The following is a 57,671-nucleotide window of genomic DNA, read 5'->3' as shown; positions in this document are numbered from 1 at the left end:
AATGCGGAATAACCCCACGAACTATTCGGGATCACTTTCATGATACATTCGGGGTCCATCATAATCTCAAGGTTGCCGGGAACAATGATCCCCGCGTTTCGAAACCTCTGATTAAGATCTCCGCCAAGCGTTGCGTCTATTAAATATGTTCCCTTTGGAAACCAGACAGTATGATAGCCTTTCGATACAGCTGTACTGAGGCACTGATTAATCCGTTCTGTCGAATCCGTTTTACCATCTCCAGGAACACCGAAATCCGCTGCATTTAATATGAATTCAGCCAATTGCGAGCCTCCTTCTCTATGATTACTATCATGTTACTCACAAAGGCCCGATCTGCTTGTACATTTCTCTAAAATTTTATTAAAAAAATATAAAGGAATAGTTGTGTAAGAAAATCTCACGATAAAAAGTTTAAAAATTAGGAGGAAATCACTATTTTTAGGTATTTATAATTTTTCCAATATGGAACTATTTGAAATGAGTATAAATTATATTGACACAAGTATTATATAAGAATATGATTTTTATAATACACTTTTTTTAGAAAGGGTTTGGCTGACATGGCTTCGATTGATAACGAAAGTATCATTAAAAGCGTCCCGCAAAAAGGGTTCTTTGGTCACCCGCGAGGACTATTTACACTATTTTTCACCGAATTTTGGGAGCGTTTCTCTTACTATGGAATGAGAGCAATCTTACTTTACTATTTGTATACAGAGACGGTAAATGGAGGGCTCGGCTTTGACAAGGGCACTGCGGTTGCCATTATGTCGATTTACGGATCACTCGTATACATGTCCACCATTATTGGCGGATGGCTCGCTGACCGGGTATTCGGTACCGCAAACACCGTGTTTTACGGCGGCATATTCATTATGTTCGGCCACATTGCACTCGCCTATCCGGGCAGCGCGATCGCATTCTATATCAGCATGGTGCTTATTATTGTCGGAACAGGCTTATTAAAACCAAACGTTTCAAGCGTGGTTGGGGATCTTTACACGAAAGAAGACCCGCGCCGCGACTCAGGTTTCAGTATTTTCTACATGGGGATTAACCTCGGTGGTTTACTTGCACCGTTAATTGTCGGAACACTCGGACAGAAGTACAACTATCATCTCGGCTTCGGAGCTGCCGCGGTCGGAATGCTTCTCGGACTTATCGTTTTTGCTTTGACAAGAAAGAAAAACCTCGGGCTTGCAGGTTCCAATGTGCCGAATCCGCTGTCTAAAAAATCTGCAATTGGCACCGGAATCGGTGTTATCATTGTGGCGATCGCAGTGATTATCTCTGTACAAACAGGCGTGCTGACGATCAATCGTTTTATCGACCTTGTAAGTATTCTCGGTATTTTGATTCCTGTGATTTATTTCATCATCATGTTTACAAGCAAAAAAGCGGACAAAACAGAAAAATCCCGTCTTGCCGCTTACGTTCCTTTGTTTATCGGTGCTGTCATGTTCTGGGCCATTCAGGAACAGGGAGCGACCATTCTTGCGGTATACGCTGATGAACGCATAAGACTTTCATTGGGCGGATTCGAACTTCAGTCATCATGGTTCCAATCATTAAATCCATTGTTTGTCGTCATTTTTGCGCCAATATTCGCATGGCTCTGGATGAAGCTCGGCAAACGCCAGCCGTCTACGCCAGTTAAATTCTCAATCGGAATTATTTTAGCCGGATTGTCATTTATCATTATGGTATTCCCTGCTATGCAAGGAAAAGAAGCACTCGTAAGCCCGCTTTGGCTCGTTCTCAGCTTCCTGCTTGTCGTGCTTGGAGAGCTGTGCCTGTCTCCAGTCGGTTTATCCGTGACAACGAAACTGGCCCCAGCTGCCTTCTCTGCACAGACAATGAGTATGTGGTTTCTGACGAACGCAGCAGCCCAAGCGATCAATGCCCAAGTAGCCGGATTGTTTGATAAAATTCCTGAAACAATGTACTTCGGCACCATCGGTTTGATTTCTATCGTTCTTGGCGGCATTCTCCTGCTGCTCTCGCCGGTTATCAAACGCGCGATGAAAGGGGTCTTATAATCAGAAACAGCCCGCGGATTTTGATCTGCGGGCTGTTTTTTTTATTGATCCAGCCATTTGCTGAAGCTTTGATCAAAGGCTTCCGGTTCTTCCAGCATCGGCTGATGGCCGCTCTTTTCAAAAATAACCTTATCCACATGGGGATATAAACCGTCAACAGCATCCCATAGCGCAACGGGCGCAACCAAATAATCATATCTCCCTAATCCGATATACACCGGCATACGAACATCAGCTAACCGCTGAAGAAGATCAAGCCGGGCAAATGTATTGCCCCATAATTCATCCATGATCGGCATATTCGTGAAAACACCGTCCCATAAGGCCGCAGCATGCGGCCGCTCTTGATAAAAGCTTTTCGCTTCAGCGCGAATACACATGTGCACAAAGCGCCTTTCAGGATCTTTGTCGATGTCCTGCGGCAAATTCTCGATGTCTTTTTCAAAGCGTTTCTTTCTCTCAAGACTGGCTGTTTCCATGAAAAATGATTCGCTTTTTCGCTGTCTTTCTTCACTGTTATCAGGCGCAGTATTAAAGAGCGCCACCTTCCGAACTTGTTTGGGATATGTCCTGGCATACTCTAAAGCCATAAAAGCGTGCCCGGAATGTCCCAGGATAGTAACATCCTCAAGCTGAAGAAATGTTCTCATCCTTTCGATATCAGCCAAGACGGCATCAAGCCTCGAATCCTCCGCACGAAGCTCCCGCTTAGGCTTAGCAAATCCCCTATGGTCGATAAAGACCCATTGATATTTCTGTTTGATATCTGAGGAAAAAAGGCGCGGATAGTAAACCGCACTCCCGATCACAAGGATGGGTGCGCCCTCGCCCTCAATTCGATAAGCTAAATCAAAGCCGTCCGAGTGACAGATCCCCGCACGTTCCATTTCTCACGCCCCCTTTGTTTTCATTATATAAAAAAAGCCTGACGCATGGCGTCAGGCTATCGATATTACCGTTTTAAATCTTCCAGGGTCTTTTCCCATCTGCTCAGCACCTCTTCAGCGCTGTGAAGCTGTATACGGACACCTGAAGTCAAATCAGCGTATTTCGCAACGTCCTCCTTCACTGAAACGATGCGGCAGGAAAAACGGTCTCTATCATATTCAGCATCTTTCAAAGGCGGTAAAGGCGCGCATTCAAGCTTTACATAATAGGCCGCTCCCTTCCACCACGCCGTGAACTGTGCTTTTCCTGTGCGAAGGATGTTGGCCGAAGTCATTGTGTTTTTCCACAGAGCGATTCGGATATCAGTTCGGCTCAGCGCGATAATTTCACCTGCACTGATCATAGCGGCATGCGGCCAGCCATCCTCTGATACTGTTTGCAGGACGAAGGCCTCATGCTGCTTCTCATTCAGGCAGCTCCCGTCAAGCAGCTCAAAGAGACGGTCTGACATACAGTTCACGCGGATCAAGCCTTTCGTTCCGGCACCGCCGGAACTTCAATTGCTGTTTCTGTTTCCTTTGGATCAATTTTAAACGCTGGATTGTATTTTTCGGGATTTGTAATGCTTTCCGGTTCACAGGATCTCCATGTAAAAAAACATGTTTGGCACTGATAAACTTCCCATGCGCCTTCTACTGGCGATTTGCTCATGACTTCTCCCTTTTTTGAGTCGCATCGAGGACATGTATGCATTTCGAACATCCTTTCCTTATTTATTCATTAAGTCCATTAGTTTTTGTTCCCATTCTTTCGTTGTTAGCGGAGAATCAAGCGGCTGTGAATAATGCCCTCTTGTTTCCGGCGCAACCGGTGTAGTGGCGTCAAGAATCATTTTGTGAGTGATTCCTGATGGATTGGATCCTGGATCAAGCGGCAGGACAGATAAGTCCGGAATGATAACCGCATCGTGTTTCGGATGCATTTTGGTCGAAAGCGCCCACATGACCTGCGGAAGGTTGAATGGATCGACATCCTCATCAACGACAATGACCATTTTGCAATAGCCAAGTCCGTGCGGCGTTGTGAGTGCGCGCATGCCAACCGCTTTCGCAAATCCGCCATAGCGGTTTTTTGTGGAAACAATCGCGATTAAACCATGTGTGTACATGGCGTTCACTGCCACAATTTCGTTCGGATACGCTTCTTTTAACTGCTGATAAAGCGGCACGCATGTGTTAATGCCGATCATGTAATCGCATTCTGTCCAAGGCATGCCTAAGTATAAATGTTCAAAGATCGGATTGTTTCTGTGATAGACGCGTTTAATTTTGATAATCGGCATGCTGCGTCCGCCGGAATAATGGCCTGTGAATTCACCAAACGGCCCTTCATATTCGCGCTCTCCGGCAATAATCTCACCTTCAAGCACCACTTCAGCGCCCCACGGAACATCAAGATCAGACAGCTTTGATTTGACGATGCGATATGGTTCGCCTTGAATCGCACCTGCCATTTCGTATTCTGATTGATCATAGAGAAGCGGAGTCGATGCCGCCGTTGTAATGACCGGCTCGCAGCCAAGCGCAATGGTGACCGGAAGATTGATGCCGCGTTCTTCAGCTTGGCGCAGATGGATTGCAATATCGTGCTGCGGGACAGGCTGAATGCCGAGGCGGTCTTTTCCTTTGACCTGCATTCTGTAAATGCCGACGTTTTGTTTGCCGAAGTTGTCAGGGTCTTCAAGATCGCGGGAAATGACACATGCTTTGTCTAAATAGTAACCGCCGTCTCCTTGGTTAATTCTGAAAAGAGGCAGTATATCGAACAAATTGATGTCTTCTGTGATTTCATTTTCATGAAACGGCGCTGTTTCCTCACGTTTCACTGGCATCGGAAACTGGTCATAACGCTTTGCGAATTCAAAAAACTGTTCTTTTACCGGTGTGTCTTTCGGCATGCCCAGCATCATGGCATGGTTTGGCCAAGAGCCGATGACATTCATCGCAATTTGCGCGTTATGATAGCCGTAAATGTTGTTAAATAAGAGCGCGGGGCTTTTATCGCCAAGATTGCTGGCTGCCCGTGCGGCGGCCCCTAAATCCGGTTCCGGCTTTACCTCTTCATTCACTGTAAGCAGCTGTCCTTCTTTTTCAAGGGCTGCGAGAAATTCTCTGAAATCTTGATAAGCCATGATCAAGCTCCTCCTTTTTGTTTTTCAATCCCATTCCAGCGCTTCGCTTCAGGAAGCCGAATGCCGAATTGGTCCAACGTTCTGAATGCAATATGGTCAACCATTTCCTCTAAGCTGCTCGGCTGATTATAAAATGCCGGCATCGGAGGAAGAATGATGGTGCCCATTTTCGTAAGCGCTAGCATATTTTCGAGATGAATTTGGTTCAAAGGCGTCTCTCTCGTTAAGAGGACGAGTTTTTTTCTCTCCTTGAGCATGACATCCGCCGCACGTGTCAGCAGATTATCCGCCATTCCGGTGCGAATGCTTGCGAGAGACTTCATGCTGCACGGCGCAACAATCATTCCATCGGTATCAAACGACCCGCTTGAAATGGCTGCCGCCTGATCCTTATGTGAGTAAGTGTATGTGGCCAGTTGTTCTACTTCTTGTAAGGTATAGCCTGTTTCATGTTTGATCGTGACGTTTGCCCAAGGAGACACAACGAGATGGGTTTCCACTCCGGCGGCCTTCAGCCACTGCAGCAGCCTGACCCCGAAAATGGCCCCTGTTGCCCCTGTCATTCCGACAACGAGTTTCACTTTGCCCCCTCCTTTACGCTTGAATTCTGCTTTCATTTCAATCATACTCCTGATATATCCATATGAAAAATATCTATTAAATCTATATTTCATACCTAAAAGGTATGATAAGGAGGCGCTTTCTTTTGGACATTCGCCAGCTTCGATATTTCATTACCATTGCCCAAGAACAGAAAATCACGTCCGCAGCCAAAAAGCTTCACATGGCGCAGCCGCCTTTAAGCAGGCAGCTCAAACAGCTGGAGGACGAGCTTGGTGTTGTTCTGTTCGACCGGAACAAGAAAAAACAAATGACTCTTACATATGAAGGAGCTGTTTTTCTAAAAAGAGCAAAAGAGATTCTGCATAGGTTTGAAGATGCAGTCATTGAGGTACAGGAGCTGAAGGAGGAAGTAGCCGGCACACTTGCCGTGGGATCAACAATTTATTGCGCGGCTCTGATGCTTGAAAAAGTAACACAAATCAAAGAGAGATACCCCCATCTCACCTTTAATATTTGGGAAAATGAGCCCGCGACACTGTTGGAGCTGCTGGAAAGCCGGCAAATCGATGCGGCGGTCACGACAACACTGATCAAAAGTGACACAGTACAATTCAAGCAGCTTGATGACATTCCATGTGTGCTCGTGCTTTCAGATGAAGCCGGATATCCGTGCGGAGACACCATTAAGATGGTGGACATTCCTTCATTTCCGCTGATCCTGCTGCGGCCTGTCAACGGAAAAGGCGTCTATAATCAGGTCATGAATGAATTTCATCGTTTGAACCTGGAGCCGCGCATTGTTTGTGAATGCCACGACTCTGCAACTTTGCTCAGCCTCGTGTCATCCGGATTCGGCGCGTCTATTTTGCCCGTCACAATGATTCCCGTTCATATGAGAAATCACGTTCGCACCGTTCATATCGAAAATAATCCCTTCATTATGACACCGGCTGTCATGTGGAGAACGGACAGTTATTTGCCTAAACCGGCACAGCAATTTTTGGATTTATTTTAAAAGATTTTGCCTTATGAAAACCAATTACTTGACTCATACTAAAAAAAAGTTATCCTTTAGATTTGTAAGCTATTTTTTTATTTCAATAAAATCAACCAGAAAAGTGGGGAATAAGATGAAAAAAGCATTATTGGCTTTATTCATGGTCGTAAGTATTGCAGCTCTTGCAGCTTGCGGAGCAGGAAATGACAATCAGTCAAAAGATAATGCCAAAGATGGCGATCTTTGGGCTTCAATTAAGAAAAAAGGTGTGCTCACAGTCGGAACGGAAGGAACATATGAGCCGTTCACTTACCACGACAAAGACACTGATAAACTGACTGGCTATGATGTCGAAGTTATCACAGAAGTCGCAAAACGCCTCGGGCTTAAAGTCGACTTTAAGGAAACACAGTGGGACAGTATGTTTGCCGGCCTGAATTCCAAACGGTTTGACGTTGTTGCCAACCAAGTCGGAAAAACAGATCGTGAAAATCAATATGATTTCTCAGATAAATACACAACATCAAGAGCCGTTGTCGTAACGAAAAAAGACAACAACGATATTAAGTCTGAAGCAGATGTAAAAGGAAAAACGTCAGCTCAATCACTGACAAGCAACTACAACAAATTAGCTACAAATGCCGGCGCTAAAGTAGAAGGCGTTGAAGGTATGGCGCAGGCCCTTCAAATGATCCAGCAAGGCCGCGTCGATATGACATACAACGATAAGCTTGCCGTATTGAACTACTTAAAAACATCTGGCAATAAAAACGTGAAAATCGCGTTTGAAACAGGTGAGCCTCAGTCAACATATTTCACGTTCCGTAAAGGAAGCGGCGAGGTTGTTGATCAAGTCAACAAAGCATTAAAAGAAATGAAAGAGGACGGGACTCTTTCTAAAATTTCTAAAAAATGGTTCGGCGAAGATGTTTCTAAATAATCTGCCGGCATTGACGCTTGGCACGGCGATCCCGTGGGATCTGGTGCAGCAGTCATTCTGGCCGATACTTTCAGGGGGAATCTACTATACGATTCCCCTTACGATTCTTTCCTTTATATTTGGAATGATCCTGGCGCTGATTACGGCGCTTGCCAGAATGTCGAAAGTGAGACCTTTGAGATGGGTGTTCAGCGTATACGTATCCGCAATACGCGGCACTCCTCTTCTCGTTCAATTGTTCATCATTTTCTATCTGTTCCCGGCCTTTAACGTCACATTAGATCCATTTCCAAGCGCAGTTATCGCCTTTTCATTAAACGTCGGCGCCTATGCATCTGAAATCATTCGGGCATCTATTTTATCCGTGCCGAAAGGGCAATGGGAAGCCGGCTACACAATTGGCATGACACATCAAAAAACGCTGTTCCGCGTCATTTTGCCGCAGGCGTTTCGTGTGTCGATCCCGCCATTATCCAATACCTTTATCAGCCTGATTAAAGATACATCCCTCGCCTCTCAAATTCTGGTCGCTGAGCTGTTCAGAAAAGCCCAGGAAATCGGCGCGCGGAATCTTGATCAAATTTTAGTGATCTATATTGAAGCAGCCTTTATTTATTGGATTATCTGCTTCCTGCTCTCACTCGTCCAGCATGTCATCGAACGGCGTCTTGACCGCTACGTGGCCAAATAAGGAGGTTCCGAGTATGCTTACCGTTAAAGGATTAAACAAATCATTCGGTGAAAATGAAATTTTAAAAAAGATAGATATGAAGATTGAAAAAGGAAAAGTCATCGCCATACTTGGGCCTTCAGGTTCAGGGAAAACGACGCTGCTCCGCTGCCTGAACGCTCTGGAGATCCCAAATCGCGGAGAGCTTGCATTTGATGATTTCTCCATCGATTTCTCCAAAAAGGTGAAACAGGCGGATATCCTAAAGCTTCGCCGAAAATCCGGAATGGTGTTTCAGGCGTATCACCTGTTCCCGCACCGCACAGCCCTCGAAAACGTGATGGAGGGCCCTGTTCAGGTGCAAAAACGGAACAAAGAGGAAGTCAGAAAAGAAGCGATTCAGCTTCTTGATAAAGTCGGATTGAAGGACAAAATGGATTTATATCCATTCCAGCTTTCCGGCGGACAGCAGCAGCGCGTCGGCATCGCCCGCGCACTGGCGATTCAGCCTGAGCTCATGCTGTTTGACGAACCGACCTCAGCGCTTGATCCCGAGCTTGTCGGAGAGGTGCTGAAGGTTATCAAGAACTTGGCCAATGAAGGCTGGACCATGGTCGTCGTGACCCACGAAATCAAGTTCGCGCAGGAAGTTGCGGATGAAGTCATCTTCATCGACGGCGGCGTTATCGTGGAGCAGGGACCGCCGGAGCAAATTTTCTCCGCACCAAAAGAAGAACGGACACAGCGGTTCTTGAACCGGATTTTGAACCCGCTGTAATAAGAAAAACAGGGCGTCCGCGCCCTGTTTCAGATTATTGACAAAATCCTAAAACGATATTCGTTTTAGGATTTTGTGATTTTCAGCGTGATTGAAAACCCTTGAAGTCTAGGAAGGGCGAGCATTGGAGCCAGCGAATGTTAAATTCGTGAGCACCGAAGCACAGGCCTGACAACGAATGCAAGGGTTTTCCAACACGCTGAAACAGGGCGCCTACGGCGGCCCTGTTTTTTTGTTGAGCCCCTTTCGCCTATTCCGCCCTTCTGTCAGATGTGCTACAATGACAATCGACTGATTTTTACGAAAGAAGGGACCTCACGTGAAGCAAGAACTTGTTCTGCGCTGGACATTTTATTTTGCCGGTTTGATCATTTTGGCTTTTGGTGTATCCCTGACGATAGAAGGAAAAGCACTCGGCATTAGTCCGTGGGATGCATTTCATTACAGCCTGTTTCAGCACTTCGGGCTTACCGTCGGCCAGTGGTCCATCATTATTGGAGCGCTCATCGTCGGATTCACGTCATTGTTTACGAGAGCTTGGCCGAAAATTGGGGCCCTCCTGAATATGGTGCTCATTGGTGTATTTATAGATTTTTTCAATTTCATTCTGCCTGCCCCCTCGACCTACACAGGCTCGATCATCGTCTTCTCTCTAGGCGTGGTGCTGATTGGTTACGGCGTCGGTGTTTATGTATCAGCAGGCCTTGGCGCGGGGCCGCGTGATTCACTGATGATGCTGATTACAGAAAAAACCGGCTGGAATGTGCAATGGGTGCGGAACGGCATGGAATTAACCATTTTGTTTGCGGCATGGGGCATGGGCGGACCGATCGGTTTTGGCACCATTTTGACCGCCATCCTCACCGGACTTATTTTGCGTTTTTCATTGCCCCAGTCAATCCAGTTGCTGAATTATGCTGTGGCAAGGCGGACAGCCGCTGTGAAAGCATCTCCGCCTGTACACTAAAGCAAAGCCGCCTTGGCTTTGTTTTTTTATTTTCTCCTCTATATGAGTCTTGTGGAAGTATGATAGGATGGTTTTGACAATCTTTTGCAGACGGAGGATCTAGAATGAAGATTTACGGAATTTATATGGACCGCCCGCTTTCACAGGAAGAAAATGAACGGTTCATGTCTTTCATATCACCTGAAAAACGGGAGAAATGCCGGAGATTTTATCATAAAGAAGATGCTCACCGCACCCTGCTGGGAGATGTGCTCGTTCGCTCAGTCATAAGCAGGCAGTATCAGTTGGACAAATCCGATATCCGCTTTAGCACGCAGGAATACGGGAAGCCGTGCATCCCTGATCTTCCCGACGCTCATTTCAATATTTCTCACTCCGGCCGCTGGGTCATTTGCGCGTTTGATTCACAGCCGATCGGCATAGATATCGAAAAAACGAAACCGATCAGTCTTGAGATCGCCAAGCGCTTCTTTTCAAAAACAGAGTACAGCGACCTTTTAGCAAAAGACAAGGACGAGCAGACAGACTATTTTTATCATCTATGGTCAATGAAAGAAAGCTTTATCAAACAGGAAGGCAAAGGCTTATCGCTTCCGCTTGATTCCTTTTCAGTGCGCCTGCATCAGGACGGACAAGTATCCATTGAGCTTCCGGACAGCCATTCCCCATGCTATATCAAAACGTATGAGGTCGATCCCGGCTACAAAATGGCTGTATGCGCCGCACACCCTGATTTCCCCGAGGATATCACAATGGTCTCGTACGAAGAGCTTTTATAAATGGCTCATCAACAGCTTGACACCGCGCTCAATATCTTCCGTTTTCACATTGGAAATATTGATTTTTAATAGATTTTCTTTCGGATAATCTGATAAATAATGACGGTCTATCGCCTCAAGGATCACCCCTTGTTTTTTCAGCCTATGAATCACTCTTGAGGCGGGCAGATCCTGAGGAAGCACCAGGTGGGTGTGCACGCAGGGTGCCTGCCCGCTGGAGAACGTAAAGCGGCCGCTTCCCAGCTGCCTGTGAGTTCGAATGGCTTGATGTAGCCTCAGCGACCGCTCTTTATAAGAATCTCTGATTTTCTCCTTATGCCTGCCGTACATACCGCTTTTCAGGTAAATCTCCAATGCCGCTTGAGAAATCATCGAACAGTCGATGTCGTTCAGCTTTTTGTACGCATAGAACGTGTCAGTCAGCGCTTCGGGCAAAACAGCCGCCCCCACGCGAAGGCCGGGGAATATCATTTTCGAGAAGCTTTTCAAATAGATGACATGTGAGGACAGATCATATGCGTACAGCGGATCTGCCTTTTTATTTTCCTCCAGATCACCGAGGTAATCATCCTCAACGAGGTAGACATCATACGCTTCTGCCAGTCTCACAAGCTCCTGTTTATCACGCTCTGACAATGAGCACCCAAGCGGGTTATGGAAGCGGGGCATCGTATAAAAAAATTTAATCGATTCTGTTTGAAATAACCGCTCAACCTCGGCTATATCAAGCCCTTCTTCCGTTCGTTTCACCCCGATGGCGGAAATCCCAAGCGTCTCAAGCTGTTCGACCATCAAATGGTAGCCCGGCTGTTCAATGGCGATCTTCTCTTTCCCATTTGGGAACGGCATGGCACAAAGCAAGGATAACGCCTGCTGGACACCTGATGTAATGAAAATATGCCTTTCATCCGCAAATACCTGTTGATTGGCCAAGAGCTTTCGGAGTACGCGGATGAGTGAGGGAAGCCCCTTTGGCGTCCCATAAATAAACAAATCGTTTTTGTATGTATCAATCGCTTTGTTGATGCAGTGCTGAAAATCAAGATACGGAAACACATCGGGATCCGGCGCAGATGTGGCAAAGTCAATGGGACCCTGCTGCCCGCTTTTGGCTTTTCCCGTCTTTTTCACAATATAATAGCCGCTTTTCGGAACGGAATAGATAAGGTGGCGTTTTTCCAGCTCCTGCAGCGCGCGGATCACTGTGCTTTTGCTGACTTGGTAGCGGGCGGACAGCTGACGGATAGATGGAAGCCTGTCTCCTTCTTGATAGGCGGTGCTTTGCATCATCTCCTCTATCCTCATTAATAGACTCATATATTTCTCCATGCCTTCTCCCCCTGTTTTGTACCGGTACAGTTCATTGTTTTTCTCATTGTACCGTTCTGACCGCGGCCATACAATAAAGGGAGCGACCGGCGCTGCAATTCAGGTAAAGGAGCCCTTCCCATTATGGTTAAACATCAGCAAGCCCCCGCTTATATAGCGGCTATTTTATATTCGTTCATTATCGGTTTATCCTTTCTATTCGTAAAAATCGCACTGCAAACAGCAGAGCCGTTTGATATTTTGGCGCATCGGTTCACCATTGCGTTTGCTGCGGCCACTGTACCGATCTTATTCGGCTGGGTAAAGCTATCAATCCGCGTAAAGGACGTCATTGCCATTTTGCCGCTCGCCCTGCTGTATCCCGCGTTATTTTTCAGCTTTCAGGCATTCGGCCTTGTGTACTCGTCCTCCTCTGAAGCGGGAATTATTCAAGCAGCCATTCCGATTTTCACGATGGTCTTTGCCGCTTATGTTTTAAAGGAACGCCCAACGTGGACGCAAAAGGGGTTCACGGTTTTATCCGTTGCCGGCGTCATGTTTATTTTTGTGATGAAAGGCGTTGACGTGGAATCAGCCAGCTTAAAAGGGTCTTTGCTGATCCTATTGTCCGCTTTGTCTTCAGCGATGTACAATACTGCTGCCAGAAAAATGACGCAGCGGTTCAAGCTGACCGAGCTCACCTACATCATGTCAGCCATCGGCTTTGTCGTCTTCAACGCCATCGCCCTTGTGCGTCACGGAGCGGCGGGAACAGTCGGCACTTATTTTCTGCCGTTCCGGGAGCCCGGCTTCGTTCTCGCCATTGTGTATTTGGGCGTGCTGTCTTCACTTGTCACTTCATTTCTGTCTAACTATACGCTGTCGCGAATTGAGGCGTTTAAAATGAGTGCTTTTAATCATGTATCTACCATTGTGACGATGATTGCAGGAGTTGTGATTCTCAACGAAAGCCTGGCCTGGTATCATCTTGCCGGGGCTGTTTGTATTATGATTGGCGTGGTGGGGAGCAATATCAATCTGGAGAAAAAAACAAAGCGCCCTGGTATGCCTGCAAAAAAATGAGAAATTATGCTAGACTGAAAGGAAAAACATGGTTAGAGGTGTAGGTTTACCGTATGATTCAATATGCTAGTGAAAGTATCAATCTTCCAGGAGAAATCGCTTTTAAGGATGTAAGAGAAATCTTTTTTTATCAAATCGCAAAAATATCATGCTTTTACTTTCTGTTGTTTTGCGCCATATTTGCTGCAGTTAACTTCATTAACGGATGGCCCCGTATCGTTTATGGCAGTGACGCGCTTAACTTGTTTATGAACAGTATGTTGATTATCGTGATGTCCGTTCTGTTTACACTGCTGCTTCTCCTTCTTCTATATGTGAAGTTTTCCAGAGCATACAAGAAGAACGAACGGATGAAATCGAAAAGAACATATACTCTGAACCAAGAAGGAATTCGTATATGTTCTAAAAAATATGACCTCATTTTCAATTGGGATGAAATCACAGCTGTTTTCGAATATAAGAATATCTTCCGCATCAATACATCCAGCAGCCAATATATTGCGATCCCAAAACATTTTTTTCATTCCGAAGTGGAGATGAACAGATTCAAGGAGATTATCCTTAAAAATACCGAAACAAAAAAACTCAAATTTAAAAAGGATCAGCATTGACAGTGCTGATCCTTTTATATTGATTGGTGGGTTTCTTTTGCCTTTTGTTTATCTAAAAACGGCACCAGCTCTATTACAGCCGATAAACCCACAAACACGATGCACACAGCGACAATCAGCAAATAACCATGAGTCATGTCAAAAAACAAACCGCCCGCATACACGCTGAGAGCTCCGGCAACCTGATGGATAAAGAAATTGATGCCTAACAGCGATCCGATCAATCCTGTTTGATAGCTTTCCGAAATTGACGCCGCGGTCAGCGGGATCACGCCTGTGTAACTGAGTCCGAATAACAGGATAAACCCGAAGTACCAAAGGTCGCTGTGATGAATTCCGAGAATGGGAATGAGCAGGCAAATGAGGCTGAGCAGCCGAATGAAAAATAAGATGGATAGCATGACGCTTCTGCTGCCGAGGAGATCTGACAGCCAGCCCGCCAATAATCCGCCAATGATGATAAATGCCCCGAACGCGGCCATCATTCCGTTGACATGAGAGACATGCGCATCCTTCAGTATCGGGACGAGGTGAGCATCAATAATTCCCATTGTAAATCCGCAAGTAAACACGCCGAAGTACAGGATATGAATGAGGCGGGATTGCTTCATCACGTTCCAAAACCCCCGCCAATCATAAGATTTTTTCACAGTTTCCACTTGCGCATGTGGCGGGTGCTTCATCCCAAAGACGAGGAGCGGCAGCAGAACAGCCGCCATGACGATTCCCAAAATGGTATAGGTGCTCTGCCAGCCGGCATGATACGGAGCCGCAGCCCAAATGGGTGAGAGAAGCAGCAGGCCCGCAGAGTTGGCATTGGTCAAAATAGCAAGCGCCAGACCTTTATGTGTGTCAAACCAACGGCTGATGAAATATTGGGTCGTCACGCCGACCGCGCAGGAATACCCGATTCCGCCAAGCACACCGTAAATGGCGGAAAACACATGAACATTCGGTGAATAAGGAAGCACCAAAAAGCTTGCGCTGATGCAGACAGCTCCAAGCGCCATAATTTTTCTGACACTGAAACGGTCGATAAAAAAACCGACAAAAAACTGGACGATGCCGGTTGTGATCATAAAAATGCTGACAGAAACCGAAATCAGCGACCTGTCGGCATGGAAGGCGTCTGCCATTGGCAGCATAAAAAATTGAAAGGAATTTCTGAATGAGTTCATTCCGATGGCGAAAACAAACGTAAACAGCAATACAAACCATTTCATCCTGGGAGACGTGCGCATGTTTCGACCTTCCTTTATTTGAGTATTTCGACTATTATACCATGCAAAAATTGGCATTCAACACAAAAAAAGCGGAACAGCCGAAGCTGTCCGCTTTTGATCACGGTTGAATGATCGGATGCTGATTCAAGATCGCAAAAATCCGTTCTGCGACTTCTTCCGTTTGTGACAGCAGGAACATGTGCCCGCCGTCAAATTGATGGAATGTGATGTCTTTTGCCCACTTCTTCCACCCTTCCGCATCTCGTATGCACTTTTTATCATCAAGCCCGTTAAAGACATGAACAGGCGACTGGATCTGGGCCAGATCGTAAAGCTCAAATTGTTCAAGAGCCCGATAATCTGATCGGAAAGAAGGCAGGAAAAAGGACATGACCTCCTTATTTTCAACAAGCTCTGCGGGCATTCCGCCTAATTGGATAATATGATCGAGAAACTGATCATCAGGCAGGTGGGACACTTTCTTCCGCTGAATATGAGGCGGCTGGATTGCAGAAATAATAACCGCCTGCGGAAAGATGCCTTCACGCTCAAGCTTTTGCGCCAGCCTGAAGGTGATCATTCCGCCCATACTGTGTCCGAACAGCACAAACGGCCGATCAGGGCGAAGGTTCAGTTCTTGCTTGTACAAATCCGTCAGCTCTTCGAGATCCTCAATGGCTGACGTTTGATTCGTGCCGTGTCCCGGCGGCTCGGCAGCGAGCATCTCGCACTCCCCCTGCAAAAAAGCATGGAGAGGGCGAAACGACGCCGAATAGCCGCCGGCAAACGGAAAACAGATGAGCTGTGTTTTTTCCGACGCATCAAATGATTTGAAGAGTTGGCTCATTGGCTGTCTCCTCCTTTCATCACTTCATTTATGAAACCGTTACGGTTTGTGTATTAAGAAATTCGAGCAAAATCTCCGCATTCCTATCTAGCGTTTCTCCCTGCAGCATTTCTGCGTGTGTTCCGAAGCCTCTTTTCACACGGTAAACACCTGTTGTAGCTTCTTCCCATGATGCAAGCCATTCCGGCATGTCAAAATCAGCGCCGGAAGTCAACAGATCAATATCTGCTTTCACCTGGCCTGTGCTGATCAGGTTGACGTAGTATGAGTAAAAGGCATGTGTTTTTTGCTTGAGGCCTTGTTTGACGGCTTCGCTGTTGAGCGCTTCATTGTCCCGATTGACATTCATCAACGCTTCGACATCACTTTCAACCGTGCGTCCGTCCAGATCACTGACACCTTGTTTTTTATAGGAATCCACCATGATGATCCGCTGAACAATACGGCCTTGTTCCTCAAGCTTTTTCGCAGCTTCAAACGCCAGGCTGCATCCCGCTGAATATCCAAACAATGTTAAAGGCCCTTCCGGCTGCAGCTTCTGGATCAAATCCGCATAGTGGTCAAGCCGGTCTTCCTCCTCAATAAAATCAAAGGCGCATAGCTTGTATGACGGCAAGCGGCTGGACAGATTTTGGTACATAAGGCCATAGCCCAGAACCGGCGGAAATGCGAAAATGATCTGCTCCTGATCCTGATTCATTATCGTTACATCCTGCAAGCGATCAGGACCCCCATTTTTCAAATACGCTGAAATGCCGGCGATCGTCGGCGCTTCAAACAAAAGCTTTACTGGAAGATCAATCCCGAGCTCTTTCTTGATGCGGGACGCGGCGGTCATGGCCTTCAAGGAATGCCCTCCGAGCGCAAAGAAATCGTCATGAATGCCAATTTGCTTTCTGCCGAGAACCTCAGACCATATTTGTGCGATTGTTTCTTCCATCTCGTTCCGCGGTCCAATCCATTCTTCCGCCAGCTGATCCTGATCAGGTTTTGGGAGCAGCCGTTTATTGACTTTCCCGTTCGTCGTTAAAGGAATCTCATCCAAGAAGGTAAAGGTTTGCGGCACCATGTAAGCAGGAAGCTGTTTTTTCAGGTGCGCCTTCACGTCCTCAGCTGAAAGCTGCGTCCGGTTCACGAGGTAGGCATTGATTGATGCATCGCCAGACTCATGGCGGTCCGCCACAACGACCGCATCTTTCACACCTGGGTATTCCTGCAGCTGCTTTTCGATTTCTTCAAGCTCAATCCGGTGTCCGCGTATTTTGACCTGGTCGTCAATACGGCCGGCGTATTCAATCGTTCCATCCGGCAGCCAGCGCGCTAAATCCCCTGTGCGGTAAAGCGTCTCTCCCGGCTTGAACGGGTTCTTGATAAACTTTTCCTTCGTGAGGTCAGCACGATTTACATACCCTTTTGACACGCCCATTCCGCTGATGCACAGTTCACCGATCGCCCCGAATGGCTGGAGCTGGCTTTGCTCGTTCAGAATATAAACACTGGCATTGCTTATCGGCTTTCCGATCGGCAATGAGGAGATGGAATCCGGTATATCATGCACGACGTGAGCAGTCGCAAACACTGTTCCCTCAGTCGGCCCGTAGCAGTTAATCAGCTTGCCCGGCCCCATGATCCGCAGCGCTTTTCTGACATGAGGCACTGACGCGCGCTCTCCGCCGAATAATATACAGCGTAGTCCCTTCATCCAATCCTCTCCCGCATCCGTGAGAAGATTAAATAGTGCGGTTGTCGCAAACATGACATTGACATTCTCTTGCAGGATCAGATCTGTGAGCCGTTCTGTATCAAGCAGCGTATGTTCATCTGCGATAATGAGCCGTGCCGCATTCAGCATAGAAGCATAGAAATCAAAGGTAAATGCGTCAAAGGCGTAATTGGAAACAGATAAGAATGTATCTTTCTCAGAGAATGCCATGTAGTCTACATGCTTGACCAATCCTTGAATATTGGCATGAGTGGTCATATTGCCCTTTGGCTTTCCGGTTGTGCCGGACGTGTACATGATATATGCCGGATCATTAGGATCAATCGCGGTTGCAGGATCGCTTGCCTGTTCTTCAAACCGTGTTTGATCATCAATGAAGAGCGTTGTGCCTGTATACGGCAGCTCAGCCGCTTGTTCTTTCATCTCCTGATGCGTCAGAAGACAGGCTGCCGCACTGTCAGCCAGCATATACGAGATTCGGTCCTCTGGCAGCTTCGGATCAACCGGCAGATAGGCTGCTCCCGCCTTTAATACACCGAGAATGCCGATCACCAGTTCAAGTGAGCGCTTCGTGTACAGCGCTACAACAGAGCCTTTGCCCGCACCGTGTTTTTGCAGCCGGCGTGCAATGCGGTTCGCTTCCTCATCTAATTCGCGATAAGACAGGGTCTGGCCGGAATACGTAAGCGCCGGTGCATCCGGATTGGCGTTCACTGCTTCCTTGAACCAATACGTCAGAGGCTTTGTTTCATGAGCTTGAGCCGGCGGGTTTAAGCCGGTTAGCAAAAATTCTCTCTCCCTGTCGTCAACGAGGTTGATCGTGCTGACAGGCTGATCAGGATTCTGGATGAGCTGCTGAATTGCTGTAAGAAGCTGAGATTTCAAGCGCAGGATAAACGCCTCATCAAACACATTCTCATTATAGGCAAGCTTAATCAGCATCTCATCTCCCGGGGAAGCCATCAGGTTGAGATCATAATTCGACTTCTCAAAAACATGAACATCCACCATATCAAAGCCGTTTTCACTGCTTTCTTCATTTTTCGCATCCTGAAGCGGATAGTTCTCAAAAACAATGATGTGGTCAATCAGTTTCGGCTGATCAGCCTGGCTTTGGATGTCATAAAGCGGCACATATTGATGCGTCTCAGACTGCAGCGATTGCTCCTGCAGCTGCTTGAGCAAGCCGTTAAATGTGATACCCTCAGACAGCTTCACACGTCTCGGGACAACGTTGATAAACAGCCCGACCATATGTTCAACGCCTTTGATTTCCGCGGGACGCCCTGAAACAACTGTACCGAAGGCCAAATCGCCAGACTGCTGATAGCGGCTGATCAATACGCTCCAGACTGCCTGCAGCGCCGTACTTAAAGTGGTATGCTGCGATTTTGCAAGCTCGGTAAAGGCCTTTGTTTCCGCCTCCGGCAGTGAAAAGAGCAGCTCTTTCGGCTCATAGCCGTCCTTTTGTTTCTTTCTTTGCTCCGCAAACGTCGTTTGTCCTTCAAAGTCCTCTAAATATTCGCGCCAGTAACGCAGTGATGCTTGTTTATCCTGCTTTTCAAGCCACTTGATGTAGTCTTTATACGGTTTGACGGGCGGCAGGCTGTACGGCTTTTGTTCGCGCAGAGCATTGTATACCTTAAATAGATCCTGTACGACGATGCCGAAGCACCATCCGTCCAAAATAATGTGGTGGTAGCTCCACACCCATTCAAAGCTTTCTTCAGCTTTCTTGAAAATGGCTGCCCGCATCGGAATATCCCGCGTCAAATCAAAACCCCTGATCTTATCCTGTTCTTTGTACTCATTGATTTTGGCTGTTTGCTCGCTGCCCGTTAAGTGTGTCAGATCGATTTCTTCTATTTGGAACTGCCGTTTTTTCAATACGACTTGGACAGGTCTTTTTACTTTTTCGTGAATGAACACGGTACGAAATACATCGTACCGGTCCATGATCACATTCATGCTTTCTTCAAGACATTTGATATTCAAGCTGCCTTTTACTTTCATCGTGATTTGTTCAAGGTAAAAGCTTTGGCCGGGATTCAGGATGGCATGAAAAAGCATCCCTTCCTGCATCGGCGATAGGTAATACATATCTTGAACCTGATCCTTGCTAAATTGACTCATATGTTTCGCTCCCGCCTTCTGTAATTCCCTTGCGTTTTATTTTAAATTCTCCTCAAGCATGTCAAAGATATCTCCCATCTCGTCCATTTCAAGGTCTTCGGCGCTGAAGTCGCTTGGTGTGAATTCCTTGTCTTCTTTTTCCGTGCAATGGCGGATTAGCATCAGGAGGTTTTCTTTAAACCGTTCCATTTGCTCCTCGACTGTAGCTCTTTCAAACTCCTTCTCATTGTAGGAGCAGGAAAGCACAAACCGGCCGTTTCTGATCATGCCGCTGAAGCTTAATGCGTACAGCGCCTCTGATTCTCCGCTTACTTGGCGCCCCATATCGAAAGCGGACGGTTCAAAGAAATCGGTTTTGACTTCACTGTCGAATTGGCCCAAATAGTTGAAGCTGATCTCCGGTGTGAAGCCCTTTGTTTCCGCTGTTTCTGTGAAATAACGAAGAATGCCGTAGCCAACACCTTTGCCGGGAATGCGGCGCAGGTTTTCTTTGACTGTTTTGATCACAGCCGAGGCATCTGCGTCAGATATGTCGAGCACAACAGGGTATTGTGCCGTAAACCAGCCGACCGTTCTGGAGATATTCACATTCGGGATAATGTCCTCCCGGCCGTGTCCCTCAAGGTTAATGCCAATTTTGGCACCCTTTGTCCATTCTTTCATTGTCAAACCGAGCGCGCTGAGAAGAATATCGTTGATTTCAGTTCCATATGGCTGATGAACATCTGTTAAAAGATGCTTAGTGTCTTCTTCCGTTAATTCACATAGGACAGATGATGTATCCTTGACGATCCGCTGCTCTGTTTTACAATCCTTCGGTAAAAGAGAAACCTGTTCAGCGGCAATTTGCGACCAGTATTCAGCCTGCTGTAAAAGATGCGCTGATTGGCTGAATGCCGCCAGTTCTTCCGCCCAATCCTTGAAGGAGTTTGTTTTTTGCGGGAAGACAAGGCTCTCTTCTTTCTCAGCCTGCATGTAGCCTGAAGCAAAGTCTTCAAGCAAAATCCGCCATGACACACCGTCGACCACCAGATGGTGTACAGCAATGAGCAGGTGATCCCCAGCTTCTGTGCGATATTGCTCCGCCTTTAGAAGCGGCCCGTTTTGCAGATCGAGACTGCTCTGCAGCTTGTTCGCGAGAATTTTAATCTGGCTTCTCAGCATCTCTTCATCGGAGCCGTACAGATCCACGATTTCGAAGCTGACCTTGCTCTCACTGATCGGTTGATACGCCTGAACGATGTCCCCGTTTTCCTCACGATAGACCATGCGGAGCGCGTCATGATGCTCGATCAGCGCCTGCAATGTTTTCTCCACCCGTTCAGGATCAAAGCCCTTCTTGGCGTGAAGCATCACAGATTGGTTCCAGTGGTGCTTGTTCGTGAAGTTCTTTTCAAAGAACCAGCGCTGGATCGGCGTCAGGATGACTTCGCCCTCTACCGGGCCTTGGTCTGCCTGTTTGCCTTCGGCACGCTCTACATATTGGGTAAGCTCTTCGATCGTCGGATGCTGGAAGAGATCTTTCATTTCCAGCTTCCAGCCGTGCTGATTCAAGCGGCTCGCCATTTGAATTCCTTTGATGGAATCTCCGCCAAGCGAGAAGAAATTGTCGGTGACACCGACTTCAGACATTCCAAGCACGTCCTGCCAGATGCCGGCAAGCAGTTCTTCCATGTCGGTCGTTGGCGCTTTGTATTCTCCGCTTCCCGCTTCGATGTCCGGCTCAGGCAAGGCTTTGCGGTCCACCTTGCCGTTTGCCGTAACCGGAAGCTCGTCCAGCGTCACCCAGAACGCCGGGATCATGTAATCCGGCAGGGTTTCCTTCAGTGCTGATTTCAGTGCTTCTATGTCAGCTGTTTCCGGTGTGACATACGCCGCGATTGCTGTATTGCCGCCTTTATCTTTGACAGCCGTCACCGCCGCATCCTGCACCTCAGAAAGCTGGGCGAGCTGGACTTCAATTTCTGAGAGCTCGATCCGGTAGCCGCGGACCTTGACCTGCTGGTCGATCCGGCCGATGTATTCGATGCCGCCGTTCACCCACTTCACCAAGTCGCCGGTGCGGTACATGCGTTCACCCGGCACAAACGGATCAGCGACAAACCGCTTCGCGGTTTCGTCTTCTCGATTCAGATAGCCTCGCGCTAATCCGCGTCCCGCCACACAAAGCTCTCCGGCTACGCCTTCCGGCTGCACCTGATTGCCCTCTCCGAGAATGTATACTCTCGTATTGGCAATGGCCCTTCCGATGGAAAGCGAGCCTTCCTCCGGATGGATTTCTGCGCTTGTGGCAACGACCGTATTTTCTGTCGGCCCGTAGTTGTTGACGAGTGTGTACGGCTTTTTCACTGCGCGCTTCAGCTTGTCTCCTCCAGTGAGCAATACGCGAAGTGATGTGTTCTCAAGCTCCATGAACTGTTCCGCAAGCTGTGTCGGCAGGAACGTGATCGTTACGCCGTTCGTTTCGAAGTAATCGTTCAGGCGGACGATATCGAGTCGAATCGCTTCATCAATGACGTGAAGCTCGGCGCCGATCGTCCAGGCCGGGAACATCTCCCAAATGGAAGCGTCGAACCCGAAGCCCGCGTACTTCGCACTGCGGTCCTCCGCTGTCATGCTGAACGCGTCGTGGTGCCAGAAGCACAGGTTCACAAGCGCATGGTGCTCGACCATGACACCCTTCGGCTGTCCGGTCGTTCCAGACGTGTAAATCATGTACGCCAAGTTCTCCGCAGTTACAGCCGTCTCTGGATTTCCCTCGTCGTTTTCATCAAGCGGCAGGCTTAGAATCGTGCGGCTTCCGTCGAGAAGAATGACATCTCCCGTAAAGCTGTCCGGCACTGAAATGCCTTCCTGTTTCAAGAGAAGCTTCGCGCCGCTGTCCTGTAAAATATACTCAATCCGCTGATCCGGGTAGTCAGGATCAATCGGCACAAACGCCGCTCCGGCTTTCAAGACGCCGAGCACCGCGGCGGACATTTCAAGCGACGGCTTCGTGAGAATGCCGACGCGGTCATCGGGGCTGATGCCGCAGTCCATCAGAATCCGCGCGAGACGGTTTGCCTTCGCATTCAGCTCGCCGTACGTCCAAGACTGGCCGTTGTATGTGACAGCCGGACAGTCTTTGTGGCGCTGGACAGTCTCTTCGAATAGCTGATGAACCGTTTTGTCTGTCGGCACAGGCAGCGCTTTGCCCTTCCATGCCTCAAGAAGCGCTTGCTTTTCTGTCTCGGTGACCAGTGACAGGCTGGAAAGCGGCTGGTTCGGGTTATCCGCAACAGCCTTTAGTAGCCGCAGAACGTATTCGCTCCATTTTTCAGCTGTTTCTTTCGCGAACAGATCTGTCGCATATTCGAGCTGCAAGCCAATGCCATTTTCATCAGTAAATCCGCCCAGTGTCAGATCAAACTTAGAAGTTCCCTGATGAGCCTCATAAGGTGAAATGCTCAGATTTTGCAATGTAAGCTGTTCTTTATCAGGGTTTTCTGTCGTCACCATCACATTAAACAATGGGTTTCGGCTCATATCCCGAGGGAGATCAAGCTGATTAACCAGATCTTCAAACGGATACTCCTGATGCTCAAGCGCTGACAGGCTCGTCTGCTTTGCTTGCTCCAAAAGCTCCGCAAATGTTTGCTGTTCTTTCGCTTCCATTCTCAGGGCAAGTGTATTGACGAACATTCCCGGCATGTCCTGAACATCAGCATTCGTCCGGCCGGCAGTAACGGAGCCGATGACGATATCCCGCTGTCCGGAAATTTTGCTTAAAAAGACGTGGAAAACAGCATGGAGCACCATGTGCAAGGTCGTTCCGGTTTCGGCAAGCAGTTTTTCTACCGCCTTTGCCGTCTCACTTCCCGTACGGAAACGGATCGTATCTCCTTTAAAGCTTTGCACAGGCGGACGGGCATAATCGAGCGGGAGATCAAGCTCAGGCAGCTCGCCTGAAAGAACTGACATCCAGTACGCCTCATGCTCCTTCATCCGTTCTTTTTGCTCAGCTTCATTTTGCCAAACGGCGAAATCTTTATAATGAAGCGCCGGCTCCGGAAGCTGCTCTCCTTTGTAAAGCAGCGCCAATTCTTTTACAAAGATGCCTCTTGAGACGCCGTCTGCGATGATATGATGCATATCTAAAAGCAGCAAATGTTTTTTCGCTTCTATTCGAAGCAAAGCTGCGCGAATGAGCGGTGCGTCGTTTAAGTCGAATGGCCGGATAAATTCCTTAATCTTTTGGTCCGCTTCGTCTTCTTTGGCTTCAAACACATGAAGATCAACCTCCGCCTTCTCAATGATGCACTGAACAGGCTCACCATTAGCTTCCATAAATGACGTCCGCAATGATTCGTGACGGTTCACAAGCTGATTGAGTGAGTCGCGCAGGCGCGAAATATCAAGCTCTCCTTCCATTAGAAGAACAGATGGCATGTTGTAGCTTATCGTCTGGCGGTCAAGCTGATTGAGCACGTACATTCGTTTCTGTGCGGATGACAATGGATACATATCCTGCTTGTCAGCCGGTTTGAGTACTTGATGGCCGCCTGAAACAGCAGACGCCTCCATATAAGCCGCCAGCTGGCGAACTGTCGGCTGCTCGAACAGTGCTTTAAGCGGTACGCTTTTCTCCAATTCCGCCTGAATGTTGGCAATCAGCATCATCCCTTTTAATGAATGGCCGCCTAAATCGAAAAAATTGTCATCAATGCCGATGGCTTCTATGCCAAGCGTTTTCTGCCAAATGCGGCATAAACTTTCTTCAAGCGCTGTCTCCGGTGCGGCCAAGGCCTTGCCTCCGGATTGTGCCGCGTTAGGCTTCGGCAGAGCGTTTCTGTCGGTTTTTCCGTTTGCCGTCAGCGGAATCGCGTCAACCTGCACAAAGAAAGCAGGAATCATATGAGACGGCAGTGTTAGGGAAAGCTGGTACCGGAGCTCTGCTTTTTCAATATCTTGATCCGACGTATAATACGCGCAAAGCTCTTGAAGACCGCCCTCGGAAACCGCTAGTACAACCGCTTCTTGAATTCCGCTGAGGCTGAGCATGACCGTTTCAATTTCTTTCGGCTCAATGCGGTAGCCTCGGATTTTCACCTGATCATCAGCCCGGCCGATAAATGCAAGCGTACCGTCAGAAAGTCTTCGTACGACATCTCCGGTTTTGTACATGAGGCTTCCCGGCGAATATGGATTTTCTACAAATCTCTCGGCTGTCAGCTGAGGCCTGTTGAGATACCCTCTCGCGAGCCCCTGTCCCGTGATATAGAGCTGTCCGCTCGCTCCAGGCGGCACAAGCTTCAATGCTTCATTTAAGACAAGCGCACCGGCATTCGCAATCGGGCGTCCGATTGTCGGGCGTTTCGCAAATGCATCCGGCTCAGACAGATCAACCCGCCCGGCGATGGCGCCGATCGTTGCTTCTGTCGGGCCGTAGTGATTGATAAATTCGGTATGTCCATACATCTTACGGAAGGCGATAACATCAGTCGGGATGATTTTTTCTCCTCCCAAGACGATCAAGCGCAAGGATTCAAAGTTCGCATCTTTTGCAAAACTGGCGGTGTTCACTATTGTATGGAACAGAGACGGTGTCAGCTTGATATAAGTGATCCCATGCTCCTTGATATAGTGCGCTATTTCATCCGGCGCCGTATAGGTTTCCTTCTGGACGATATGGAGCTCGCCCCCGCCCAGAAGTACAGGGAACATGCTCGTATAGCCAAGGTCAAATGCGTAAGATGAAAGCAATACAGTCTTATCATTTTCCGTCAGGCCCGCCTCTTCACTAAACCAAGAGACATAGTTTGTCAGATTGCGATGCTCAATCTGCACGCCCTTTGGCTTTCCGGTCGTACCGGACGTATAAATGACGTATGCAAGATTGCGAGACCCGGAAATGGATGATGGGCGCTCCTTGCTTTCATTTCTCCATTTACCGTCATCAAGGCTGACAATTATCCCTTCATATTGCCCAATAGCCGTCATGTTTCTTTCATTCACGACCGCAAATTTTGCTCCGCTGTCCTCTAATGAATAACGGATTCGTTCTTCAGGTGTATCAGGATCAATCGGAAGGAAAGCTGCCCCCGCCTTCATGACACCGAGAATGGATACCATGACTTCAGCTGACCGGTCCATAACAATCGCGACGATGTCTTCATTTCCGGCCCCTTGGGCACGAAGATGATGCGCCAGCTGGTTCGCCTGTTCATCAAGCTCGCGATAGGTCAGCAGATTTCCGCCAGCCTTCACCGCAGGATGGTCAGGTGTTTGCTGGGCCTGTTTTTCAAAAAGAGCAGCAAAGGTTGCTTCGGTAATTTGAGTCATATGTCTTTCTTCTAGCAAAGCAGCCGTTTCTGCAGATGAAAGCAGATCTACATCAGACAGCCGAACGTTCGGATTAGCCGCGGCCGCTTTGATGATATTGACAAAGTGGCGGCTCCAGCGGCGGATCGTCTCGTCCTTAAACAAGGCAGTCGCATAGTCAAAGCTTAGGCCGATATCCTCTTCACGCTCGACCGCTTCCAAGGAAAGATCAAATTTCGCAACATGATGAAGCATGGAATACGAGGAAATCTTCAAATCTCCTAATCTTAATGAAGGAATCTCCATATTTTGCATGTTGAACATCACGCTGAACAGCGGACTTCTGCTTGTATCCCTTGTAAGCGGAAGCTTTTCAATCAGCTCCTCAAGCGGATAGCTCTGGTGCTCGAATGCTTGAAGGCTGGCTGTTTTGACCTCTTCAAGAAATTGCGCGAAGGTTTTATCTCCCGCTGGTGCCGTTCTGAGTGCGACCGTGTTGACAAACATACCCGGCACACCTTGCAGATCAGGATGTGTTCTGCCAGCTGTCGGCGAGCCGACAATGATATCATCCTGTGACGCGTACTTGGAAAGGAGTACATTGAACGCCGCCAGCAAAAACATGTACATTGTCGTATCTGTTTCTGCCATGAGCGATTTGATTTGAGCCGTGATTTGCTTATCAAGCCCAAACATCACGCGCTCTCCCGCAAAGCTCCGTTCAGCAGGCCGCTCGAAATCCGCGGGAAGATCCAGTATTGGCAGTTCGCCTTTAAAGACATCGAGCCAGTATTCCTCATCTTTTTGATAATTAGTTTGTTCTTTGTGCCAAACTGCGTAATCTTTATAGTGAATTTGTGGCAGTTCCAGATCTGCGCCTTGATATATTTTGGCAAGATCACCGATTAGAATGCCTGTTGAACTTCCGTCAGTAATAATATGATGCATATCAATGAGCAGCAGGTGGCGTTTTTCTTCCAGCTGGACAAGCTTCGAACGGACGAGCGGCGCGCGGTTTAATTCAAACGGCTGAACAAATGCTTTGATTATCTCTTCCGCGTCTTCTTCCCGTCCCTTGGCAGCCTCCAGCTGGAACGATATGTTTTTATGAACGGTTTGCACAACCTCTCCGTCGATCATGTCAAACGATGTACGGAGGATTTCGTGCCGGTTGATTAATTGCTGAATCGCGTTTTCAAGCCGGTCTTTATCTACTTCTCCCTCCAGCAGAAGTACAGCGGGGACGTTGTAGCTTGTGTTTGCTTGTCCAAGCTGATTGAGGATATACATTCTCCGCTGGGCCGGGGATACAGGATAATGCTGCTGATAAGATGCTTGCCTGATCGGTTCAAACGTCTGCTCCTCCTTGCTTTCGTTCTCTTCCAAATACAGTGCCAGTTCTTGAATAGTCGGCTTTTCAAAAAGCACTTTTATCGGAACTTCCTTATGAAAATGCTCTTGAATTTTCGCCGTCATCATCATCGCTTTCAAAGAATGACCGCCGATCATAAAGAAGTTATCGGTAACGCCTGCTCTGACGCCGAGTATTCCTTCCCAGATCTCCGCTAATTTCTTTTCACTCTCTGTTTCTGGTGCTGCGTATTCCGGCTGCACGGCTTCTGATTGCGGTGCAGGCAGTTCTTTTTTATTGATTTTCCCGTTTGGCGTGAGCGGCAGGCTGTCCATTTGAATCAGGTGGGCAGGGACCATATAGTCAGGCAAAGACTGAGACAGTGTTTTTCTCAGCTCACTCACAGCCACTTCACGATCCGCCGTGAAGTACGCGCAAATTTCATTTTCATCTGCTTTGTTCTTGCGGATGATCACCGCAGCCTCTGTCACATGCTCAGCCATGTTCAGTTTTGTTTCAATTTCGCCAAGCTCAATTCGGAAGCCGCGCACCTTCACTTGGTTGTCGATTCTGCCTAAAAATTCAATATTGCCGTCCGGCAGCCATCTTGCCAAGTCACCAGTGCGGTAAATTCTCTCACCCGGTCTGAACGGGTCTTCGAGAAATTGCTTCTCCGTCAGCTCAGGGAGATTGACATATCCTCGCGCTACACCGATTCCACCTACGCAAAGCTCACCAGGCGCGCCGATTGGCTGCAGGCATTGCTGCTCATCCATAATATAGGCAGTGGAATTCCCGATCGGCTTCCCGATTGGGATAGAGTCGCCATACTCGCGGTCGATCAGAAAACTGGTTGAAAACGTCGTGTTTTCTGTCGGGCCGTATCCGTTCCACAATGAAAGCGACGGCGATGCCTGTTTTACTTTGCTGACAATATGCGGGACAAGGGCATCTCCGCCGATGATTAAATGGCGCAGTGTGCCGAACATACCCGCATCCTTTGCAGCAAGCTGGTTGAATAAAGGTGATGTCAGCCACATAGTTGTGATGCTTTGCTCACGCAGGAATGCAGCAAATTGTTTCGCATCAAGCAGTGTCTCTTTTTTGACCGGATAAAGCGCTGCGCCATTCAGCAGTGCGCCGAATACCTCAAACGTTCCGGCATCAAAGCTGACTGCCCCTGTTTGCGCCATGCGGTCCTCTTCAGTAACAGGAACGTACCCGGCATTTTTGACGAGGCGCAGAATGCTTTTATGTTCGATCATGACGCCTTTCGGTTTGCCCGTTGAACCGGATGTGTACATGATGTACGCCAAATCAGACGGGGCGGATGGCAGGTTGAGATTGTCAGCTTCGCCATCTTCAATGCCTATGTCCAGTGTAAGAACCGGCACCTGCAGCTGATGTGCCTGCCCTGTATAAGAATTTCCGGTCAAAACCATTCGAACGGAGCTGTCCTCTGCCATGAAACGAAGACGATCCCCCGGAAGCGCTGGATCAAGCGGCACATATGCGGCGCCTGCTTTTAACACAGCCAGCATGCCGACAACGGTTTCTACTGATCGATCGTTCATAATCGCTGCTGTTTCCCCTTTTTGAAGGCCTTGTTCGACAAGCTTTCTCGCCAGACGGTTAGCCGCTGCATTCAGCTCGCGGTACGTCAGCACGGTTCCTTCATATACGACGGCAGTGCTCGCCGGCGTCCGTTTCGCTTGCTCTTCAAACACTTGGTGAACAGCCATTCCTTCAGGGAGTTCGGCTTTCGTGCTGTTAAACACCTCGACAATTTGCCGCTGCTCTTCGTTTCCAACAAGCCCGTACTCACGCACAAAAGCGGCCGGCTGATTGACAGCTGCTTCCATCATGCGGGTAAGGTGCTCCGCTGTCCGTTCGATAAAAGCGGAATCAAAGGCGGCTCCGTTATATTTAATTTTGACGGTCCACGTTTTGCCCGGATACACAATCAGGTTGAAATCGAAGCTCGTTTGTTCAAATGCGCTTTCTACCTTAATCGAAAACCCGAGGCGGTCTTCCATGCTGCCGTTTTCAAGCTCTTGATCAAGCGGATAATTTTCAAACGCGACCAGATGGTTTAAGAGATTGCCATCAAGAGCTGAGCGTTTTTGAATCTCATAGAGCGGCACGTAATCGTAACGCTCTGCCTCTACTGCATGCTGCTGAACAGCTGTGAAAATATCAGCGAATGCAGCATCTCGTTCAACTTTCACCCGCACTGGAATGGTGTTGATAAACAGCCCCGCCATCGTTTCGATTCCGTTGATTTCAGACGGTCGTCCCGAGACGACCGTTCCGAAGATCACATCATCCGTAAAGTTGTATTTGCTGAGAACAATGCCCCAAACGGCCTGAAATAGGTTAGGCCCTGTCACTTGATGGAGATTTGCGGTTTGCTGAATACGGGCAACCAGTGTTTCGTCCCATGTAAATGAATATTCTTTATTGACGTATTCGTCTTTTTTCACAGGCAGGCGGCCCGGGAGCACGCTTGGCTGTTCAAAACCCGCCAAGCGCTCGCTCCAGTAGCTCTCCGCTTCTTCATTGTCCTGTTTTCCAAGCCACTTGATGTAATCGGAATAAGGCTTGCCCTGACTGTTTGCCGGTGTCCTGCCTGCTCTGAGCGCTTCATAGTTTTGGAACAGGCTTTTCATGAGGACACCCATGCTCCAGCCGTCCATCATAATATGATGATTGCTCCAGACAAGATACAGCTGATCTGCAGCAAGGCGGAAAACCGCTACCTTGAACAATATGTCTTTTGCCAGGTTAAAGCCTTGGCGCTGAGCGTCTTGTTTGTAACGCTCAATGTGCTCCTTCTGGCGGTTCTCGTCTGCATGACTGATATCCTCATAATGCACCTTTGTTTTGCGTTCCGCTAACACGACCTGACGCGGTTTTTGCAGCTGCTGATGCACAAATACCGTACGGAGAATATCGTATGACCGAATCAGTTCATTGACGCTTTTCTCAAAGATTTCAAGATCAAAAGCGCCGTGAATCCCAAGCTCTAATTGTGTGAAGTACGAGGAAGAATGCGGATCAAGCATCGCATGATACAGCATTCCCTCCTGCATTGGTGTCAGTGCGTACACCTTTTGAATCGATTTTTTGCTCATATGCCACCTCTATTAGAAAATTTCCATTAATTTATCCAGCTCATCCAGCGTCAAATCGTCGTCACCAAGATCACTCGGGGTCAGTTCCGTACCGTCTTGAGATAGGCAATGTTCAATGATTCTGAGAAGATGCGCTTTAAAGCTGTCACTGAATGTTTGTACTGTTTTTTCATGAAATTCAAGAGAATGATAGGCCAGTGACATCGTCAGTTTTCCGTTTTCGATATATCCGACAACATCCAGCGCATTCGGTTTTTCTGTTTCAGGGCTTAATGACTGTCCTGATGGCAGCTCTGATCTCGTAAACAAACCTGCATCCGACATTTCGTCAAACTGACCTAAATAGTTGAAGCTGACATCCGGCTGAATCGAGAACGCCACATCTTCTTTATGTTCTGGTGCCGTCAAATAGCGCAGAATGCCGTATCCGACTCCCTTATTCGGCACATGTCTGATATCTTCTTTCATTTGCTTCAGCTGGTAGCCCAGGTCATCCGCATGCTTCATATCGAGCACCATTGGGTACATACTTGTAAACCAGCCGACTGTGCGGGAAATGGTCAGGTCTTCTATGATTTCTTCACGTCCGTGCCCCTCTAAATGAACATTTACTCGATCCTGACCCGTCCACTCCTTCATTGCCAATCCGAATGCCGTCAGCAAAATATCATTCATTTCTGTGTGATATGCCTCATGCACCTTTGTGGTGAGCTGTTCTGTCTCTTCAGCAGTCAGCGAGAATTCAATTGTCTTTGTATGTTTCATTCGCTGATCACCAGATTCGCGGTCTTTCGGAAGCTTTGCCGCAACAGCTTGTTCTTCAAGCTGTCTCCAATACTCTTTTTCTTTCAAAAAGGCTTTGGAGTTCGCGAAGTCTTGCAATCTCTCTGCATACTCTGCAAATGAATGTGTTTTCTGCGGGAGAACCGGTTCATTGCCTTGCTCAAGCTGTGTATATACTGCGGCGAAATCCTCCAGTAAAATCCGCCACGACACGCCGTCAACCACTAAGTGGTGAATGGCAAGAAGCAAGTGGTCTCCGTCTTCCGCTTGGAACAAGCCTGCTTTTAACAAGCCGCCTTCCTGCAAGTCGATGCTGCTTTGCAAACGCTCCGCTTCTCTCTCTATACGGTCTTCGTAATCTGCAGCTTGGCCCTCAATCTGGATGACCTCCAATTGAGCGGAAGCAGCTTCAAGACCTCTGTTGTATTGAATGACGTCTTCCTGTCCCTCACGGTAGACCATACGGAGCGCGTCATGATGCTCGATCAGCGCCTGCAATGTTTTCTCCACCCGTTCAGGATCAAAGCCCTTCTTGGCGTGAAGCATCACAGATTGGTTCCAGTGGTGCTTGTTCGTGAAGTTCTTTTCAAAGAACCAGCGCTGGATCGGCGTCAGGATGACTTCGCCCTCTACCGGGCCTTGGTCTGCCTGTTTGCCTTCGGCACGCTCTACATATTGGGTAAGCTCTTCGATCGTCGGATGCTGGAAGAGATCTTTCATTTCCAGCTTCCAGCCGTGCTGATTCAAGCGGCTCGCCATTTGAATTCCTTTGATGGAATCTCCGCCAAGCGAGAAGAAATTGTCGGTGACACCGACTTCAGACATTCCAAGCACGTCCTGCCAGATGCCGGCAAGCAGTTCTTCCATGTCGGTCGTTGGCGCTTTGTATTCTCCGCTTCCCGCTTCGATGTCCGGCTCAGGCAAGGCTTTGCGGTCCACCTTGCCGTTTGCCGTAACCGGAAGCTCGTCCAGCGTCACCCAGAACGCCGGGATCATGTAATCCGGCAGGGTTTCCTTCAGTGCTGATTTCAGTGCTTCTATGTCAGCTGTTTCCGGTGTGACATACGCCGCGATTGCTGTATTGCCGCCTTTATCTTTGACAGCCGTCACCGCCGCATCCTGCACCTCAGAAAGCTGGGCGAGCTGGACTTCAATTTCTGAGAGCTCGATCCGGTAGCCGCGGACCTTGACCTGCTGGTCGATCCGGCCGATGTATTCGATGCCGCCGTTCACCCACTTCACCAAGTCGCCGGTGCGGTACATGCGTTCACCCGGCACAAACGGATCAGCGACAAACCGCTTCGCGGTTTCGTCTTCTCGATTCAGATAGCCTCGCGCTAATCCGCGTCCCGCCACACAAAGCTCTCCGGCTACGCCTTCCGGCTGCACCTGATTGCCCTCTCCGAGAATGTATACTCTCGTATTGGCAATGGCCCTTCCGATGGAAAGCGAGCCTTCCTCCGGATGGATTTCTGCGCTTGTGGCAACGACCGTATTTTCTGTCGGCCCGTAGTTGTTGACGAGTGTGTACGGCTTTTTCACTGCGCGCTTCAGCTTGTCTCCTCCAGTAAGCAATACGCGAAGTGATGTGTTCTCAAGCTCCATGAACTGTTCCGCAAGCTGTGTCGGCAGGAACGTGATCGTTACGCCGTTCGTTTCGAAGTAATCGTTCAGGCGGACGATATCGAGTCGAATCGCTTCATCAATGACGTGAAGCTCGGCACCGATCGTCCAGGTCGGGAACATCTCCCAAATGGAAGCGTCGAACCCAAAGCCCGCGTACTTCGCACTGCGGTCCTCCGCTGTCATGCTGAACGCGTCATGGTGCCAGAAGCACAGGTTCACAAGCGCATGGTGCTCGACCATGACACCCTTCGGCTGTCCGGTCGTTCCAGACGTGTAAATCATGTACGCCAAGTTCTCCGCGGTTACAGCGGTTTCTGGATTTCCCTCGTCGTTTTCATCAAGCGGCAGGCTTAGAATCGTGCGGCTTCCGTCGAGAAGAATGACATCTCCCGTAAAGCTGTCCGGCACTGAAATGCCTTCCTGTTTCAAGAGAAGCTTCGCGCCGCTGTCCTGTAAAATATACTCAATCCGCTGATCCGGGTAGTCAGGATCAATCGGCACAAACGCCGCTCCGGCTTTCAAGACGCCGAGCACCGCGGCGGACATTTCAAGCGACGGCTTCGTGAGAATGCCGACGCGGTCATCCGGACTGATGCCGCAGTCCATCAGAATCCGCGCGAGACGATTCGCCTTCGCATTCAGCTCGCCGTACGTCCAAGACTGGCCGTTGTATGTGACAGCCGGGCGGTCTTTGTGGCGCTGGACAGTCTCTTCGAATAGCTGATGAACCGTTTTGTCTGTCGGCACAGGCAGCGCTTTACCCTTCCATGCCTCAAGAAGCGCTTGCTTTTCTGTCTCGGTGACCAGTGACAGGCTGGAAAGCGGCTGGTTCGGGTTCCCAGTAACTGCATCTAAAAGCTTCATCCAATATTGCTTCCATCGTTCAATCGTTTCCTGCTTAAACAGAGCTGTATTGTATTCGAGTACGAATGTAAGCCCTCCGTCGGTTTCGTCAGCCGTCAGCGTGAGGTCAAACTTGGCTGTTTTCCGTTCAAACGGATGCGGCTCAAGCTGAATCCCTTTCATTGTTAAATCCTTTATATTCGCATTTTGCATTGAAAAAACTGCATCGAATAACGGATTTCTGCTTGTGTCACGCTGAACCTGAACATTTCCGATCAAGTCCTCAAGCGGGTAATCTTGCGCATCAAAAGCGCTGAGTGCCGTTTCTTTCACTTCGTTAAGATAGTTGGCAAATGTCTTTTTACCCTTCGGATACGTGCGCAGCGCCAATGTATTGACGAACATTCCGATGACGCGGCTGACGTCCGCTTGAGATCGTCCGGCGACAGGTGAACCGACGATGATATCGTCTTGCCCGCTCAATTTTGATAAAAATGCACTGTATGAAGCCAGAAGCACCATGTAAAGCGTGGAATCCGTTTCTTTTGCAAGCCTGCGCAGAGCATCAGCTTTGCCTGCATCTAATGAAAATGCAATGCGGTCTCCCTCAAATGTTTGAACGGCAGGACGACTGTAGTCAGCCGGAAGCGTCAGCACCGGCAGCTCTCCATCCAGCTCCTTCAGCCAATGCTCCTCTTGCTTCTTGTAAAGTTCAGACTGAATGAACTGCTGCTGCCACACGGCATAATCCTTATATTGAATATGGAGCGGCTCAAGGGTTTCTCCGTCGTACAGCTTTGAAAGCTCCTCAATCAGCACACCGACAGATGCACCGTCAGAAATAATATGATGCATATCGAACAGCAGCACATGCTCAGTGTCTGAATGCTTGATCAGCCCTATTCTGAACAGTGGAAGTTGGTCGATTTTGAAAGGCTTAATAAACTCAGAAACGATCCGCTCTGTCTCTTCTTCCGGGGCTTCGAAATAGGCCATCTCACACTCAGCCTCTTCCCAGATCCGCTGCACCGTTTCTCCATCTTTTATTTCAAACGTGGTTCTCAAGGCTTCATGACGCTGCATTAACTGCTGCATGACGCTGTTAAGCCTTTCAATATCAAGCTCACCTGTCAGGCGCAGAACCGCCGGCATGTTATAGCTCGTTTGCGCCTCCTCAAGCTGTTGAAGCACGTACATCCGTTTTTGCGGTGAAGAAACAGGATACGTATCTTGTTTCTCTGCCGGGCTGATACTTGCGGCTGTCCCTTTTTCAGCTGAGGCAATCACCTGTGCCAAGCCCTCAACCGTCGGTGACTGGAAGAGATCCTTGAGTGACAGCTCAACGCCCAGTTCCTGATGAACCAAGGCAAGCATCTTCATGCCTGCTAATGAATGTCCGCCAATGTCAAAGAAGTGGTCATAAACGCCGACTTGTTCAGCCTGAAGCACCTGTGCCCAAATGTCTGCGACTTTTTGTTCCGTTTCATTGCGTGGCGCAACATATGAAACACCTCTTGAGACGTTGGCATCAGGAATCGGCAGCGCTCTCCGGTCAATTTTTCCGTTCCCTGTCAGCGGCAGCTCGTCCATTTGGATAAACACCGCAGGAACCATATATGCCGGCAAGTCCTTCGCAGCATGCTCTCTCATCTCTTGTGATGAGATGTCTCCCTCTCCGACATAATAAGCGCAAAGCAGTTTATCTCCCGCTCCTTGATCAACGGCAAGCACAACACTTTCCTGAACACGCTCATGGGTTTGCAGCTGATGTTCGATTTCTCCAAGCTCGATGCGCTGTCCGCGAATCTTCACCTGATGGTCGATTCGCCCGATAAATTCGATGTCGCCATTCGGCAGCCATCTCGCAAGGTCTCCCGTTTTATACATGCGTTCGCCGGATGTAAACGGATGGGGAACAAATTTCTCCTCAGTCAGTTCCGGACGGTTGTAATAGCCTTTCACGAGTCCTTCGCCGCTGACGCAAAGCTCTCCGGCAATCCCGGCAGGCTGCACGTGTCCCGTACGGTCAAGAATGTATACTTCCGTATTGCTGACCGGTTTTCCAATCGGAACAGACAGCGTGTGCTCCTCCAATTCATCAACCGGATGATACGTCGCGAAAACCGTGCTTTCAGACGGTCCATACATGTGAAGGAGCTTGCCCTTTCCAACCGTTTGCAAAGCTTTTCTGACATGCTCAACCGAAGCCCGTTCCCCGCCAAACATAATCTTGCGAAGCGTTGACAAGCACGCCGGATTCAAGTCCACAAGCAAGTGGAACAAAGCGGTTGTAATCATGAGAATGCTGATATTCTCCCGTTCAATGACGCGGGACAGACGAGCCATGTCCAAAACGGTTTCCTTCGGTATCAGCACCAGCTTGGCTCCGTTTAACAAAGATCCGAACATATCGAACATAAACGCGTCAAACACGTAATTGGAAAGACCGAGAATCGTATCCTGTTCTGTAATGCTGAGATAATTCGTTTCCTTCACCGTGCGGAGAATATTGGCATGTGTCACGATATTCCCCTTAGGTGTTCCAGTCGTTCCAGAGGTATACGTCAGGTTGGCCATTGCTTCAGAATCAAGAGGCAGTGCGAGATTGCGCGCATCGGCATGATAGCTCTCTTCCTCATCGGCTAGCACGATAACGCCCTTAAATTCCGCTTCTTCCGCTAAAGCCTTTAATTTCCTCTGAGTGAGAAGCACCTTTGCTCCGCTGTCACGGAAGAAATGCTGCATCCGCTGACTCGGATGTTCCGGATCAATCGGAACATAAGCCGAACCTGATTTTAATACTGCCAAGATCGACACAATCATATCCATTGACCGCTCACATAAGACAGCCGCTGTCCTGCCTTCGCCAGCTCCAAGAGAAAGAATGCCGCGGGCTAAACGATTGGCCCGTTCATTCAGCTCACGATAAGTGAGTGATTCGCCTTCATATTGAAGCGCAGTATGGTCTGGCGTATTCGCCGCTTGCTCCTCAAACAGCTGAACAATTGTTTTATCTTTAGGATAAGGTGTTCTGCCCGGGTTAAACTGCTGAATTTGCGAAGCAGCCGCCTCTTCAGAAAGAAGCTTATACTCAGAAATCGGCTTCTCCGGATCAGCCGCAGCATCTTCAAGCAAACGCGCAAAATGCGTAAGCAGCCTGTTTGCCGTGCTTTGTTTAAACAGCTTTGTGCTGTAATCCAAATCAAGCTCAATGCCTTCATCGGTTTCTCTCGCCTGCACGGTCAAATCAAATTTGGCAATCTTGAAATTGGTCTCATGAACAGACAAGGACAGATCGCCGACAGCCGGAATGCCCTCTGTCGCGTTTTGAAGGCTGAACATCGTGTCAAACAGCGGATGCCTGCTAACATCACGCGGGATGTTCAAATCTTCAACAAGCCACTCAAACGGATAGTCCTGATGAGAAAAGGCATTCAGCACCCGTTTGCGGACACGCGAGATCAATTGGGTAAACGTCTCATCTTGCTTCACCTCACTGCGAATCGCAAGCGTATTGACAAACATCCCGATAATGCCCTCTGTATCGGAGTGATTTCTGCCCGCTGACGGTGTCCCGACAATGATGTCATCCTGCCCCGTATACTTTGACAAAAGCGTATAGTAAGCGGACAGCATCACCATATATAAAGTGGCGCCGTTTTGTTCAGCCAAACGATTGAGGCGATCCTTTACCCCCGCATCCAGCTTGATTGACACCCGATCCCCTTCAAAGCTTTGAACAGGCGGTCTTGGGTAATCGGACAGAAGCTGAAGCACCGGGAGCTCGCCTGCAAAGACTTCCTTCCAATAAGCCTGGTCCTTCTTGTACCCTTCAGCAGCCTGTCTGCTTTGCCATACAGCGTAGTCCTTATACTGGAGACGAAGCTCAGGAAGCTGTTCGCCTTTATAAATGCGTGCTAACTCCTCCAGCATAATGCCAATGGATACACCGTCAGAAATCAAATGGTGCATGTCAAACAGCAGCATATGACGGTTCTCTTCAAGCCCCAGCAAACCGATTCTGAACAGCGGAGCTTTCGCCAAATCAAATGTCCGAACGAATGAAGCCATAATTGCCTCATCTGAGCGGCCGCCTCTTTCAATCATTTCGATGTTGAAATCAACGCTATCGTGAATGTTCTGTCTCGGCGTGCTGTTTTCAAGAACAAATGATGTTCTCAATGACTCGTGGCGTCGGATTAACCCCTGAAATGCGCGCTCCAGTTTTTGAATATCTAAAGGCCCTTCCAGAATTGCTGCCGCAGGCATGTTGTAGCCGACTCCCGCATCCTCGAACTGGCTGACGATATATGTTCGCTGCTGTGCCAATGAAAGCGGGTAATGCTCCTGTTTTTCAGCAGGTTCAATCACCGCAAAAGCTTTGCTTTCTCTGTGATCAGCTTCCTCTGCAAGAGCCGCAATCGTCGGATGCTCAAACAAAAATTGAAGCGGAATCTCAATGCCTGTTTCCTTATGAATCTTTGTTAAAAGGGTCATGGCTTTTAATGAATGTCCGCCAGTTTCAAAGAAATTGTCAAAGATCCCCGCCTTCTCAACGTTCAGCACGTCCTGCCAAATGGCTGCGATTGCTTTTTCAGTCTCATTTCGCGGCGCTGTATAGGCAGTGCCGCTGACAGCCTTCACCTCTAGTGCAAACAGCTTGCGGCGGTCGACTTTGCCGCTTGGCGTAAGCGGAATTTCTGTCACTTCTGTAAAGTAAGCCGGCACCATATAGTCAGGAAGCTGTCTGGCCGCATGCTCCCTTAAGCCGGCTGGCGCAAATTCGCTTCCAGGCTTCTGCACAACATATGCGCAAACCTCAAGATTTCCCTGTTCGTCAGGGCGTGCCAAAACAACGGCTTTTGCAACGTCTGGCGCCTGCTGAATCACGGCTTCAATTTCCCCAAGCTCAATCCGGTATCCGCGGACTTTGACCTGGTCATCCTCTCTGCCTAAATATTCGATTGTTCCATCTGGAAGCCAGCGCACCACGTCCCCGGTCCGGTACATGCGATCGCCCGGCACGAATGGATCTTGTAAAAACTTCTCTTCCGTTAATTCAGGCAAATTCAAATAGCCTCGGCCCACACCGTCTCCCGCGATATAAAGCTCACCCGCCACGCCTTCAGGCTGCAGCCGGCCTTTTTGATCCAAAATATATAAGCGGTTATTCCCCAGCGCTTTCCCGATCGGCACATACGCTGATTGAACTGCATTCTCAGGGATAACCGGATGAACAGACGCGTCAACGCACGTTTCAGTCGGCCCGTACACATTAGTCAAACGCGGCGCTGTGCCGGCTTCTTTAAACAGCTTCAGCAGCTTGTCCGCAACAACAGATGACAGGCCTTCTCCTCCGATCAGCATGTGCTTCAGTTTTAGGCCTTCAAAATCGCCCGCTGCTGCCAGCATTTGCAAATGAGCCGGTGTTCCATCCGTCGCCTCAATGCTGTTTCTCCGATAATATGCAGTAAGGGCGGTCCCGTTCGTCACTGTTTTCTTCGGTACGATATAAAGGGTTTGTCCCAAAAGAAGCGACGCGAAGATCTGCTTCACTGACGCATCAAAGTGGAACGGCGCAAGCAATGCCATCCGCAGGGTTTGGCTGCCGCTTTGGTAAATCGTCTGCTGCAGAGATTCAACCAAATGATGAACCTGGCGATGCTCGATCATAACGCCTTTCGGACGTCCGGTTGTTCCCGATGTGTAAATAATGTAGGCAAGATTCCGCGCGTTTACATCAGCCTCCGTCATATCGTCTGCACCTTCCGCAATTGCCTGATCTAAGTCAATCAGCTCAGCATCGGCTTCAGGCGCTGCAACCTTCGATTCAGTCAGGATGAAGTCCGCCCCGCAGTCCTCCAAAATATATTGAATCCGCTCTGCAGGAAAACCCGGATCAATCGGCACATAGGCTCCGCCGGCTTTTAAAATTCCCATGATAGCTGTAATCATCCGTTCAGAACGTTCAATCAAAACCGCGACAGGACTGTCCGGGCCAACCCCTTTCTGTTTCAGCACATTGGCGATGCGTGCAGATTGCTCATGTAACGTTCGATAGGACAATGTACGATCTTCGAATACAACCGCTGGATGATCTGAAAGCTGCTCAGCCTTTTCTTGGAACAGTTCCAGGATCGTCATGTCCTTACGGTAGCTCACAGATTTACCGCCCGCCCTCGCAAGCAGCTTCTCTTTCTCCGCATCAGAAATCATCGTTAATTCATCAATTGTATGTTCTGGATGCGTTAACGCGTTCTCCAGCATTGTAATCATGCGCTCACAAATCATGTTGATTTCTTCACGTGAAAATAAATCAGTGCGGTAATCAAAATCTATGGTGAGTTTCCCAGTATCCCATCGATCCTTCACATGGATCGAGACATCATTTAATCCGCTGCCGCTGAAAATCGGCTCAGTCAAAAAGGCAAGGTCCTCTTCTTTTTGCCACTGCATCACTTGATATTCAAGAGAAACAGTAAACAGCTTGGTCAGAGAGCTCTTTGTTTCACGCAAATCGTTGATCAGGAGATTATACGGGTACTTTTGGTGGCGGAGTGTCTTCATGAGATCCTTCATCCGGTCTTTGACAAATTCTAAAAACGCCTGCCCGCCGTCAATGTTTGTCCGAAGCGGAACCGTAGAAACAAACATGCCAAGCATCTGCTTCTCTTTCGCATTTGTCCGGTTGCCCATAAAGGTTCCCGTCACAACATCATTCTGGCCGCTGACCCTGTACAAGTAGGCGGCGAGCAACGATTGAAATACCGAAAGAACACTGACTTTATTCGCCTCACAAAACGACAGAATCTGCTGATGAAGCGCTTCAGGCACATCTTTAGAGAACCTCTCAGCATCTAAACTTCCTCCTGCGGAAGCATTCCGTTTCAGGGAAACAAGTTCAGGCACCGATTCAAATTGCTTGTTCCAAAACGCCTTGTCCTTTTCAAATCGCTTCGATTGAGCATAGTCCTGTTCAGATAAAACATGATCGATAAATGAATGCGAGATTCCTTCTTTTTCCTCTGAGCCGCTGGCTAATTCTAAATAAATGTGCATGATCGCATTCCCGAGAATATTCATGGAGATACCATCAGAAATCACGTGATGAACATTTGCGTAAAACCATACTTCATTTTCCTTTATGGTGAACAAGGAAAAACGGAACAAATCACAATCGTACAACGGCAAAGGTTTTTTCGATTCCTCCCGGCTCCATTGTGAAATAAACTCTATCGCATTCGGATCTTCAGTAGTGTCAGTATGTTTTATATCAACAGGCCGATACTCGCTAATATATTGAACAGGCTCCCCGTTTTCATCTAGCCGCAACCGAAGGCGCATGGCGTCATTTCTGCGAATAAACTCTTGAATCGCCTGCTCAACAAGCACATAATCAATCGCATCAGCTGAAACCAGCTTACCAATCCCCGCAAGATTTGAAATGCTCGTGTGAGGATAAAATTTTTCTGTGTACCAAATTCGTTTTTGTGCATCCGTTAAAGGATAAAAAGTTATTTCCATATTTTCATACCTCCCCTAGTCTTCATAAGCAGTGAACTTGTGCAGAGCGTTTTCTCTTTTTTATCCATACCAGCTTTTAATTCTTATGAACTAACAACCGAAATAGCCCAAAGTACTACACTTAAAAAGCAGTGCTTCCAATCTGCCGCTATTAAAACAGGCTGCCATCAGTCAGCATTGCGGGGTTTAACACAAGCGGATAAAGACCGCAAGACTCTCACCCTAATAGGAAACAATTTTGGCTATTTATTCATTGTTTTCAATATTTTTTATCTTGCTACCGTTCACTTTAAATGAAAAAAATGTTTTTATCACCGAAAAATGGGTGAAAAGTTTCATGCGGGATGCCGAAAGATTCCAGTTTATTTACAGGGATATTTTTGCGGGATGCCGCAATCATTTCCACTAAACATTATTTACAGAAAAATAAAAATTTTTAAACCAAACTGCTGCGTTCAATCTTTTTTTATTGCTGAATGCAATTTACAATCTTTACATGACTATGTGTACCGCGCAAAAACCGAAAAACAGGCAAAAAAAGACACCCTTGCGAAGAGCGTCTTACAACGATTCTTTCATGACATTTTTGTCGATATCAATCAATTCCATATAGCCTTTCCCCCACTCATACATGGCTTCAAGAATAGGCATGAGGCTTTCTCCGTGCGGGGTCAGAGAATATTCAACCTTCGGCGGGACAACCGGATACACTTCCCTGTGAACAATCATATCCTGCTCAAGCTCTCTCAGCTGATTCACGAGGATCTTCTGCGTAATATCAGGAATCAATGTTTTTAATTCATTGAACCGTTTTGTGCCTTCTTTTCCTAAATGCCATAAAATGAGCATTTTCCATTTACCGCCAATCACTGCAAGCGTTAATTCCTTCTCACAATTAAACCTTTTGTCGTCCATCCGGCTCAATAGAATCCCCCCTTAGTAATCTTTTTGTATGTTAGATACGTATCATCACTTACTTTTTTGCAGACTCTTTTTTCATTATACTCACTCATAAAATCAAGCGAAAGAAATCTGATTGTCTCTCCTCACAGTATCCTCCAAGTAACTTGTTGACTTCAAAGTGCCTACTTCTCATCAAATAAGAGAACCTATAGAATGAAAAATAATTCGAAAAAGGGAGTGAATCAACAATGGAATTACAGCTTGCATTAGACCTCGTCAACATCCCGGAAGCCATTGAGCTCGTCAAAGAGGTAGAACAATACATCGACGTAGTTGAAATCGGAACACCGGTCGTCATCAATGAAGGCCTAAGAGCCGTTAAAGAAATAAAAGAAGCATTTCCTCAATTGAAGGTTCTTGCAGACCTGAAAATCATGGATGCCGGAGGCTACGAAATTATGAAAGCGTCGGAAGCAGGCGCTGACATCATCACCGTTTTAGGGGCTACAGACGATGCAACGATTAAAGGCGCAGTAGAAGAAGCCAAAAAACAAAAGAAGAAAATCTTAGTGGACATGATTAACGTGAAAGATATCGAATCCCGTGCGAAAGAAATTGACGCACTAGGCGTTGACTACATCTGCGTCCACACTGGCTATGATCTTCAAGCAGAGGGCAAAAACTCTTTCGAAGAATTAACGACAATCAAAAATACCGTAAAAAACGCAAAAACCGCAATCGCGGGCGGCATCAAACTTGATACACTGCCAGAAGTGATCAAGCAAAACCCTGACCTTGTCATTGTTGGGGGCGGAATTACAAGCGCAGCTGATAAGGCGGAAACAGCTTCAAAAATGAAGCAGCTGATTGTCCAAGGATAACTCCTATGAAAACGACTGAATACGTAGCGGAAATTCTCAATGAGTTACACAATTCAGTAGCTTATATTTCTAATGAAGAAGCTGACCAGCTTGCCGATCACATTCTTTCATCCCACCAAATTTTCACCGCGGGTGCGGGGCGGTCTGGCCTGATGGCAAAATCCTTCGCGATGAGACTGATGCACATGGGCTTCAACGCCCATATTGTAGGTGAGATTCTCACTCCGCCGCTCGCCAAAGGAGATCTAGTTATTATCGGCTCAGGATCAGGCGAGACAAAAAGCTTGATTCATACCGCAGCAAAAGCAAAAAGCTTACACGGAATTGTTGCCGCTTTAACCATCAATCCGGAATCAAGCATCGGAAAACAAGCGGACCTCATCATCAGAATGCCTGGTTCTCCTAAAGACCAGTCAAACGGAAGCTATAAAACCATTCAGCCAATGGGATCATTATTTGAACAAATTTTGCTGCTATTCTATGATGCAGTGATTTTAAAACTCATGGAGAAAAAAGGACTCGATTCTGAAACTATGTTCACTCACCACGCAAACCTTGAATAGCATCACACAACCGGCCTGAAGATCAGGCCGGTTTTATTTTTTCTAAAATAAAACTTTAAACCCAAAAACCCGATAAGTAATATGACCTGCAAATCATAAAGGGAGGAATTATGTTGATAAAACGACTTGAGATGAAGCTAGGAACTAAAATTCTTTGCCTCGTTTTCGTGGTGATTCTTTTGTTTTCGGCATCAGTTGGCACTGTGATGCTTAAGGAAATTACAGAAAGCATGAAACAAATGGCAACTGAAAAAGCGAAAGGTGATCTCGCTTTAAGCAGCACTTATATTGATGATGTCATGTCAGGCGACTGGCAGGTGAAAAACAATAAGCTCTATAAAGGGCAAACACAAATCAATGGAAATGAAGATATTGTTGATCTGCTTGGTGAAAAGACAGGTGATACCATTACCATTTTCCAAGGCGATACTCGTGTTGCAACCAATGTCATGAAGAATGGCGAAAGAGCCGTCGGCACCCAGGCTTCTTCTGAAGTTATTGCCGCTGTTTTAAAGAAAGGAAAGCGTTTTTACGGACAAGCAGATGTAGCAGGTTCTTCTTATCAGACTGCATACATGCCGTTAAAAGATCAAAATGGGAACATCATCGGCATGCTGTATACCGGGGCTAATCAAAGTATTTTAGCATCACTTACACAATCACTTTTCACTCAATTCGCTATCGTTCTTGTTATCGTCATTATGGTATCTGTCATCCTTGTCTTGGTTTTCACCAGAAAAATCAACAAGCGGCTGAACGCTTTAAAAAGCGCCTTTGAAAGTGCCGGAAACGGAGATATGACAATAGAGGTGTCAGACAAAACCGGTGACGAGCTTTCAGAACTAAGCGTCTATTATAATAAGATGAGAATGAAGCTGAACGATACCATACAAACCGTACAACAATCAGCCCTTCAGCTTGCGTCAGCCTCTCAGCAGCTCTCAGCCGGAGCAGAGGAAACAAATCAAGCTTCAGAAAAAATCACAGAAGCTGTACAGCAGATTGCAAATGGAGCCCAAGATCAGATCACCCGAATTGAAAATAGTGAAAGCTCATTAAAACAAGCTTCAGCAGACATCCGGGATATTTCTGCAAATACTGCCGCTATCGCTGACAAAGGGCAGCTCGCTCAATCAAAAGCAGACATTGGACAAAAGGAAATTGCAAATGTACAGGCGCAAATGGATGCGATTCACCAGTCAATTCAGAAAAGCGGAGAAATCATACACCAGTTAGACGGCCGCTCTAAACAAATTGAGCAAATTTTATCGGTCATCACCCAAATTGCTGATCAGACAAACCTGCTTGCGCTGAATGCAGCGATTGAAGCTGCCAGAGCCGGTGAACAAGGAAAAGGCTTTGCTGTTGTTGCTGATGAAGTACGGAAATTAGCGGAAGAGTCTCAACAGTCTGCAGGGCAGATTTCAAAACTGATCATAGAAATACAAAAGGATATGAACCGGTCTGCAAGATCTGTTGAGCATGTGAAAACAGAAGCTGCAGAAGGAGTCACCATGATCCAGCGCACCAGAGATGCATTTAAGGAAATTGCAGCTGCAACAGGTGAAATCAGCGCCGAGATTAGTGATTTATCAGCATCTGTAACAAACATTTCAGCCAGTGCACATCATATAAATGATTCCTTTGCAGCCAATACGGCCGACATTAAAGAATCTACTAAAAATACCCGGCAAGCGGCTGCATTAACAGAGGAGCAATTTGCTGCAATGGAGGAGATTACCGCAGCTTCTGAAACACTTTCTCAATTAGCTGAGGAGCTTACCGGTATCATAAGCCAATTTAAAATGATTAATCAAGCCGCAAACGGCTGATGACTTACTATCATTATTGTAAATTGGCAATCGTATTTTGCTGAAAACAAATATTTCGATCTGCTAAAATTACAATTTCTGCAATAAACTGAGCGTAAAACATAAAATTTAAACCTTTACACCAAATGCTTTCTGGATTACTCTTGTGTCAGTTTTAAAAGCGGGAGGTGAACATCACGACGGACATCATAAAAACAATACTTCTCGTCATCGTCATCATAGCAGCTGCAGCTATCGGCCTGATAAAAGGAGACTTTTTCTCAGCTGATCAAAAAACGTCTCAAACGAAAGAATATGATGAAACAATCGCCTTCCCTTCTGACCGTTATCCCGAAACGGCCAAGCATATTAAGGATGCGATAAATGAGGGGCACTCAGAGGTGTGCACTATCGACAGAGACGGAGCTGAGGAACGCCGCGAGCAATCATTAAAGGACGTACCTTCCAAAAAGGGGTATGACAGAGATGAATGGCCAATGGCCATGTGCAAAGAAGGCGGTGAGGGAGCTTCTGTAGAATACATTTCTCCCGCTGACAACCGCGGAGCAGGCTCTTGGGTCGGGCATCAGCTTACCGATTACCCAGACGGCACAAAGGTTTTATTCACAATTCAGTAAACAGTACATAGAGGAGGAACAGCACATTGATCAAATCATGGAAGCCGCAAGAACTTTCGATTTCATATCATCAATTTACTGTATTTCAAAAGGATTCTACACCTCCTGTAATGGATTGGACTGACGAAGCGATTGAAAAAGGATATGCTGCGGCAGACGGAGCCATTTCCTTTGAGGCACAGCGAAATACAAAGGCCTTTATTCTTTTGCGCCTGAACAGTTCAGAAACAGTAAACTCCTACGAAACAAAAGTGACTGTTCCTTTTCATGTCACAGAAAACGGAATTCATATTGAAAGCATCATGTCTAAAAGACTGTCCTTTGATCTGCCTAAAGGAGACTATCAATTGACATGCTGGACTGTGCCGGCTGAAATGTCAGATTTGCACGCCGACACTTATATTATTGATGCTGTTTCTGTGTAATGAAAAACCCCTGAGAGAATAACTCTCAGGGACTCTTTATAAACTTTCTCCGTTCGTCTTGATGACATCTTGATACCAATAAAAGCTTTTTTTCTTCAAGCGTTTTAAATCGGATGTGCTTTCTTCATCACGATTGACATATACAAATCCGTATCTTTTTTGGTAGCCGTTCAGCCAGCTTAACAGATCAGTAAACGACCAGCTGCAATAGCCGATTAAATCGACACCGTCACTGATGGCTTGTCTGCATTGCTCAAGATGCGAACGCAAATAATCAATTCGATAATCATCCTGTACAGTGCCGTCCTCAACTTTATCAAATTCACCCAAACCGTTCTCTGTTATAAACACTGGAAGCTGATAGCGGCTTGTAATTCGGCGAAGACCGATACGCAGCCCAATTGGGTCAATTGTCCAATCCCAGTTGCTCGTTGTCAGATGCGGATTTTTTTTCGTTTTGAACACTCCGGGTATCCCCGTCTCCTGATTGGTTCCCTTTTGCCCTGTCGTATTCATTTTCCCTTCTGACACACCATCAAGCGGATTTCGTTCATAGGTGATCGTCTGATAATAATTGACACCTACAAAATCAGGCTTCCCTTTGGCGAGCAGGTCCATATCTCCTGCTTCAATTGTCGGCGTCCATCCCTGTTTTTCCAAGTAGCGGAATGGAATTTGCGGGTAGGTTCCCCAGCAATACATGTCAAGCCACCAATTGTTCGTAAATTCTTCGGCGTTTTCAAATGCCAGTATATCCTCTGGATGGCTTGATAAAGGGTAAGCCGGAGAATAAGCAAAGCTAGGACCTATTTTGCCTTCAGGCACATATTCTCTAAATGATTCGATGGCTTTTGCATTAGCCAGAAACGCAATATGGTTTGCTTCGTAAAATCGTTTTCTGTCTTTCACTCCAGGCGGATGCATGGCTGTAATAAATCCGTGATTAAAATTGTAGTTCTGTTCGTTTAACGTAACCCAATATTTCACCCTGTCTCCAAAACGTTTATAAAGAGTAATACAGTAGTGATTAAAATCCTCTATGATGTTTCTGGATTCAAACCCGCCGTATTCGTCCATAAGCGCTTGAGGCAAATCCCAGTGATATAAAGTCAGAACCGGCTCGATGTGATGAGAAAGCAATTCATCAATCAGTCTATCGTAAAACGCTAGACCTGCTTCATTGATCTCTCCTTTTCCTTTTGGAAAAACCCGTGGCCAGCTGACGGAGAATCGATATGCTTTTAACCCCATCTCAGCCATCAGAGCGACATCTTCTTTAAATCGGTGATAATGGTCAACCGCAATCTCGCCATTGGTTCCTTTAAACGTTTTGCCCGGTATTTTCGTAAACACATCCCAAACAGAAGGGCCTTTGCCATCTTCATTCCAAGCGCCTTCAATCTGGTACGCGGCAGAAGCAGAGCCCCACAAAAAATGTTTCGGAAAAGATTCTGGATGCTGGTGGATCATAGTGTTTATCACTCCTGAATTATTGATAAACCTATCATAGGCTATGAAACGCGTTTCATAGCAACTCGATGTTAGTCGCGGAACAGCTCAGCTAATATTGCCTACCTGTAAATAACGCAAAAGCACCCAATTCCAATTGGATGCTTACCATTTTAATGTCTTTTTTCAAATTTATGCGGATGAGGATGGTGCTTTGGAACAAAGCCGTTTTGTTTCATCATTTCAAAGTGTTTGTCCAAGTGATTTTTGATGTGTTCTCCTCTTTCTTTAGGCAGGATACCGTATTGTACATACTTTGAGATCACGTCTTTGCGCTTTTTAAGAATCTCTGCTTCCAGTTGTTCAATCTCTTTCTTTTGCTGATCTGTCAGTGTAACATTTGCGGGAGGCTGCTGCTGTTTTTCAGCGGCCTCAGCTGTACCGGTCAGAGAAATGACAGCCGCTGCAATGAACATTGTGATGATGTTGATGGTTATTCGTTTCATCCAGTTTATTCCTCCAATCCTATTTTTCATATGTTTTGCTGCCTTGTATTTTTTATGCATAAAAATAAAAAGAGCGAACCATTATTCGCTCTTTCTAATCTCTTCGTCAGCATTAAGTTCCTCTTCACCTAGTGTCGCATAAGTGACATATGTTCCCGCGATTAAATCATGCAGGGTCCGTTTGTCTTCTCGTACGGCAATCAGAATCAGGCTGGCGATCAAGCCGAGTCCGAAGGTTATACAGTAAACCAGGCCGGCTACAATAACCTGTAAAAACATTGTTAACAGACTAACCTGTGATCCGTCTTTTTTTACGATTCTGATTCCGCAGATCCTTTTTCCGATAAGATAACCGCGCCAAAACACCGGCAGCAAAATAGAATACAGCAGAACAACCAAACTGATGAACATGCTGTCGTTTGGGTCTTTTCCTGTAATCAGCCAATAGATCAGCAAAAGCGGCACGGAGACTATAATGTAGTCTAACAATGCAGCTCCAAGTCTGATCCAAAATCCGGCTGGTTTGTAAATATTCATTTGACTCCCCATTATGGTTTAAATGTTTCCATTTTCTTTCTCATCGAATATATCATATGCCTTAGGGGCATCAGCAAGACTTAAATTTAATCGGTTTCATGCTTCTTGACCATTTCTTACGGTATTGGCATAGATGAATGACGGATCTGCTGCACCTTCACTTCACAAACTCCTATCCATGCACGTCTGGCATTCATCCTTGGACAATTCCTTTTTTCATCACCTCTTCCCTTCATAGACGCTTTTAAACACCCACCCATGCCTTTTGTATACACAATTCGAACTTTTTGAAAACGCGATCAACATATTGCAACCCCTTATGTTCAATGCTATCTTTTTAGTTGATTAACAGATTGGGGGAAATATAGGTGAAATCATTCAAGCAATCCAAAGCCGTTATATTCAGTTTCACAATGGCTTTCTTTCTTATATTGGCAGCCTGTTCCGGCAAAAATGAAGCCGATTCCAAGGATACAGGCTGGGAGCAAATCAAGGACAAAGGGAAAATCGTAGTCGCTACATCAGGTACGCTTTATCCCACTTCTTATCATGATACCGACTCTGGCTCCGATAAGCTGACGGGCTACGAGGTTGAAGTCGTTCGTGAAGCGGCAAAACGCCTGGGACTGAAGGTTGAGTTCAAGGAGATGGGCATTGACGGGATGCTGACAGCGGTGAACAGCGGACAGGTTGACGCAGCCGCGAATGACATCGATGTGACGAAGGACCGCGAGAAGAAGTTCGCATTTTCTACTCCATATAAATATTCATACGGTACGGCAATTGTCCGAAAAGACGATTTATCAGGGATTAAAACGCTTAAGGATTTAAAAGGGAAGAAAGCGGCTGGCGCGGCTACGACCGTCTACATGGATGTCGCGAGAAAATACGGCACCAAAGAAGTGATTTATGATAATGCGACGAATGAGCAATATTTAAAAGATGTTGCCAACGGACGCACTGACGTCATTTTAAACGACTATTACCTGCAGACACTTGCGCTCGCGGCATTCCCGGATCTCAACATTACAATTCATCCTGACATCAAGTACATGCCGAACAAACAGGCCCTTGTCATGAAAAAAAGCAATGCGGCACTTCAGAAAAAGATGAACGAAGCATTGAAAGAGATGAGCAAGGATGGCTCTTTGACTAAACTGTCGAAACAATTCTTCAATAAAGCAGATGTATCAAAAAAAATTGATGCCGACGTTCAGGACGTTGATTTGTAATCGGACGCCATGATCAATAGCATTCAGTGGGAATATATTTTCAACACGAAGCTGGCCATTGAATCGTTCCCTTATGTCATAAAAGGCATTGGGTATACACTGCTCATCTCTTTTGTAAGCATGTTTGCGGGAACTGTGATCGGCCTGTTCATATCACTCGCCAGAATGTCTAAGCTTGCTTTGTTAAGATGGCCGGCGAAGCTCTATATCTCATTTATGCGGGGCGTTCCGATTTTGGTGATTTTGTTTATCCTTTATTTCGGGTTTCCTTATATCGGCATTGAATTTTCCGCTGTCACGGCTGCTTTAATCGGCTTTAGCCTAAACAGCGCCGCCTACATTGCGGAAATTAACCGTTCAGCCATTTCATCCGTCGAAAAAGGACAGTGGGAAGCCGCATCCTCGCTGGGTCTTTCCTATTGGCAGACGATGAGGGGCATCATTTTGCCGCAATCGATACGTATTGCGCTGCCTCCGCTTGCCAATGTATTGCTCGACTTAATCAAGGCGTCCTCTCTCGCTGCGATGATTACAGTGCCGGAATTGCTCCAGCATGCGAAAATCATCGGGGGCAGAGAGTTTGATTATATGACCATGTATATTCTGACCGCTCTCATTTATTGGGCCATCTGCTCCATTGCCGCGGTCTTTCAGAATATCCTTGAGAAAAAATACGCTCATTATGTTTAAACAAACGTTTCATTAAAAAAAGCCGTTCCCCATGGGACGGCTTTTTTTCTATTGATTCAGCTTCCATTTAAACGGGTCCTCAAACAGCGACCAGTCGGAATCAAATTCATACTCAGTCAGCAGGCATTGATCAAGCTCTTTCGTGATCGTTTCTTCATCCAGGTCAGTTCCGATAAAAACTAGCTGCGTTAGGCGGTCGCCGAACTCCGGGTCCCACTCCTCCAGGATTTCCGGCTCCTGCTGTTTGACTTGCTCCTGCTCAAGCTTCGGCAACGCCGCCACCCAATAAGATACAGGCTCAATCGTAACCGACGGACCTGCTTGCGACATCAGCAAAGCGAGGTTGTTATGAGATGCGCACCAGACGATTCCTTTGGCACGTACCACGTTCTTTGGCATTTGATCCAACCAACGGTAAAATCGTGTAGAATGAAACGGCAAACGTCTCTTATATACAAATGAAGAGATACCGTATTCTTCTGTTTCCGGGGTGTGTTCCGCATGGCCTGCCGTCAGCTCTTGAATCCAGCCGGCCGATCCGCTCGCTTCCTCGAAGTTAAATAACCCTGTATGCAAAATCTCCTGCGGTTTTACATTTCCTTTGACGGAACGAATGAACCTGGCTCTTGGCTGCAGTTTACGAAGAACGTTTTCAAGCTGTTCGAGCTCTTGCTCGCTGACCAAATCACATTTATTTAAGATCAGTACATCGCAAAACTCAATTTGATCGATCAAGAGGTCGGCGATTTCTCTTTCATCCTCTTCCCCCAATGCTTCTTTGCGGTCCAGAAGGCTTTCGCCTGACTGATAATCATGCCAAAAACGGTTGGCATCAACCACCGTCACCATCGTATCCAGCTGACAGAATTTTGTAAGATCGATTCCCATCTCTTCATCGATATAAGAGAAAGTCTGGGCCACCGGGATCGGTTCGCTGATTCCTGTCGATTCGATGACGATATAATCAAACCGTCCGTCTTTTGCCAGCTTCTCAACTTCAATTAATAAGTCTTCGCGAAGCGTGCAGCAAATGCAGCCGTTTGACATTTCCACAAGCTTTTCATCTGTTCTGGAAAGGCCACCTTCCTGCTTAACCAAGCCCGCGTCAATGTTCACCTCGCTCATATCGTTTACGATAACCGCTATTTTCAAGCCTTCGCGATTTTGCAAAATGCTGTTCAGCAATGTTGTTTTTCCCGCACCGAGATAACCGCTCAGTACGGTAACCGGAATTTTTTTCATAATAGTGCCTCCATTAAAATAGAATGATTACGATTTAAATTGAATACTTCGCCGTATGTACAATGGTGTAGAGCAGCTTTTCGCGCTCATTTCTCGCTGCCGCCCGATTTCTAAATCAGTAAAGACTCCAACCGCGTTTAATCCTTTTCCCCATCGCAAATCCCTGCCCTTGCCGACATTCGGAAAACCGCAGCTTGCATAAAGCAATTGCTCCACTTGCGTTGCTGAACCGATGGAGAGCGCAAATATCTCATCAGAATGCGGCTTGTGTATCGTCTCCAGTTTTCAAGAGACGCTTCATGGGGATCAATGACAGCAAGATCCTTAGCCTTTACGCTTTTCACAGATACAGACAATGATAAGCCCTTTATCATAAAACGTAATTGTTACGATTTAAATTGTATGGTCTTTTTTCCTTTTTGTCAACGGTTTTCAATTCAGCTGATCACCACTTTTGTATGTTCAGGGATATTTTCATATACCCATTTCGCATCTGGAATGGTCAGCCTGATACATCCGTGAGATGCTTTCGTTCCTAGTTTTTCTGCTTCCGTTTTGATGACTTTTTGATCCTTAGTCATTGGCACACTATGAAATAAAAATTCACCGTGATTTTTCCATGATACCCAGTATTCTGCGCCTTCCTGGTATCCTTCGGAGAAAAACCATTCTCCCCGTTCAGGCTCTACATAAAAGGTGCCCTTTGGCGTAGCATCATCTTTTGTTTGATCAAGACCAGAAGAAATCATCATTGTATAGATGGTGTTGCTTCCTTCCTTGATGTAAGCCTTCTGCTCCTTCACATTCACATCAATCCAGACATGCTTCTGTTTAATATCCGGGTATTCTCCGCCCGAAGGCTTTGTCCAATCAATGCTTGTTTTTTCTGGTTTTCGGGCGGCCGTCATGTGCTCGTCCGTTTTCTTCGTATTTAAACTTGCGTGTTCTTCCGTATGATAAGAACACGCTGACAGCAGGCTGGCCGGCACAAGAACTGCAATAATGAATAATGAGCGTTTCATATTCTATCCACCTGTTTCGAAAAACGCAGCTTCGCGCAGGCATCGTGGAGATGGATCGATTCTTCATTGCGGCATTCAATCTCAAAGGCCGACACCCATTCAAGCTCAAACAAATCAGCAGCAATCAGCCGGACGAGATCCTCAACAAATCTCGGGTTTTCATAGGCCGTTTCTGTCACGGCTTTTTCATCAGGCCGCTTCAATACCGGATGCAGTCTCGCAGAAGCATTTGATTCTGCGGCGTGAAGCAAATCAGCTTTAACATCACTTGGCAGCGATGCGGCCGGGTGAATATCCGCCCAAATGCTGACCGTTCCCCTCTGATTATGGGCACTGTATTCGCTGATTTCCTTGGAGCAAGGGCACAGAGTCGTTACTTTTGCTGAGATGCCGGCACGCTGTTTAAACGGCTGATCTTTGCGATAGGTGACAGACATGAATATATCAGCATGCATCAAACCCGCTTTCTCAAGCTTCGGGCTTTTCCGTTCGAAAAACCACGGAAACCTCACTTCAACTGTGGCAGATGATGTGTCCATGTTTTCTGCAAGCTCTTTCGTAAATTGCTGAAGAGAGGAAAATGAGAGAATCCAACCATTTTGATGATAGACTTGCAGCAGCTCTGTTAACCGGCTCATGTTAATCCCTTTCTGATTTCTCGGCAAATTACAAGTCATTGTAAAGTTCGCAGCCGTTGTTTGCTCGGCAGGCATCATGGCAGAAGTGATTGTGACTGGATGGGACACATTAGCGACACCTACATGCTGAAAGTCAAAAAAATAATCCTTCCTGATATTTTGCAGGTCCTTCATTTTCTCTTTTTCCACTGGTTTCTCGCCTTTGATCGGACTGACCGATCCAAAGTATTGAAGACGCTCCGTTTTTTTCGGGAGCAGCGTATGTTGATTCATTCAGAAAACTCCTCTCGCTAACAAATCGTAATAATTACTATTTATTTTGATCTTTTCACTGTTGAAAATCAAGAGAAAATAAAAAAGACACGCACAAACGCGTGTCCGTCAAAATCCTAAACATCCGCCGGGCTGCTTTCCGCGCTCCAGCTTTTCCGCCAGTAATAGCCTGCGGCAAGCACAAGTGCAAACGCCAGCAGCGCGATACAGGAAAACGTGATAAAACCGATAGCATATGTGCCTGTCATCTGTTTGAGAGATCCTAAGATGTTCGGCAGGAAAAACCCTCCGATTCCTCCGGCCGCACCGACGATTCCCGTCACCATGCCGATTTCTTTGCGGAAACGCTGCGGCACGAGCTGGAATACTGCGCCGTTTCCCATTCCGAGCCCCATCATTCCGACAAACAATAGAACAATGACTATTGAAAGAGATGGCAGGCTGCTGACTCCGGCCATACACAGTGCCACGATGACAAACAATACAGAAAGAACTTTCGTGCCGCCGACACGATCCGAAATCAAGCCCCCGACAGGCCGGAAAAAGCTCCCCGCCGCCACACATAATGTAACGAAGTCGCCCGCGTGAATTTTTGACAGCTGGTATTGATCAACAAAGAAAATAGATAAAAAGCTTGAGAGCCCGACAAATCCGCCAAATGTGACGCTGTACAGCAGGCAGAAAAACCATGTTTCCTTTTGCCCGAACACATGCAGATAGCTTTTGAGCGGCTGCGGAGCCGGCTGTGCAGGAGAATCCTTTGCCATGGATACAAAAAGAATAAAGACGATCAATAATGGAATTAGCGCAATTCCCATGACAATGTGCCAGCCGAACTGCTCTGCCAGACGAGGGCCAAACAGGGTTGCAAACAACGTGCCGCTGTTCCCCGCTCCGGCAATCCCCATCGCAAGTCCCTGCAAATGAGGCGGATACCAGCGGCTGGCCATAGGCAGCGCTACAGCAAAGCTTGCCCCCGCCACGCCAAGCAGAATCCCGATGGCATACAGCTCAGTCAGGGAACGGCCGCCGAATGTCCCCCAAAGCAGCGGAATCATCGTCATCAGCATCCCGATCACTGCCGTTTTTTTCGGTCCGATTCTGTCCGTTAAAATACCAAGAATGATACGAAACACAGATCCAGATAAAATCGGCACAGCTACGACAAGCCCTTTCTCAAAAGGAGACAGGCCAAAATCCTGAGAAATATAAACACCCAGCGCCCCAAGCATAACCCATATCATAAAACTGACATCAAAGTATAAAAAGGAACAGAGCAAAGTGAGTGGATGACCGCTAGTTTTCAGTTCCGACAGCTTCATAAGATTCCCCTTTCTAGACCCTCATTATTTTACATTTTCTGAATCAAGGATATAGGACCATTATTTTCTGGAAAAGACATGTGTAAGTTTTTGTGACACGTTTAATGCGTTAACAATGCATTGTGACATAATTTTTAATAGGAGAAAACTTACGAGCTTCGCCAAAGGAGGTCTGATACATGAAGAAACAAAGATTGGTGTTAGCGGGAAACGGCATGGCCGGAATCCGCTGTATTGAAGAAGTATTAAAGCTGAATCGCCACATGTTTGAGATTGTCATTTTCGGAAGCGAGCCGCATCCCAATTACAATCGCATTCTCTTATCCTCTGTATTGCAGGGTGAAGCGTCACTCGATGATATTACACTGAACAGCAAGGATTGGTACGACAAGCACGGGATCACGCTTTACACAGGCGAAACGGTTATTCAGATTGATACAGATCAGCAGCAGGTCATCACAGATCGGAAACGCACTCTGTCGTATGACAAATTAATAGTGGCAACAGGTTCCTCCCCTCATATTCTCCCTATCCCCGGGGCAGACAAAAAAGGTGTCTATGGATTTCGGACAATAGAAGACTGCCAAGCACTGATGAAGATGGCCCAGCACTTTCAAAAGGCTGCGGTAATCGGAGCCGGCTTATTAGGACTGGAAGCTGCAGTCGGTTTACAGCATCTCGGTATGAATGTCAGCGTCATTCACCACTCCGCCGGCATTATGCAAAAACAGCTCGATCAAACAGCGGCGCGGCTGCTGCAAACAGAGCTGGAACAAAAAGGCCTAACCTTTCTTTTGGAGAAAGACACCGTCTCCATTTCCGGCGCCACGAAGGCAGACCGAATCCATTTTAAAGATGGCTCTTCATTAAAAGCAGACTTGATTGTGATGGCGGCCGGCGTCAAACCGAATATTGAATTGGCTGTATCCGCTGGAATCAAAGTGAACCGCGGGATCATCGTGAATGACTTCATGCAGACAAGCGAACCGAATATCTACGCCGTTGGTGAATGCGCTGAGCATAACGGAACGGTGTACGGATTGGTGGCTCCGCTTTATGAGCAGGGAAAAGCTCTCGCCAGTCATATTTGCGGCGTTCCATGTGAGGAATATCAAGGCTCAGCACCATCAGCGGCGTTAAAAATAGCTGGAATCGATGTGTGGTCAGCAGGAAAGATCCAAGAGGATGAACGCACGACGAGCATCAAAATCTACGACGAACAAGCAAGAGTTTATAAAAAAGCGCTTTTTGTAGATGAAAAACTGGCCGGCGTTATTTTATTCGGAGACACCCGTGACAAGCAGCGGCTTCTCGACAGCCTCCTTAAACAACGAGACATCTCCATTGTCAAAAAGCAGATCATCGAACCGGAGACAAGCGGCCCTTTATTTGAATCCATGCCTTCCAGTGAAACGATTTGCCAATGCAACACAGTGACGAAAGGCGCGATTGAAGACGCGGTGCACACGAATAGCTTAACAACTGTTGAGGAAGTCAAGCACTGCACCAAAGCCACTGGGTCCTGCGGAGGATGCAAACCGCTCGTTGAAGACCTTTTGAGGCACATGACCAACAGCGAATATACGAAGCCCGCCGGCACACCTTCGTTTTGCAGCTGTACTGATTTTACAGAAGACGACATCATCGCTGAGCTTCAGCGCAGGCCATTCACTAATCCGGCAGAAGTGATGAACCAGCTTGACTGGAAAACAAAAAACGGATGCAGTACTTGTGTTCCTGCGATTCAATACTATCTGGAAATGCTGTACCCTGGGTTTGTCCAGCCTGAGCCAGCCACTGAAGAGACATGCATCCTGATCCCGCAAATGTACGGCGGGCGGACAAACGCGGAGCAGCTAAGAACCATCGCCAACATCATTGAGGCATACAGCATTCCCGACGTATCCATCACTCACGGCCAAAGGCTGAAGCTTTCCGGGATCAAGCCTGCGGATCTCCCGAACATAAAAAAAGACCTGAAGATGCCCGTTTACACTAATGAACACCGACACGCGCTGCAAAGCATCAAAGCATGTACATGCGGGCAAAATCGATCAATTCAGCAGCTGGCAGCCCAAATCGAAAGACAACTTGAGATGCTTCCCTTACCCGCTCCCATTTCTATCAGCTTATCATGTGAAACAGACTGCACCGATGCCGCCCTGCAAGATGTCGGCGCAATTCGGAGACAAGCTGGCTGGGACATTCACATCGGCGGCGTCCGGGGAACTCAT

The 57,671-nt window shown here is 47.3% G+C and carries 39 protein-coding genes and 3 pseudogenes (2 of these 42 cut by a window edge); 17 read left to right on the top strand and 25 right to left on the bottom strand.

Annotation, left to right across the window (positions count from 1 at the left end):
* On the bottom strand, positions 1–284 hold the 5' portion of the coding sequence (locus NST79_RS02165; RefSeq protein ID WP_212059757.1) for a right-handed parallel beta-helix repeat-containing protein. 1,471 nt of this gene lie to the left of the window's left edge; the window shows 284 of its 1,755 coding nt (coding positions 1–284); its start codon is at positions 282–284; the stop codon falls past the left edge of the window.
* A 279-nt stretch (positions 285–563) separates the two neighbouring features.
* Here NST79_RS02165 and NST79_RS02160 point away from each other — a divergent pair, with 279 nt between their 5' ends.
* Positions 564–2,042 carry a peptide MFS transporter gene (locus tag NST79_RS02160; RefSeq protein WP_029726571.1) on the top strand — a complete coding sequence of 493 codons (1,479 nt, stop codon included), beginning with the start codon at positions 564–566 and terminating at the stop codon, positions 2,040–2,042.
* A 41-nt stretch (positions 2,043–2,083) separates the two neighbouring features.
* Here the strand turns inward: NST79_RS02160 and NST79_RS02155 are convergent, their stop codons facing one another.
* From NST79_RS02155 to NST79_RS02135, 5 genes are all read right to left on the bottom strand, one after another.
* Complete coding sequence (locus tag NST79_RS02155) at positions 2,084–2,929, bottom strand: alpha/beta hydrolase (protein ID WP_181216782.1); 846 nt, start codon at positions 2,927–2,929, stop codon at positions 2,084–2,086.
* Positions 2,930–2,994: 65 nt separating this feature from the next.
* A complete protein-coding gene (locus NST79_RS02150; protein WP_128737504.1) occupies positions 2,995–3,459 on the bottom strand; it encodes a pyridoxamine 5'-phosphate oxidase family protein in 465 nt (154 codons plus the stop codon).
* A complete protein-coding gene (bsdD, locus tag NST79_RS02145; RefSeq protein ID WP_010886405.1) occupies positions 3,456–3,683 on the bottom strand; it encodes a phenolic acid decarboxylase subunit BsdD in 228 nt (75 codons plus the stop codon). Before bsdD ends, NST79_RS02150 begins: the two co-directional genes overlap by 4 nt.
* A gap of 16 nt (positions 3,684–3,699) precedes the next feature.
* On the bottom strand, positions 3,700–5,121 hold the full coding sequence (gene bsdC, locus NST79_RS02140; protein ID WP_212058834.1) for a non-oxidative hydroxyarylic acid decarboxylases subunit C: 1,422 nt from the start codon (positions 5,119–5,121) through the stop codon (positions 3,700–3,702).
* A gap of 2 nt (positions 5,122–5,123) precedes the next feature.
* Positions 5,124–5,738, bottom strand: coding sequence for a non-oxidative hydroxyarylic acid decarboxylases subunit B (locus NST79_RS02135; RefSeq protein ID WP_212058835.1), 615 nt, complete (start codon positions 5,736–5,738; stop codon positions 5,124–5,126).
* Between the two features lie 89 nt (positions 5,739–5,827).
* Here NST79_RS02135 and bsdA point away from each other — a divergent pair, with 89 nt between their 5' ends.
* The 6 genes from bsdA (at position 5,828) to NST79_RS02105 (ending at position 10,816) form a co-directional block, all read left to right on the top strand.
* Positions 5,828–6,700, top strand: coding sequence for a LysR family transcriptional regulator (bsdA, locus tag NST79_RS02130; RefSeq protein ID WP_212058837.1), 873 nt, complete (start codon positions 5,828–5,830; stop codon positions 6,698–6,700).
* Positions 6,701–6,815: 115 nt separating this feature from the next.
* Positions 6,816–7,622, top strand: coding sequence for a cystine ABC transporter substrate-binding lipoprotein TcyA (tcyA, locus tag NST79_RS02125; RefSeq protein ID WP_014475786.1), 807 nt, complete (start codon positions 6,816–6,818; stop codon positions 7,620–7,622).
* Positions 7,609–8,313, top strand: a complete 705-nt coding sequence (tcyB, locus tag NST79_RS02120; protein ID WP_003234541.1) for a cystine ABC transporter permease TcyB — start codon at positions 7,609–7,611, stop codon at positions 8,311–8,313. The genes tcyA and tcyB overlap by 14 nt, the downstream gene beginning before the upstream one ends.
* Before the next feature lie 13 nt (positions 8,314–8,326).
* Positions 8,327–9,070: a cystine ABC transporter ATP-binding protein TcyC gene (gene tcyC / locus NST79_RS02115; protein WP_046664288.1), complete on the top strand. Its 744-nt coding sequence runs from the start codon at positions 8,327–8,329 to the stop codon at positions 9,068–9,070.
* 319 nt (positions 9,071–9,389) lie between these two features.
* The gene (locus NST79_RS02110; RefSeq protein WP_003234545.1) at positions 9,390–10,037 is read left to right on the top strand and encodes a YitT family protein; all 648 of its coding nucleotides are present in this window, start codon (positions 9,390–9,392) and stop codon (positions 10,035–10,037) included.
* 104 nt (positions 10,038–10,141) lie between these two features.
* Positions 10,142–10,816, top strand: a complete 675-nt coding sequence (locus NST79_RS02105; RefSeq protein ID WP_003234549.1) for a 4'-phosphopantetheinyl transferase — start codon at positions 10,142–10,144, stop codon at positions 10,814–10,816.
* Here NST79_RS02105 and NST79_RS02100 read toward each other — a convergent pair.
* Positions 10,811–12,145, bottom strand: a complete 1,335-nt coding sequence (locus NST79_RS02100; RefSeq protein WP_212058842.1) for a PLP-dependent aminotransferase family protein — start codon at positions 12,143–12,145, stop codon at positions 10,811–10,813. The two genes, NST79_RS02105 and NST79_RS02100, sit on opposite strands and share 6 nt — an antisense overlap.
* Before the next feature lie 123 nt (positions 12,146–12,268).
* Here NST79_RS02100 and NST79_RS02095 point away from each other — a divergent pair, with 123 nt between their 5' ends.
* Entirely contained in the window at positions 12,269–13,207 is a 939-nt protein-coding gene (locus tag NST79_RS02095; RefSeq protein ID WP_041336873.1) for a DMT family transporter, read from the top strand.
* A gap of 53 nt (positions 13,208–13,260) precedes the next feature.
* Entirely contained in the window at positions 13,261–13,818 is a 558-nt protein-coding gene (locus tag NST79_RS02090; RefSeq protein ID WP_212058843.1) for a YcxB family protein, read from the top strand.
* Between the two features lie 14 nt (positions 13,819–13,832).
* Here the strand turns inward: NST79_RS02090 and NST79_RS02085 are convergent, their stop codons facing one another.
* From NST79_RS02085 to hxlR, 8 genes and pseudogenes are all read right to left on the bottom strand, one after another.
* Positions 13,833–15,059: an MFS transporter gene (locus NST79_RS02085; protein ID WP_212058847.1), complete on the bottom strand. Its 1,227-nt coding sequence runs from the start codon at positions 15,057–15,059 to the stop codon at positions 13,833–13,835.
* Positions 15,060–15,159: 100 nt separating this feature from the next.
* Complete coding sequence (srfAD, locus tag NST79_RS02080; RefSeq protein ID WP_003234568.1) at positions 15,160–15,888, bottom strand: surfactin biosynthesis thioesterase SrfAD; 729 nt, start codon at positions 15,886–15,888, stop codon at positions 15,160–15,162.
* Positions 15,889–15,916: 28 nt separating this feature from the next.
* Positions 15,917–19,744, bottom strand: coding sequence for a non-ribosomal peptide synthetase (srfAC, locus tag NST79_RS02075; protein WP_212058848.1), 3,828 nt, complete (start codon positions 19,742–19,744; stop codon positions 15,917–15,919).
* A gap of 36 nt (positions 19,745–19,780) precedes the next feature.
* Positions 19,781–27,310 (bottom strand): annotated as a pseudogene (gene srfAB, locus NST79_RS02070) (surfactin non-ribosomal peptide synthetase SrfAB); the annotation flags it as partial.
* Positions 27,256–27,396 carry a competence protein ComS gene (gene comS, locus NST79_RS02065; RefSeq protein ID WP_010886404.1) on the bottom strand — a complete coding sequence of 47 codons (141 nt, stop codon included), beginning with the start codon at positions 27,394–27,396 and terminating at the stop codon, positions 27,256–27,258. The pseudogene srfAB (NST79_RS02070) and the gene comS, both read right to left, overlap by 55 nt.
* A 43-nt stretch (positions 27,397–27,439) precedes the next feature.
* Positions 27,440–30,529: pseudogene (gene srfAB / locus NST79_RS02060) on the bottom strand (surfactin non-ribosomal peptide synthetase SrfAB); the annotation flags it as partial.
* A gap of 12 nt (positions 30,530–30,541) precedes the next feature.
* Positions 30,542–41,305, bottom strand: a complete 10,764-nt coding sequence (gene srfAA / locus NST79_RS02055; RefSeq protein WP_339225797.1) for a surfactin non-ribosomal peptide synthetase SrfAA — start codon at positions 41,303–41,305, stop codon at positions 30,542–30,544.
* 561 nt (positions 41,306–41,866) lie between these two features.
* Positions 41,867–42,229, bottom strand: a complete 363-nt coding sequence (gene hxlR, locus NST79_RS02050) for a transcriptional activator HxlR (RefSeq protein WP_003246265.1) — start codon at positions 42,227–42,229, stop codon at positions 41,867–41,869.
* Positions 42,230–42,456: 227 nt separating this feature from the next.
* On the opposite strand from hxlR, the gene hxlA reads away from it, so the two are divergent.
* The 5 genes from hxlA to nin all read left to right on the top strand — a co-directional run bounded on the left by hxlA (position 42,457) and on the right by nin (position 46,526).
* A complete protein-coding gene (gene hxlA / locus NST79_RS02045) occupies positions 42,457–43,089 on the top strand; it encodes a 3-hexulose-6-phosphate synthase (protein WP_003234604.1) in 633 nt (210 codons plus the stop codon).
* A 5-nt stretch (positions 43,090–43,094) separates the two neighbouring features.
* Positions 43,095–43,652 (top strand): 6-phospho-3-hexuloisomerase, encoded by a 558-nt coding sequence (hxlB, locus tag NST79_RS02040; protein WP_069322365.1) that lies wholly within the window; start codon positions 43,095–43,097, stop codon positions 43,650–43,652.
* 110 nt (positions 43,653–43,762) lie between these two features.
* Complete coding sequence (gene tlpC, locus NST79_RS02035) at positions 43,763–45,484, top strand: methyl-accepting chemotaxis protein (RefSeq protein WP_212060622.1); 1,722 nt, start codon at positions 43,763–43,765, stop codon at positions 45,482–45,484.
* Between the two features lie 167 nt (positions 45,485–45,651).
* Positions 45,652–46,101 (top strand): DNA-entry nuclease, encoded by a 450-nt coding sequence (nucA, locus tag NST79_RS02030; protein WP_033883649.1) that lies wholly within the window; start codon positions 45,652–45,654, stop codon positions 46,099–46,101.
* 26 nt (positions 46,102–46,127) lie between these two features.
* Positions 46,128–46,526, top strand: coding sequence for a DNA-entry nuclease inhibitor (nin, locus tag NST79_RS02025; RefSeq protein WP_015252845.1), 399 nt, complete (start codon positions 46,128–46,130; stop codon positions 46,524–46,526).
* 36 nt (positions 46,527–46,562) lie between these two features.
* Here the strand turns inward: nin and bglC are convergent, their stop codons facing one another.
* The 4 genes and pseudogenes from bglC to NST79_RS02005 all read right to left on the bottom strand — a co-directional run bounded on the left by bglC (position 46,563) and on the right by NST79_RS02005 (position 49,225).
* Positions 46,563–47,996: a 6-phospho-beta-glucosidase gene (gene bglC, locus NST79_RS02020; protein ID WP_167407836.1), complete on the bottom strand. Its 1,434-nt coding sequence runs from the start codon at positions 47,994–47,996 to the stop codon at positions 46,563–46,565.
* 152 nt (positions 47,997–48,148) lie between these two features.
* Entirely contained in the window at positions 48,149–48,481 is a 333-nt protein-coding gene (locus NST79_RS02015) for a YckD family protein (RefSeq protein ID WP_015252849.1), read from the bottom strand.
* Positions 48,482–48,562: 81 nt separating this feature from the next.
* Complete coding sequence (locus tag NST79_RS02010) at positions 48,563–49,018, bottom strand: RDD family protein (protein ID WP_029317190.1); 456 nt, start codon at positions 49,016–49,018, stop codon at positions 48,563–48,565.
* A gap of 18 nt (positions 49,019–49,036) precedes the next feature.
* Positions 49,037–49,225 (bottom strand): annotated as a pseudogene (locus NST79_RS02005) (hypothetical protein).
* A 161-nt stretch (positions 49,226–49,386) separates the two neighbouring features.
* Here NST79_RS02005 and NST79_RS02000 point away from each other — a divergent pair.
* On the top strand, positions 49,387–50,250 hold the full coding sequence (locus tag NST79_RS02000; RefSeq protein ID WP_167407835.1) for a transporter substrate-binding domain-containing protein: 864 nt from the start codon (positions 49,387–49,389) through the stop codon (positions 50,248–50,250).
* A 9-nt stretch (positions 50,251–50,259) separates the two neighbouring features.
* Positions 50,260–50,940 (top strand): amino acid ABC transporter permease, encoded by a 681-nt coding sequence (locus NST79_RS01995; protein ID WP_003234624.1) that lies wholly within the window; start codon positions 50,260–50,262, stop codon positions 50,938–50,940.
* A gap of 48 nt (positions 50,941–50,988) precedes the next feature.
* Here NST79_RS01995 and zinU read toward each other — a convergent pair whose 3' ends face one another.
* The 6 genes from zinU to NST79_RS01965 form a co-directional block, all read right to left on the bottom strand.
* Positions 50,989–52,182: a zinc metallochaperone ZinU gene (gene zinU, locus NST79_RS01990; RefSeq protein WP_033883103.1), complete on the bottom strand. Its 1,194-nt coding sequence runs from the start codon at positions 52,180–52,182 to the stop codon at positions 50,989–50,991.
* A 27-nt stretch (positions 52,183–52,209) separates the two neighbouring features.
* Entirely contained in the window at positions 52,210–52,389 is a 180-nt protein-coding gene (locus NST79_RS01985) for a hypothetical protein (protein ID WP_032677541.1), read from the bottom strand.
* Positions 52,320–52,538 carry a hypothetical protein gene (locus NST79_RS01980; protein WP_162175546.1) on the bottom strand — a complete coding sequence of 73 codons (219 nt, stop codon included), beginning with the start codon at positions 52,536–52,538 and terminating at the stop codon, positions 52,320–52,322. The genes NST79_RS01985 and NST79_RS01980 overlap by 70 nt, the downstream gene beginning before the upstream one ends.
* Before the next feature lie 81 nt (positions 52,539–52,619).
* Positions 52,620–53,204, bottom strand: coding sequence for a L,D-transpeptidase (locus NST79_RS01975; RefSeq protein ID WP_032730538.1), 585 nt, complete (start codon positions 53,202–53,204; stop codon positions 52,620–52,622).
* A complete protein-coding gene (gene folE2 / locus NST79_RS01970; protein WP_212060620.1) occupies positions 53,201–54,115 on the bottom strand; it encodes a GTP cyclohydrolase FolE2 in 915 nt (304 codons plus the stop codon). Before folE2 ends, NST79_RS01975 begins: the two co-directional genes overlap by 4 nt.
* Before the next feature lie 116 nt (positions 54,116–54,231).
* Entirely contained in the window at positions 54,232–55,437 is a 1,206-nt protein-coding gene (locus tag NST79_RS01965; RefSeq protein WP_212060617.1) for a nitrate/nitrite transporter, read from the bottom strand.
* A 179-nt stretch (positions 55,438–55,616) separates the two neighbouring features.
* On the opposite strand from NST79_RS01965, the gene nasB reads away from it, so the two are divergent.
* A protein-coding gene (gene nasB / locus NST79_RS01960) for an assimilatory nitrate reductase electron transfer subunit NasB (protein WP_003234634.1) crosses the window boundary here: on the top strand, positions 55,617–57,671 show its 5' portion. 261 nt of this gene lie beyond the right edge of the window; the window shows 2,055 of its 2,316 coding nt (coding positions 1–2,055); it begins with the start codon at positions 55,617–55,619; its stop codon lies off the right edge, out of view.

This window comes from Bacillus sp. PS196 (genome assembly GCF_037963555.1).
Lineage (GTDB): Bacteria > Bacillota > Bacilli > Bacillales > Bacillaceae > Bacillus > Bacillus subtilis.
This window is presented reverse-complemented; position numbering and strand designations above follow the sequence as displayed.

What these genes read in the sequence shown, in the direction of transcription:
- NST79_RS02160 (WP_029726571.1), top strand. Translation starts at nt 564, where the DNA reads ATGGCTTCGATTGATAACGAAAGTATCATTAAAAGCGTCCCGCAAAAA.
- NST79_RS02155 (WP_181216782.1), bottom strand. Translation starts at nt 2,929, where the DNA reads ATGGAACGTGCGGGGATCTGTCACTCGGACGGCTTTGATTTAGCTTAT.
- bsdD (WP_010886405.1), bottom strand. Translation starts at nt 3,683, where the DNA reads ATGCATACATGTCCTCGATGCGACTCAAAAAAGGGAGAAGTCATGAGC.
- bsdC (WP_212058834.1), bottom strand. Translation starts at nt 5,121, where the DNA reads ATGGCTTATCAAGATTTCAGAGAATTTCTCGCAGCCCTTGAAAAAGAA.
- NST79_RS02135 (WP_212058835.1), bottom strand. Translation starts at nt 5,738, where the DNA reads ATGAAAGCAGAATTCAAGCGTAAAGGAGGGGGCAAAGTGAAACTCGTT.
- tcyA (WP_014475786.1), top strand. Translation starts at nt 6,816, where the DNA reads ATGAAAAAAGCATTATTGGCTTTATTCATGGTCGTAAGTATTGCAGCT.
- tcyB (WP_003234541.1), top strand. Translation starts at nt 7,609, where the DNA reads ATGTTTCTAAATAATCTGCCGGCATTGACGCTTGGCACGGCGATCCCG.
- tcyC (WP_046664288.1), top strand. Translation starts at nt 8,327, where the DNA reads ATGCTTACCGTTAAAGGATTAAACAAATCATTCGGTGAAAATGAAATT.
- NST79_RS02105 (WP_003234549.1), top strand. Translation starts at nt 10,142, where the DNA reads ATGAAGATTTACGGAATTTATATGGACCGCCCGCTTTCACAGGAAGAA.
- NST79_RS02100 (WP_212058842.1), bottom strand. Translation starts at nt 12,145, where the DNA reads ATGGAGAAATATATGAGTCTATTAATGAGGATAGAGGAGATGATGCAA.
- NST79_RS02095 (WP_041336873.1), top strand. Translation starts at nt 12,269, where the DNA reads ATGGTTAAACATCAGCAAGCCCCCGCTTATATAGCGGCTATTTTATAT.
- NST79_RS02090 (WP_212058843.1), top strand. Translation starts at nt 13,261, where the DNA reads ATGATTCAATATGCTAGTGAAAGTATCAATCTTCCAGGAGAAATCGCT.
- NST79_RS02085 (WP_212058847.1), bottom strand. Translation starts at nt 15,059, where the DNA reads ATGCGCACGTCTCCCAGGATGAAATGGTTTGTATTGCTGTTTACGTTT.
- srfAD (WP_003234568.1), bottom strand. Translation starts at nt 15,888, where the DNA reads ATGAGCCAACTCTTCAAATCATTTGATGCGTCGGAAAAAACACAGCTC.
- srfAC (WP_212058848.1), bottom strand. Translation starts at nt 19,744, where the DNA reads ATGAGTCAATTTAGCAAGGATCAGGTTCAAGATATGTATTACCTATCG.
- srfAA (WP_339225797.1), bottom strand. Translation starts at nt 41,305, where the DNA reads ATGGAAATAACTTTTTATCCTTTAACGGATGCACAAAAACGAATTTGG.
- hxlA (WP_003234604.1), top strand. Translation starts at nt 42,457, where the DNA reads ATGGAATTACAGCTTGCATTAGACCTCGTCAACATCCCGGAAGCCATT.
- hxlB (WP_069322365.1), top strand. Translation starts at nt 43,095, where the DNA reads ATGAAAACGACTGAATACGTAGCGGAAATTCTCAATGAGTTACACAAT.
- tlpC (WP_212060622.1), top strand. Translation starts at nt 43,763, where the DNA reads ATGTTGATAAAACGACTTGAGATGAAGCTAGGAACTAAAATTCTTTGC.
- bglC (WP_167407836.1), bottom strand. Translation starts at nt 47,996, where the DNA reads ATGATCCACCAGCATCCAGAATCTTTTCCGAAACATTTTTTGTGGGGC.
- NST79_RS02015 (WP_015252849.1), bottom strand. Translation starts at nt 48,481, where the DNA reads ATGAAACGAATAACCATCAACATCATCACAATGTTCATTGCAGCGGCT.
- NST79_RS02010 (WP_029317190.1), bottom strand. Translation starts at nt 49,018, where the DNA reads ATGAATATTTACAAACCAGCCGGATTTTGGATCAGACTTGGAGCTGCA.
- NST79_RS01995 (WP_003234624.1), top strand. Translation starts at nt 50,260, where the DNA reads ATGATCAATAGCATTCAGTGGGAATATATTTTCAACACGAAGCTGGCC.
- zinU (WP_033883103.1), bottom strand. Translation starts at nt 52,182, where the DNA reads ATGAAAAAAATTCCGGTTACCGTACTGAGCGGTTATCTCGGTGCGGGA.
- NST79_RS01975 (WP_032730538.1), bottom strand. Translation starts at nt 53,204, where the DNA reads ATGAAACGCTCATTATTCATTATTGCAGTTCTTGTGCCGGCCAGCCTG.
- folE2 (WP_212060620.1), bottom strand. Translation starts at nt 54,115, where the DNA reads ATGAATCAACATACGCTGCTCCCGAAAAAAACGGAGCGTCTTCAATAC.
- NST79_RS01965 (WP_212060617.1), bottom strand. Translation starts at nt 55,437, where the DNA reads ATGAAGCTGTCGGAACTGAAAACTAGCGGTCATCCACTCACTTTGCTC.